Source organism: Tsukamurella ocularis, assembly GCF_024807615.1.
Lineage (GTDB): Bacteria > Actinomycetota > Actinomycetes > Mycobacteriales > Mycobacteriaceae > Tsukamurella > Tsukamurella ocularis.
This window is the reverse complement of the sequence record NZ_JANUCJ010000002.1, coordinates 451,089-506,532: the sequence shown is the minus strand read 5'-3', so window position 1 is coordinate 506,532 and position 55,444 is coordinate 451,089. Positions and strand designations below refer to the sequence as shown.

Annotated in this window: 58 protein-coding genes and 5 tRNA genes (2 of these 63 only partly in view); 33 read left to right on the top strand and 30 right to left on the bottom strand. The window is 69.1% G+C overall.

Annotation, left to right across the window (positions count from 1 at the left end; all coding sequences use genetic code 11):
- Nucleotides 1–343 carry the 3' end of a protoporphyrinogen oxidase gene (gene hemG, locus HNP44_RS08515; protein WP_259140223.1) on the top strand. 923 nt of this gene lie to the left of the window's left edge, so 343 of the gene's 1,266 nt are visible here — the last part of the coding sequence; its start codon lies off the left edge, out of view; it ends in the stop codon at nt 341–343.
- A gap of 33 nt (nt 344–376) precedes the next feature.
- Complete coding sequence (gene hemQ / locus HNP44_RS08510; protein WP_259140224.1) at nt 377–1,078, top strand: hydrogen peroxide-dependent heme synthase; 702 nt, start codon at nt 377–379, stop codon at nt 1,076–1,078.
- Between the two features lie 18 nt (nt 1,079–1,096).
- Here hemQ and msrB read toward each other — a convergent pair whose 3' ends face one another.
- The 4 genes from msrB to HNP44_RS08490 all read right to left on the bottom strand — a co-directional run bounded on the left by msrB (nt 1,097) and on the right by HNP44_RS08490 (nt 5,066).
- Nucleotides 1,097–1,522, bottom strand: coding sequence for a peptide-methionine (R)-S-oxide reductase MsrB (gene msrB, locus HNP44_RS08505; protein WP_259140225.1), 426 nt, complete (start codon nt 1,520–1,522; stop codon nt 1,097–1,099).
- A gap of 9 nt (nt 1,523–1,531) precedes the next feature.
- On the bottom strand, nt 1,532–2,791 hold the full coding sequence (locus tag HNP44_RS08500; protein ID WP_259140228.1) for a glycosyltransferase family 87 protein: 1,260 nt from the start codon (nt 2,789–2,791) through the stop codon (nt 1,532–1,534).
- Nucleotides 2,792–2,864: 73 nt separating this feature from the next.
- Entirely contained in the window at nt 2,865–4,418 is a 1,554-nt protein-coding gene (locus HNP44_RS08495) for an alpha/beta hydrolase (RefSeq protein WP_259140229.1), read from the bottom strand.
- A 36-nt stretch (nt 4,419–4,454) separates the two neighbouring features.
- Nucleotides 4,455–5,066, bottom strand: a complete 612-nt coding sequence (locus HNP44_RS08490; RefSeq protein WP_259256867.1) for a dihydrofolate reductase family protein — start codon at nt 5,064–5,066, stop codon at nt 4,455–4,457.
- A gap of 59 nt (nt 5,067–5,125) precedes the next feature.
- On the opposite strand from HNP44_RS08490, the gene zapE reads away from it, so the two are divergent.
- On the top strand, nt 5,126–6,151 hold the full coding sequence (gene zapE / locus HNP44_RS08485) for a cell division protein ZapE (RefSeq protein WP_259140231.1): 1,026 nt from the start codon (nt 5,126–5,128) through the stop codon (nt 6,149–6,151).
- A 186-nt stretch (nt 6,152–6,337) separates the two neighbouring features.
- Here zapE and HNP44_RS08480 read toward each other — a convergent pair whose 3' ends face one another.
- Genes HNP44_RS08480 through HNP44_RS08470 form a run of 3 tightly spaced genes read right to left on the bottom strand, consistent with a single transcriptional unit; the run spans nt 6,338 to nt 9,067 of the window.
- Complete coding sequence (locus HNP44_RS08480; RefSeq protein WP_304941267.1) at nt 6,338–6,643, bottom strand: metal-sensitive transcriptional regulator; 306 nt, start codon at nt 6,641–6,643, stop codon at nt 6,338–6,340.
- A 5-nt stretch (nt 6,644–6,648) separates the two neighbouring features.
- Entirely contained in the window at nt 6,649–8,898 is a 2,250-nt protein-coding gene (locus HNP44_RS08475) for a heavy metal translocating P-type ATPase (RefSeq protein ID WP_259140232.1), read from the bottom strand.
- Nucleotides 8,888–9,067, bottom strand: coding sequence for a hypothetical protein (locus tag HNP44_RS08470; RefSeq protein ID WP_259140233.1), 180 nt, complete (start codon nt 9,065–9,067; stop codon nt 8,888–8,890). The genes HNP44_RS08475 and HNP44_RS08470 overlap by 11 nt, the downstream gene beginning before the upstream one ends.
- Before the next feature lie 104 nt (nt 9,068–9,171).
- Between HNP44_RS08470 and HNP44_RS08465 the strand changes: the two genes are divergently transcribed.
- Both HNP44_RS08465 and HNP44_RS08460 read left to right on the top strand, forming a co-directional pair.
- Nucleotides 9,172–9,345, top strand: coding sequence for a hypothetical protein (locus HNP44_RS08465; protein WP_259140234.1), 174 nt, complete (start codon nt 9,172–9,174; stop codon nt 9,343–9,345).
- 7 nt (nt 9,346–9,352) lie between these two features.
- Nucleotides 9,353–9,871 (top strand): CGNR zinc finger domain-containing protein, encoded by a 519-nt coding sequence (locus tag HNP44_RS08460; protein WP_259140235.1) that lies wholly within the window; start codon nt 9,353–9,355, stop codon nt 9,869–9,871.
- A gap of 7 nt (nt 9,872–9,878) precedes the next feature.
- On the opposite strand, the gene HNP44_RS08455 is transcribed toward HNP44_RS08460, so the two are convergent.
- The 3 genes from HNP44_RS08455 to HNP44_RS08445 all read right to left on the bottom strand — a co-directional run bounded on the left by HNP44_RS08455 (nt 9,879) and on the right by HNP44_RS08445 (nt 12,036).
- Nucleotides 9,879–11,441, bottom strand: coding sequence for an acyl-CoA carboxylase subunit beta (locus HNP44_RS08455; RefSeq protein ID WP_259140236.1), 1,563 nt, complete (start codon nt 11,439–11,441; stop codon nt 9,879–9,881).
- Nucleotides 11,442–11,625: 184 nt separating this feature from the next.
- Nucleotides 11,626–11,698 (bottom strand) — tRNA-Gly (locus tag HNP44_RS08450).
- Between the two features lie 167 nt (nt 11,699–11,865).
- The gene (locus HNP44_RS08445) at nt 11,866–12,036 is read right to left on the bottom strand and encodes a hypothetical protein (RefSeq protein WP_259140237.1); all 171 of its coding nucleotides are present in this window, start codon (nt 12,034–12,036) and stop codon (nt 11,866–11,868) included.
- Between the two features lie 384 nt (nt 12,037–12,420).
- Here HNP44_RS08445 and HNP44_RS08440 point away from each other — a divergent pair, with 384 nt between their 5' ends.
- Nucleotides 12,421–12,930 carry a hypothetical protein gene (locus HNP44_RS08440; protein WP_259140239.1) on the top strand — a complete coding sequence of 170 codons (510 nt, stop codon included), beginning with the start codon at nt 12,421–12,423 and terminating at the stop codon, nt 12,928–12,930.
- 71 nt (nt 12,931–13,001) lie between these two features.
- Here HNP44_RS08440 and HNP44_RS08435 read toward each other — a convergent pair.
- The 3 genes from HNP44_RS08435 to HNP44_RS08425 all read right to left on the bottom strand — a co-directional run bounded on the left by HNP44_RS08435 (nt 13,002) and on the right by HNP44_RS08425 (nt 13,289).
- Nucleotides 13,002–13,076: transfer RNA gene (locus HNP44_RS08435), tRNA-Val, on the bottom strand.
- Between the two features lie 49 nt (nt 13,077–13,125).
- Nucleotides 13,126–13,199, bottom strand: a tRNA-Cys gene (locus tag HNP44_RS08430).
- Nucleotides 13,200–13,216: 17 nt separating this feature from the next.
- A tRNA-Gly gene (locus HNP44_RS08425) sits at nt 13,217–13,289 on the bottom strand.
- Between the two features lie 259 nt (nt 13,290–13,548).
- Here HNP44_RS08425 and HNP44_RS08420 point away from each other — a divergent pair.
- Together HNP44_RS08420 and HNP44_RS08415 are read left to right on the top strand one after the other, a co-directional pair.
- Nucleotides 13,549–13,620: transfer RNA gene (locus tag HNP44_RS08420), tRNA-Val, on the top strand.
- A 330-nt stretch (nt 13,621–13,950) separates the two neighbouring features.
- Complete coding sequence (locus HNP44_RS08415; protein ID WP_259140240.1) at nt 13,951–14,553, top strand: hypothetical protein; 603 nt, start codon at nt 13,951–13,953, stop codon at nt 14,551–14,553.
- Between the two features lie 75 nt (nt 14,554–14,628).
- On the opposite strand, the gene HNP44_RS08410 is transcribed toward HNP44_RS08415, so the two are convergent.
- On the bottom strand, nt 14,629–15,177 hold the full coding sequence (locus HNP44_RS08410; protein ID WP_259140241.1) for an RBBP9/YdeN family alpha/beta hydrolase: 549 nt from the start codon (nt 15,175–15,177) through the stop codon (nt 14,629–14,631).
- Between the two features lie 126 nt (nt 15,178–15,303).
- Between HNP44_RS08410 and HNP44_RS08405 the strand changes: the two genes are divergently transcribed.
- Nucleotides 15,304–15,759, top strand: coding sequence for an Lrp/AsnC family transcriptional regulator (locus HNP44_RS08405; RefSeq protein WP_259140244.1), 456 nt, complete (start codon nt 15,304–15,306; stop codon nt 15,757–15,759).
- A 45-nt stretch (nt 15,760–15,804) separates the two neighbouring features.
- On the opposite strand, the gene HNP44_RS08400 is transcribed toward HNP44_RS08405, so the two are convergent.
- From HNP44_RS08400 to HNP44_RS08340, 13 genes are all read right to left on the bottom strand, one after another.
- Nucleotides 15,805–16,467, bottom strand: a complete 663-nt coding sequence (locus HNP44_RS08400; protein WP_259172102.1) for a DUF4304 domain-containing protein — start codon at nt 16,465–16,467, stop codon at nt 15,805–15,807.
- Between the two features lie 128 nt (nt 16,468–16,595).
- Nucleotides 16,596–17,438, bottom strand: coding sequence for a hypothetical protein (locus tag HNP44_RS08395; protein ID WP_259143006.1), 843 nt, complete (start codon nt 17,436–17,438; stop codon nt 16,596–16,598).
- 634 nt (nt 17,439–18,072) lie between these two features.
- Nucleotides 18,073–19,554, bottom strand: coding sequence for an amino acid permease (locus tag HNP44_RS08390; protein ID WP_259143008.1), 1,482 nt, complete (start codon nt 19,552–19,554; stop codon nt 18,073–18,075).
- Between the two features lie 59 nt (nt 19,555–19,613).
- Nucleotides 19,614–20,510 carry a serine/threonine-protein kinase gene (locus tag HNP44_RS20905; RefSeq protein WP_259143011.1) on the bottom strand — a complete coding sequence of 299 codons (897 nt, stop codon included), beginning with the start codon at nt 20,508–20,510 and terminating at the stop codon, nt 19,614–19,616.
- A gap of 163 nt (nt 20,511–20,673) precedes the next feature.
- Nucleotides 20,674–21,366, bottom strand: a complete 693-nt coding sequence (locus HNP44_RS08380; RefSeq protein WP_259143777.1) for a GntR family transcriptional regulator — start codon at nt 21,364–21,366, stop codon at nt 20,674–20,676.
- Between the two features lie 187 nt (nt 21,367–21,553).
- The gene (locus tag HNP44_RS08375) at nt 21,554–22,762 is read right to left on the bottom strand and encodes an MFS transporter (RefSeq protein WP_259143013.1); all 1,209 of its coding nucleotides are present in this window, start codon (nt 22,760–22,762) and stop codon (nt 21,554–21,556) included.
- A gap of 3 nt (nt 22,763–22,765) precedes the next feature.
- Nucleotides 22,766–23,806: a zinc-dependent alcohol dehydrogenase gene (locus HNP44_RS08370; RefSeq protein ID WP_259143015.1), complete on the bottom strand. Its 1,041-nt coding sequence runs from the start codon at nt 23,804–23,806 to the stop codon at nt 22,766–22,768.
- Entirely contained in the window at nt 23,788–24,585 is a 798-nt protein-coding gene (locus HNP44_RS08365) for a sugar phosphate isomerase/epimerase family protein (protein ID WP_259143018.1), read from the bottom strand. The genes HNP44_RS08370 and HNP44_RS08365 overlap by 19 nt, the downstream gene beginning before the upstream one ends.
- Nucleotides 24,582–25,661, bottom strand: a complete 1,080-nt coding sequence (locus HNP44_RS08360) for an alcohol dehydrogenase catalytic domain-containing protein (RefSeq protein WP_259143026.1) — start codon at nt 25,659–25,661, stop codon at nt 24,582–24,584. The genes HNP44_RS08365 and HNP44_RS08360 overlap by 4 nt, the downstream gene beginning before the upstream one ends.
- A complete protein-coding gene (locus tag HNP44_RS08355; protein WP_259143028.1) occupies nt 25,658–26,665 on the bottom strand; it encodes an ROK family protein in 1,008 nt (335 codons plus the stop codon). The genes HNP44_RS08360 and HNP44_RS08355 overlap by 4 nt, the downstream gene beginning before the upstream one ends.
- Complete coding sequence (locus HNP44_RS08350; RefSeq protein WP_259143030.1) at nt 26,662–27,312, bottom strand: HAD-IA family hydrolase; 651 nt, start codon at nt 27,310–27,312, stop codon at nt 26,662–26,664. The genes HNP44_RS08355 and HNP44_RS08350 overlap by 4 nt, the downstream gene beginning before the upstream one ends.
- 9 nt (nt 27,313–27,321) lie before the next feature.
- Nucleotides 27,322–28,074 carry an SDR family NAD(P)-dependent oxidoreductase gene (locus HNP44_RS08345; RefSeq protein WP_259143032.1) on the bottom strand — a complete coding sequence of 251 codons (753 nt, stop codon included), beginning with the start codon at nt 28,072–28,074 and terminating at the stop codon, nt 27,322–27,324.
- Complete coding sequence (locus HNP44_RS08340; RefSeq protein WP_259143041.1) at nt 28,071–29,297, bottom strand: sedoheptulose 7-phosphate cyclase; 1,227 nt, start codon at nt 29,295–29,297, stop codon at nt 28,071–28,073. The genes HNP44_RS08345 and HNP44_RS08340 overlap by 4 nt, the downstream gene beginning before the upstream one ends.
- A gap of 508 nt (nt 29,298–29,805) precedes the next feature.
- Here HNP44_RS08340 and HNP44_RS08335 point away from each other — a divergent pair.
- The 7 genes from HNP44_RS08335 to HNP44_RS08305 all read left to right on the top strand — a co-directional run bounded on the left by HNP44_RS08335 (nt 29,806) and on the right by HNP44_RS08305 (nt 36,683).
- Nucleotides 29,806–30,714, top strand: coding sequence for a zinc-binding dehydrogenase (locus HNP44_RS08335; protein ID WP_259143043.1), 909 nt, complete (start codon nt 29,806–29,808; stop codon nt 30,712–30,714).
- A complete protein-coding gene (locus HNP44_RS08330; protein ID WP_259143045.1) occupies nt 30,711–31,901 on the top strand; it encodes an acyltransferase family protein in 1,191 nt (396 codons plus the stop codon). Before HNP44_RS08335 ends, HNP44_RS08330 begins: the two co-directional genes overlap by 4 nt.
- Nucleotides 31,898–33,115, top strand: a complete 1,218-nt coding sequence (locus tag HNP44_RS08325) for an MFS transporter (protein WP_259143048.1) — start codon at nt 31,898–31,900, stop codon at nt 33,113–33,115. The genes HNP44_RS08330 and HNP44_RS08325 overlap by 4 nt, the downstream gene beginning before the upstream one ends.
- A complete protein-coding gene (locus HNP44_RS08320) occupies nt 33,112–34,290 on the top strand; it encodes an acyltransferase family protein (protein WP_259143051.1) in 1,179 nt (392 codons plus the stop codon). Before HNP44_RS08325 ends, HNP44_RS08320 begins: the two co-directional genes overlap by 4 nt.
- Entirely contained in the window at nt 34,287–35,054 is a 768-nt protein-coding gene (locus tag HNP44_RS08315) for an alpha/beta fold hydrolase (protein ID WP_259143062.1), read from the top strand. Before HNP44_RS08320 ends, HNP44_RS08315 begins: the two co-directional genes overlap by 4 nt.
- Before the next feature lie 70 nt (nt 35,055–35,124).
- Nucleotides 35,125–36,132, top strand: a complete 1,008-nt coding sequence (locus tag HNP44_RS08310; protein WP_259143064.1) for a GAF domain-containing protein — start codon at nt 35,125–35,127, stop codon at nt 36,130–36,132.
- Between the two features lie 113 nt (nt 36,133–36,245).
- Entirely contained in the window at nt 36,246–36,683 is a 438-nt protein-coding gene (locus tag HNP44_RS08305; protein WP_259143066.1) for a VOC family protein, read from the top strand.
- Between the two features lie 19 nt (nt 36,684–36,702).
- On the opposite strand, the gene HNP44_RS08300 is transcribed toward HNP44_RS08305, so the two are convergent.
- Both HNP44_RS08300 and HNP44_RS08295 read right to left on the bottom strand, forming a co-directional pair.
- On the bottom strand, nt 36,703–37,044 hold the full coding sequence (locus HNP44_RS08300; protein ID WP_259143067.1) for a DUF1801 domain-containing protein: 342 nt from the start codon (nt 37,042–37,044) through the stop codon (nt 36,703–36,705).
- Nucleotides 37,045–37,115: 71 nt separating this feature from the next.
- Nucleotides 37,116–38,531 carry a hypothetical protein gene (locus HNP44_RS08295; RefSeq protein ID WP_259143069.1) on the bottom strand — a complete coding sequence of 472 codons (1,416 nt, stop codon included), beginning with the start codon at nt 38,529–38,531 and terminating at the stop codon, nt 37,116–37,118.
- Nucleotides 38,532–38,973: 442 nt separating this feature from the next.
- Between HNP44_RS08295 and HNP44_RS08290 the strand changes: the two genes are divergently transcribed.
- From HNP44_RS08290 to HNP44_RS08240, 11 genes are all read left to right on the top strand, one after another.
- Nucleotides 38,974–39,687, top strand: coding sequence for a hypothetical protein (locus HNP44_RS08290; RefSeq protein WP_259143070.1), 714 nt, complete (start codon nt 38,974–38,976; stop codon nt 39,685–39,687).
- Nucleotides 39,688–39,705: 18 nt separating this feature from the next.
- Nucleotides 39,706–40,128, top strand: a complete 423-nt coding sequence (locus HNP44_RS08285) for a TIGR02611 family protein (protein ID WP_259143071.1) — start codon at nt 39,706–39,708, stop codon at nt 40,126–40,128.
- Between the two features lie 20 nt (nt 40,129–40,148).
- Nucleotides 40,149–40,637 (top strand): (2Fe-2S)-binding protein, encoded by a 489-nt coding sequence (locus HNP44_RS08280; protein WP_259143073.1) that lies wholly within the window; start codon nt 40,149–40,151, stop codon nt 40,635–40,637.
- Between the two features lie 150 nt (nt 40,638–40,787).
- Complete coding sequence (thrS, locus tag HNP44_RS08275) at nt 40,788–42,785, top strand: threonine--tRNA ligase (protein WP_259143778.1); 1,998 nt, start codon at nt 40,788–40,790, stop codon at nt 42,783–42,785.
- Between the two features lie 34 nt (nt 42,786–42,819).
- The gene (locus tag HNP44_RS08270; protein WP_068525168.1) at nt 42,820–43,380 is read left to right on the top strand and encodes an HIT family protein; all 561 of its coding nucleotides are present in this window, start codon (nt 42,820–42,822) and stop codon (nt 43,378–43,380) included.
- 2 nt (nt 43,381–43,382) lie between these two features.
- Nucleotides 43,383–44,039, top strand: a complete 657-nt coding sequence (gene pgsA / locus HNP44_RS08265; RefSeq protein WP_259143077.1) for a phosphatidylinositol phosphate synthase — start codon at nt 43,383–43,385, stop codon at nt 44,037–44,039.
- Nucleotides 44,039–44,953 (top strand): phosphatidylinositol mannoside acyltransferase, encoded by a 915-nt coding sequence (locus HNP44_RS08260; protein WP_259143779.1) that lies wholly within the window; start codon nt 44,039–44,041, stop codon nt 44,951–44,953. Before pgsA ends, HNP44_RS08260 begins: the two co-directional genes overlap by 1 nt.
- Nucleotides 44,953–46,077 (top strand): glycosyltransferase family 4 protein, encoded by a 1,125-nt coding sequence (locus HNP44_RS08255; RefSeq protein ID WP_259143080.1) that lies wholly within the window; start codon nt 44,953–44,955, stop codon nt 46,075–46,077. The genes HNP44_RS08260 and HNP44_RS08255 overlap by 1 nt, the downstream gene beginning before the upstream one ends.
- Before the next feature lie 14 nt (nt 46,078–46,091).
- Entirely contained in the window at nt 46,092–47,120 is a 1,029-nt protein-coding gene (locus tag HNP44_RS08250) for an NUDIX hydrolase (RefSeq protein WP_259143780.1), read from the top strand.
- Between the two features lie 10 nt (nt 47,121–47,130).
- Nucleotides 47,131–48,711, top strand: a complete 1,581-nt coding sequence (locus tag HNP44_RS08245) for a serine/threonine-protein kinase (RefSeq protein WP_259256863.1) — start codon at nt 47,131–47,133, stop codon at nt 48,709–48,711.
- 261 nt (nt 48,712–48,972) lie between these two features.
- Nucleotides 48,973–49,815, top strand: a complete 843-nt coding sequence (locus tag HNP44_RS08240; protein ID WP_259143085.1) for a hypothetical protein — start codon at nt 48,973–48,975, stop codon at nt 49,813–49,815.
- Nucleotides 49,816–49,909: 94 nt separating this feature from the next.
- Here HNP44_RS08240 and HNP44_RS08235 read toward each other — a convergent pair whose 3' ends face one another.
- Nucleotides 49,910–50,554, bottom strand: coding sequence for a hypothetical protein (locus HNP44_RS08235; RefSeq protein WP_259143087.1), 645 nt, complete (start codon nt 50,552–50,554; stop codon nt 49,910–49,912).
- 202 nt (nt 50,555–50,756) lie between these two features.
- On the opposite strand from HNP44_RS08235, the gene pdxS reads away from it, so the two are divergent.
- The 6 genes from pdxS to HNP44_RS08205 all read left to right on the top strand — a co-directional run.
- Nucleotides 50,757–51,689 carry a pyridoxal 5'-phosphate synthase lyase subunit PdxS gene (gene pdxS / locus HNP44_RS08230; protein ID WP_146487211.1) on the top strand — a complete coding sequence of 311 codons (933 nt, stop codon included), beginning with the start codon at nt 50,757–50,759 and terminating at the stop codon, nt 51,687–51,689.
- A gap of 194 nt (nt 51,690–51,883) precedes the next feature.
- Nucleotides 51,884–53,116: an RDD family protein gene (locus tag HNP44_RS08225; RefSeq protein ID WP_259143089.1), complete on the top strand. Its 1,233-nt coding sequence runs from the start codon at nt 51,884–51,886 to the stop codon at nt 53,114–53,116.
- The gene (locus HNP44_RS08220) at nt 53,113–53,916 is read left to right on the top strand and encodes a PP2C family protein-serine/threonine phosphatase (RefSeq protein ID WP_259143091.1); all 804 of its coding nucleotides are present in this window, start codon (nt 53,113–53,115) and stop codon (nt 53,914–53,916) included. The genes HNP44_RS08225 and HNP44_RS08220 overlap by 4 nt, the downstream gene beginning before the upstream one ends.
- Before the next feature lie 20 nt (nt 53,917–53,936).
- Entirely contained in the window at nt 53,937–54,761 is an 825-nt protein-coding gene (locus HNP44_RS08215; RefSeq protein WP_259143098.1) for an acyl-CoA thioesterase, read from the top strand.
- Between the two features lie 27 nt (nt 54,762–54,788).
- Nucleotides 54,789–55,394 (top strand): pyridoxal 5'-phosphate synthase glutaminase subunit PdxT, encoded by a 606-nt coding sequence (pdxT, locus tag HNP44_RS08210; protein ID WP_259143107.1) that lies wholly within the window; start codon nt 54,789–54,791, stop codon nt 55,392–55,394.
- Between the two features lie 38 nt (nt 55,395–55,432).
- Nucleotides 55,433–55,444 carry the 5' portion of a WS/DGAT/MGAT family O-acyltransferase gene (locus HNP44_RS08205; RefSeq protein ID WP_259143781.1) on the top strand. 1,371 nt of this gene lie beyond the right edge of the window, so 12 of the gene's 1,383 nt are visible here — the first part of the coding sequence; it begins with the start codon at nt 55,433–55,435; the stop codon falls past the right edge of the window.

Below are 55,444 nucleotides of genomic sequence, written 5' to 3'. Positions count from 1 at the left end.
CAAGTGGGATCACCTCCCCGGCGGCACCGTGCGCCTGTCCTTCGGGCGGCTCGGCGTCAGCCGCATCGTCGACGACGTCGACGCGGGCCTGGTGGCCGCGGCGCGGGACGACCTCGCGAACGTGCTGGGGATTACCGCCGAGCCGACCGCCACGCACGTGCAGCGCTGGTACGAGGGCATCCCCGTCTACCTGCCCGGCCACCGCGACACCCTTGCGGCGATCGAGGCTGCCACGCCGAAGGGCCTCGCCCTCGCAGGCGCGTACTTCGACGGTGTCGGGGTGCCCGCGTGCATCGCCCGTGCGGAGGCCGCGGCCCGGCGCGTCCTGGCCGACCTGTCCTGAGTCGGTCCCGCGCGCGGGACTACGATCGACAGCATGGCCAAACTGGATTACGCGGAGCTCAATTCGACCGTCCGCTACCTCATGTTCTCGGTGTTCTCGATCTCGCCGGGAGAGCTCGGCGACGACGAGCAGCGGGCCGCGGCGGCCACCGAGGCCGAAGCCTTCTTCGCGAAGATCCAGGAGGATGACCTCGTGGTCCGCGGCGTCTACAACGTCGCCGGGATGCGCGCCGACGCCGACTTCATGATCTGGTGGCACGCCGAGAAGCTCGAGGACCTGCAGGCCGCGTACAACGAATTCCGGCGCAGTACCGCGCTGGGCCGCGCGAGCGACCCGGTGTGGTCGAGCACCGCGCTGCATCGTCCCGCGGAGTTCAACAAGAGCCACATCCCCGCGTTCCTCGCGGGGGAGGACCCGGGCGCGTACATCTGCGTGTACCCGTTCGTGCGCAGCCTCGAGTGGTACCTGCTGCCCGACGACGAGCGCCGCAAGATGCTCGCCGACCACGGCCGAGCGGCCCGCGGTTACCCGGACGTGCGCGCGAACACCGTGCCCGCGTTCGCCCTCGGCGACTACGAGTGGCTGCTCGCGTTCGAGGCCCCCGAGATGCACCGCATCGTCGACCTCATGCGCGACCTGCGCGCCACCGACGCGCGCCGGCACACCCGCGAAGAGACGCCGTTCTTCTCCGGGCCGCGCACGGACGTCCGCGCGCTCGTCACCGCCCTGCCGTGACGGTGGGCCGGGCGGGGCTCACGCCCCGTCCGGCTCCAGGCGCATCGAGATGCTGTTGATGCAGTAGCGGAGGTCGGTGGGGGTGTCGTAGCCCTCCCCCTCGAAGACGTGGCCGAGGTGGCTGCCGCAGTTGCCGCACAGCACCTCGACGCGGCGCATGCCGAGTGAGGTGTCCACTCGCTCGATGATCTTGTCGCCCGCGAGGGGAGAGAAGAACGACGGCCAGCCGCAGTGCGACTCGAACTTCGCGTCGGAGCGGAACAGCTCCTCGCCGCAGGCGCGGCAGCGGTAGACGCCGGACGTCTTCGTGTCGGTGTACTCGCCGGTGAACGGGGCTTCGGTGCCCGCCTGCCGCAGGACGCGGAACTCGGGCGCCGTGAGGCGCTGCCGCCACTCCGAATCGCTCAGCTGCAGTTTGGGCTTGGGAGTACTGGCCTCACTCATGCCTCCACGCTAACCGCGCGCGGCGGATGGTGCCAGCTCGTGCTTGCCGGGCTCCTCGTCGGGCGGGAGCGGACGGTCGATGCCCTCGTCGAGCCGGTTCTCGGCCTTTGCGTCGAGGTAGCGGAAGAGCAGCACACAGAACGGCACGATGACGAGCAGCGACCAGCCGAGCGTGCACTTGAGGTATGCCAGCGATCGCCCGAACGCCGGCCATTTGCCGGAGAGCCAGTTGTCGTAACTGAGGAACCCGTACACCGCGACCCAGGACACCCAATTGCCCATCACCGAACTGCGGTAGACCACCGTCATCAGCATCGGGAACAGCAGCATCGAGTAGTAACCCTGGCCCAGAGAGAGCACCAGCCACGACGTCGTCAGCAGGGTGCCGGTGGACGTCGCCAGCCACAGCAGCTCGTTGCTCCGGCGGTAGAACTTCCAGAGCAGCCAGAGCGTGACGGCGGCCATCACGACGATCGCGAGGCGGAGAAACAGCGACAGCCAGATCGGTAGCCCGAAGTACTGCGCGTTGCCCTGGATCGAGCTGTTGTAGTAGTCGCGCGCCTCGCTGAGGTAGGGGAGCGTCTTGTGGAAGAACTCCGTGCGGTCCGCGGAGAGCGCCATGCCCGCGCCCATCAGGACGACGGGGATGCCGACGGCGCCGATCAGGGCCTTCCATTGCCGGTTCGCCACTATCAGCAGGAGCATCACGAAGAGCAGCGGCTTGACCGCGAACGAGAGCCCGAGCGGGACGCCCGCCCAGAGGTCCTTCCGTTTGAGCAGCAGCGCCATCGCGGCCACCTCGGCGAGCAGGACGAAGCAATTGAAGTTCGTGTAGACGAGCGTGCTGGTCACGGCCTCGGTGGTCACCGCGAAGAACAGCACGACCGGCGCGACCACGGAGTTCAAGCCGTAGCCGAACATCCGCAGCATGATGTACAGGGCGAGTAGCAGCGCGACGGCGCTCAGCCCCACGAAGATGTAGCGCGCGGTCTCCGGATCGAAGTAGCCGAACGGCGCCATGAGCAGCGTGCCCGACGGCGGGTACAGGTAGTGCGGATCGACCGTGTCGTAGTTCTCGGTGTAGACCGCCTGGTGGCGCAGGAAGCGCACCGCGGCCGCGTACACCGTCGTGAAATCGTCGGTCTTGTTCCCGTTCGGGACCAGGACGATCAGCCGCTGCAGCAGCGTGAGCAGGGCGAGGGGCCACAAGATGGCCTTGACCACGAGGCCGGGATCGGACTTCATCCGGGCGAGGGCGACAGACGACACCGCTAAACCGTACCCAACGCCGCCGCGGCGGCCGGGAGGCCCGCCCGCGTCACGAAGTGCGGACCTGTGCCGATCACGCGGGACAGGTGCGCGTCGACGGGGCGTCGAGCCGGTCCAGGTACCCGATCAGCGACTTCTGCACGCACGACGACCGGATCACGGCCCCGTCGCCCATCCCGGCCCAGGTGACGGCCGAGGGCTGCGCGCCGACGACGGTGAGCTGCCCCGTGAGGGTGTCGAGCGCGGTGCGGGCGGTGAGCGGATCGGCGGCGGAGGTGGCGACGACCGCCTTCACCCCGAGGTCGGTGAGCTTCGGCGGGGCGGTCATCGTCGGCCAGGCCGCGCAGGTACCGAGGTCGAGCGCGGTGGCGGCGCCGAGCCGGAGCTCCGGGCCCCACTTCCGTGCGGAGGCGATGATCTGGTCGGGGGAGGCCTTGGTGACGGCGTCCGAGCACCGCCCGACGAACTGGCCGTCGGTGCCGAGGGCCTCGTCGGCCGTGCGGAGCAGGTCGCGCAGTGGCGCAGCGTCGCCGGACCGGGCGCCCTGCAGCGCCGTCGCGAGGCGGGTGATGCGCGCGTCCCGGTCGCCGGGGCCGATGCCGAGGGTGACCACCACGGCCCGTCGGACGTCGGAATCCGTGAACGAGCCCAACCGCCCCGCGGAAGCGTCGTCGATGATCCCGCGCACGGCGCCGGCGGGATCCGTGCCGAGGACGCATGTCGGTCCGCACTGCGCTGCGAAGGCGTCGACGGTGGCAGACGTACCGCGTGCGGCGTCCTCTGCGCGCTGCAGCTCGGTGCCGCCGTACCGCACGGGGGAGTCGAGGATCAGGCGTGCGACCTGCTTCGGGTGCTCGGCCGCGTAGGCGAGGGCCGTAGTGGAGCCGTCGCCTACAGCGAGCAGCCCGAGCGTCGGGACGTTCCACGCGGCGCGCAGCTTCTCGAGGTCGTCGGACGCGGCGGGCGCGGTGAAGTCGGAGATCGTGTCGGCGTACGCATCGCCGCACGTCGTCGCCGCCTTCTGCGCGGACTCGCCGATGTCCGCCACCCGTGCCTCGAGGCTCTGGCCGGCGGAGCCGCCGGTGCGGAGCACGGCCTGATCGCCGGCGGTGCGGCACGTGAGCGCCCCCGACGTCCCGATGCCGCGGCGTTCGACCGCGACCACGGGCCGGTTCGCCAGCACGGGGCTGTCAGCGGAGGCGAGGGTCGCCAAGGCGCGCTGGCCGGTGAACTCCGTCCCGCCCACCAGCACGAGCGGGGCCGCGCTGTCCGGGGTGCCGGGCACGCTCGCGCGCGTGACCGAGAGCTTGAGGGGCGCCTCCGCGGTCCCCACGCCGACGGTGAGCGTCGCGCACTGCAGGGTGGCGTTCGCAGCGGGCGGGGTGCCGTACCGCGTGGCGATCCGGCTCGTGCAGTCCTGCCAGGCGAGCGGATCCTTCGCCGAGGCCTTCCATTCCGGACCCTGGGGCGTGTTGTTTGCCGAGGTCGACGGTGCACCGCCGCCCTTCCCGAAGTCCGTGATGTAGTCGGGGGTCGGGGCCGGGACCGGCGCGCAGGCTGACGCGGCGACGATCGCGCCGACGGCGATCCCGGCGGCGGCGAGGGCTCGGGTACGCGCGTGGGGCATGCCCTTCACAGTAGCCAGATCACGGAGGCCGGGGCGTCAGCGCGCCCAGCGTGTGTAGAGGTAGCCCTCGTCGTCGCCGAGGACCGAGTGCCGCCGCCAGTGGTCCAGCGGAAGTTCGGGGCCGGTGACGATCCGTTTGCCCTCGCCGCCGACGAGCACGGGCGCGATGGTCAGGCACAGCTCGTCGACGAGGCCCGCGGCGAGGAGCGCGCCGAGGACGCCCGGGCCGCCCTCCGCGAGGATCCGACGGTGACCGCGGGCGTACAGATCGTCGAGCACCGAGCGCAGGTCGACAGATCCACCCTTCCCCGAGTAGACGATCGGTTCCGCGCCGTCCTCCGGGTACAGGCGGTCGGTGCGCGCGATGGTCCCGCGCGTCACGATCGCCAGGGCGGGGTGCGCGGGCCTGCCGTAGTCCTCGTCGCGCACCGTCGCCGCTCCGACGAGGACTACGTCGGCGGCGGCGCGGAGGGCCCCGAACACCCGACGGTCGCCGTCCCCGCCGAGGCCGCCCGACCGGCCCGCCGCAGTCGACGATCCGTCGAGCGAGCTGATCATGGTGGCGCGCACGTACGGTCGGCCCTCCGCGAGCGGGTGTGTATAGGCCAGGGCGAGGGCGGTGTCGTCCGCGGGCAGTGAGTCGATCACGTCACGACCGTAGCGCGGGATTTTTCGACCGCGACGACCAGCGGATATGATCACGACTCATGACGCTGCATCTCGTGGATCGCAACCCGACGGTGACGCCGGAGCAGATGGTGGAGCAGCTCGTTCCGCCGGAGATGTTCAGCGAGGTCAGCTTCGACAGCTACATCCCGGACCCGAACCAGCCCACTCAGGCCGCCGCGGTCCAGACGGGCCGGGCCTTCGTCGCGGACGTGGTCAAGCTCTCCAAGCAGCGGAACAAGAAGAGCCTGTTCGGGCGTAGGAGCACCCCGCCGCACGGCGTGGGCCTCTACCTCGACGGCGGCTTCGGCGTCGGCAAGACCCACCTCCTGGCGTCGATCTTTCACAGCGTCCCGTCGCCGAAGTCCTTCGGCACCTTCGTCGAGTACACCCACCTCGTGGGTGCGCTCGGCTTCAACCAGTGCGTCGAGTACCTCGCGAACCACAGCGTCATCTGCATCGACGAGTTCGAGCTTGACGATCCGGGCGACACGATGGTGATGTCGCGGCTGCTCACCGAGCTGTCGGCTCGTGGTGTGTCGATCGTGGCGACCTCGAACACCCTGCCCGGGCAGCTGGGCGAGGGCCGGTTCGCCGCGCAGGACTTCCTCCGCGAGATCAACAAGCTCAGCTCGGTCTTCCAGTCGGTGCGCGTCGACGGTCCCGACTACCGGCACCGCGACCTACCGCCCGCGCCGGACCCGCTCACCGACGACGAGCTCGTCGCGGTCGCCGAGGCCGATCCCACGGCCACCCTCGACGACTTCGACGCGCTGTCGGAGCACCTGTCGAAGCTGCACCCGTCGCGGTACAAGCAGCTGGTCGAGGGGATCTCCAAGGTCTGCATCCGTGGGGTGCACCCGGCCGACAATCAGACCGTCGCGCTGCGGATCGTCGTGCTCGCGGATCGGCTCTACGACGCCGGGATCCCGGTGCTCGTCTCGGGCGCGAAGCTCGACGAGATCTTCACCCCGGAGATGCTCGCCGGCGGTTACCGTAAGAAGTACCTGCGCGCGACGTCGCGCCTGCTCGCGCTGTCGCGCTTCGCCTCCGCGGACGCGCGTTAGCCCGGAACACACCAACACCCGCCCGGTGATGTGTGGGACCGGGCGGGTGCATGGGTGAGGGTGCCGGAGTGTGAGACGCGTCTCACTTCGCTGACAACAGTCACTGTACGGGAACGCTTTGCTTCGGGGAAGAAGGTTTGCGCATTCCGACGGGCGGAACCAGGACTCCGCAAGTGCACGAGTGGTTCAGCGCGTGAACCGAGCGATCGCGTCCGTGGCCTCTTTGAGCTTGGCAGCGGTCTCCGCCTCGTCGCCCGAACGTGCCGCGTCGACGACGCAGTGGCTCATGTGGTCCTCCAGGAGACCGAGCCCGACGGCCTGGAGCGCCTTGGTCATGGCGGAGACCTGCGTGAGGATGTCGATGCAGTACTTCTCCTCCTCGACCATCCGCTGCAGGCCCCGGGCCTGCCCCTCGATGCGGCGCAGCCGCTTGAGGTACTCGTCCTTGTCGGACATGTAGCCGTGGTGCGCGTGGCCGGCGTCGGTGGTCATGGGGATCAGTATCCCTTCTGGGGCCGGAAACTCCGCAGCCGCAGGCTGTTGCTGACCACGAAGACGGAGGACAGCGCCATCGCGGCGCCGGCGAGCATGGGGTTGAGCAGCCCGGCCGCAGCCAGGGGGAGCGCCGCCACGTTGTAGGCGAAGGCCCAGAACAGGTTGGCCTTGATCGTGCTCAGCGTGCGGCGCGAGAGCCGGATCGCGTCGACGACGGTGCTCAGGTCGCCGCCGACCAGGGTGAGGTCGGCCGCCTCGATCGCGGCGTCGGTGCCCGTGCCCATGGCGATGCCCAGGTCGGCGGTCGCGAGGGCCGCGGCGTCGTTGACCCCGTCGCCGACCATCGCCACGGCCCGGTTCTGCGCCTGGAGTCGGCGCACTGCGTCCACCTTCTGAGCCGGCAGCACGTCCGCGATCACCTCGTCGATGCCGACCTGCGCCGCGACGAACCGCGCCGCGGGTTCGTTGTCGCCCGTGAGCATGATCGGGCGCAGTCCCAGGCCGCGGAGCCGTGCAATCGCCTCTCGGGACGTGGGTTTGACCTCGTCGGAGACCACGAGCACGCCGCGAGCGGCGCCGTCCCAGCCGACTGCGATCGGGGTCTGTCCCCGGTGCTGGGCCTCGTCGAACGCGGCACGCAGATTGTCGGGCAGGGGCATCGCCGCCTCGTCGAGCAGGCTCGGGCGCCCGCCGACGACGGCGCGTCCGCCCACGACTCCGCGCACCCCGAGCCCGGGCACGGCGGAGAAGTCGTCCACGGCGGCGAGTGGAGTGGGGGCGGCTCGGACGACGGCGCGGGCGATCGGGTGTTCGGACGCCGCCTCGAGCGCGGCGGCGACGTTCAGCACGTCGTCGGCGGTCTCGCCAGGAGCGGCGTGCACGGCCTGCAGTGTCATCACGCCGGTCGTCACGGTGCCGGTCTTGTCGAGCACGACGGTGTCGACGGCGCGGGTCTGCTCCAGCGCCTCGGGGCCCTTGATGAGGATGCCGAGCTGGGCGCCGCGGCCCGTGCCGACGAGTAGGGCCGTCGGGGTGGCCAGGCCGAGGGCGCAAGGACACGCGATGATGAGGACGGAGACGGCGGCTGTGAGCGCCATCGACGCGGGCTGCCCGGTGCCGAGCCAGAAGCCCAGGGCGCCGACCGAGATCGCGATCACGATCGGCACGAAGACACCGGAGATCCGGTCGGCGAGGCGCTGTGCCTTGGCCTTCCCGGCCTGAGCGTCCTCGACGAGGCGGCTCATCTGGGCGAGCTGGGTGTCGGCGCCGACGCGGGTGGCGCGCACTACGAGCCGGCCACCGGCGTTGACCGTCGCGCCCGTCACCGGATCGCCGGCGCGTACCTCGACGGGCACCGCCTCGCCGGTGAGCATCGAGGCGTCGACGGCGGACCGGCCGGCGACGACGATCCCGTCGGTCGCGACCTTCTCGCCCGGCCGCACGACGAATTCGTCGCCCACGGCGAGCCCACCGATGGGGAGGAGCGTCTCGATGCCGTCTCGGAGCACCGTCACGTCCTTGGCGCCGAGCTCCAGTAGGACGCGGAGCGCCGCGCCGGCCTGCCGCTTGCTCTTCGCCTCGAAGTACCGCCCCGCCAGGATGAACGTGGTGACGCCCGCGGCCGCCTCCAGGTAGATGTTCGCGGTGCCGTCCATCCGCTCGACGGTGAACGTGAACGGGTGCGTCATGCCGGTGACGCCGGCGGCGCCCCAGAACAGCGCGTAGACCGACCAGCCGAACGCGGCCAGGACGCCGATCGACACGAGCGTGTCCATCGTGGCGGTGCCGTGCTTGAGGTTGGCCCATGCGGCCCGGTGGAAGGGGCGTGCGCTCCACATGACCACCGGCGAGGCCAGTGTCAGCGAGAGCCACTGCCAATAGTCGAACTGCAGCGCCGGGATCATCGCCATGGCGATCACCGGTACGGTGAGCGCGACGCTGATCAGCAGGCGCCGGCGCAGCGCGTCGGCGGGCTCATGGGTACGCCCGGCGGGTTCGTCCTCCGCGTCGCCGCCCGGGGGAGCGGGCACGTGCGCGGCGTACCCCGCCTGCTCGACGGTGTCGATGAGGACGGCGGCATCGGTGCCCGCCGGGGCGATGACGTGCGCCTTCTCCGTGGCGAAGTTGACCGTGGCGGTGACCCCGACGAGCTTGTTCAGCTTGCGTTCGATGCGGTTCGCGCACGACGCGCAGGTCATGCCGTCGATCGCGAGGTCGACCGCGGTCTCGGACGGTCGGGCCTCAGTGGCCACCGTGGCCCCCCTCCGCCGTCGACGGTGCGCCGGCGTGCGGCCCGGGCCCCTCGGCCGGCGGTCCGACGGCGGCTCCCACGGCGAACGCGGCGCCGAAGACGACGGCCAGGCCGGCCGCGAACGCACCTATCGTCACCAGGGGATTCATCGTCTCGCCCGCCTTTCGCATCGGTACACCCTACTATACCCCCCTAGGGTACGAGCGGCGTGGTGGTGCGGGCGCCGGCGATGTAATGGTTGAAACGTCGAATGAGCCGGTCGCACGCTGACGACATGAACGAGAACGAGACGCAGATCCACGCTTGGGAGACCGAATCCCACCACCCGACCAGCGAGGGGGTCGTGATGTACCAGCGCTGCGCCTGCGGCGCGTGGCGGATCAAACTGGTCGGCCGGACCGCCGAGGTGTCTGTGTCGCAGCCCGAGATCACCGCCCGGGCGGGATGATCGAGGGGTGCAGTTCGACCACGACAACATGACCGGAGTCCGGCTCGCCGTCGACCTGGTGAATCTCCGGGCCGACGGCGAGTGGACCCAGGACGCCGTCGCCGCCGTGCTGCGCGACCACGAGATCCGCCGGATCGACCTGGACGACGGCGCGGTGCGCGGCCTCCACGACTGGGCCGAACTGCTGCGGGCGCCCTTCCTGACCGCGACCGTCGACGACCGCTGCACCGCGGTGAACCGGCTCCTGGACGACGGGACCGCCGGGATCTACCTCACCGCCCACGACGACTGGCGGCCGCACCTGCACTTCACCCCGGAGACCGAGTCCCTGCTGAGCCGCGTCAAGGCGGTCACCGCGGGCGGGCTCGCCGTCTTCACCGCCGAGGCGGAGGGGGCGCGGCTGGGCGCCTGCGCCCGCGCGGGCTGCCCGAAGGTGTTCGCCGACACCAGCCGTGGCGGTCGGCAGTCGTACTGCTCGCCGCGCTGCGCCAACACCGACGCGGTGCGCCGGCACCGTGGGGCCTAGTCGATCGCTAGATGGGGGAGATCGACCGCCGCTTCTGCGGCACCCGCGGCGGTCGGCGGCGCACCCGCCCCAGCGCCTCCGCGAGCATCGACCGCGTCGCGGACGGGAGCACCACGTCGTCGATGCCGAAGCCGTCGGCCGCGAGCAGCGGGTCGACGTTCGCCTGGAACAGGGTGATGAGGTCGCCGCGCGCCTTCGCCGGGTCGGGCGCGGCCTCGTACTGCGAGCGGAAGGCGAGGTCGACGGCGCTCTCGATGGGGATCGCGCAGATCTCCGCGGTCGGCCAGGCGAGCGAGAGATCGGCTTCGATGCTGCGGCCGCCGCCCATCGCGATGTACGCGGCGCCGTAGGCCTTGCGGGTCACGATCACGAAGCGCGGCACCGTCGCCGCGGCCAGTTCGTAGCCGAGCCGTGCGCTGCGCCGCACTAGGTTCGTCTCCTCGGCGCCCGCGCCGACGAGGAAGCCGGGGAGGTCGATGAGGATCAGCAGCGGCAGCCCGAAGGTGTCGCACACCGCGATGAAGTGCGCCGCCTTCTCGCAGGCGTTGGCATCGAGCGCGCCCGCATGGAAGCGCGGCTGGTTCGCGACCACGCCCACCGGGCGGCCGTCGATCCGGGCGAAGGCGGTGACGATGTTCGGCGCGTGCAGCCGCTTGAGCTCGAAGACGGTGTCGATATCCGCGATCGCCTCGATCACGTCCACCACGTCGTAGGCCTGCCGCATCGACGACGGGACCAGCGTGTCCAGTCCGTCGGCCGTGTCGCCGGGCTCGTACGGGCCGGGCGCGACGAGCGGCTCGTCGGTGGCGGAGGCGGGGAGGTAGCTGAGGAAGGCGCGGATCGCGTCGACCGACTCCTGTTCGGTGTCGGTGACCACATCGACCACGCCGCGCTCCGCCTGGAGGTCGGCGCCGCCGATCTCGTCGTTGGTGAGATTCTCGCCCGTCGCCGCCTGCACGAGCGGCGCCGAGGAGATGCCGATGGTGCCCATGCCCCGCACGATCGTGACGAAATCGCAGCACGCCGAGATGTTCGCGGGCGCACCGAATCCGGGGCCCATCATCGCCGCGACCAGCGGCACGTGGCCGGAGAGGTCTGCCAGGCGCAGCAGAAGCCGCGATCCCGGGGCGGCGAGGCGCGAGTCCAGGGCCTCCTGCATCCGGTGGCCGCCGCCGTCCATGAGCATGATCAGCGGGATCCCGTCGAGCAGCGCGCGCTCGGCGCACCGGTCCAGCTTCGCCATGCCGGTGGCGCCGTTGCTGCCGCCGAGGACGGTGAAGTCGAACGCCGCGATCGCCGCCGGCCGGCCGTCGATGTACCCGACGCCGGTCACCACGCCGTCGCCCGGCGCGACGAGGGGAGCGGCGCCCTGCTGCGCGGGGCCCGGGCCGGCGAGCGCGCCGAACTCGTGGAATCCGCCATTCGTGAGCAGTGCGACCCGCTCGCGGGCGGTCATCTTGCCGCGGGCGTGCTGTTTGGCGACCTTCTCTGCGCGCGCCTCGTCGGTGACCGCCCCGTAGGCGGCTCGCACGCGGTCGTTCAGGGCCTGTTCCGGCGTGGGTTCACTCACAGTCGGAAGCTAGCAGGTGTCCACGGCCCGGTGGACAGCTGGCCTTGTTCCGTCCATTCCCGCCGGTCCGAGAGCCACGATCGTCAACCCGGCAGGTCTCCTCCAGAGGAGTTCGGCGATCACACCAGCCCGGTACGTGAGGAATGGCTGAAGCCCCGGCCACGTACGTGGCCGGGGCTTCTTGAGCGGATGACGGGATTCGAACCCGCGACCCTCACCTTGGCAAGGTGATGCGCTACCAACTGCGCTACATCCGCGTGCCCGTCGGGCGAGCAACAAGTTACACGAAGGTTGCGCCCGGGCGCGAATCGGCTGGTGGCGTCAGGCTTCCCGCGGCAGGAGCAGGACCTTGCCGACGGAGTCCTTCGACTGGAGGAGGGCCTGGCCCTGCTCGGCATCGGCGAGGGGAGGCGCCCGCCGATCCTCAGCGCGTCGATGTTCCGCGGGAGGTAGTGCCGACCATGATGTCGAGGATCACATCGGCCTGGACGGCGAGCTCGGCTGCAAAGACCTGTTCGCGGTAGGTGATCGCGATGTCGGCGGCGAGCTCGCGGCAGCGTTGCGCCTTTCCCTCCGAGTCGACGGTGACGGCCACCCGCGCCCCCCGAGCTGGCGGTGCGCCGCTCGTGCGTGCGCGACCGGCGGTGGGGCGCTGTCCGGGGTCGCCCGGGATTACATCCCGTCGAGGAGGTGCGCACCGTCCGGCGGTCACGTGTGGTTGCAGCGCAGGGTGCTCAGCGCTCGCGTGCAATCACCAAGACGTGCCGAACGTGGTCGAGTGAGGTGCGCTCTCGATGGTGTTGCGGCGCATTTGTATTCGTTCTCAGATGCTGCGTACTCAGGCCGGATGGCAGATCTGACCGTCTATCATGGCGGTGCGCACCACGTCCGGCCGTGGTGGTGTCGAACAGATCGAACGTCGTTCCAGGGGCTGAAGCAGCTCGGCCCGTCGTGCACTGAGTGACCGGTGGGAGTGTCCGTGTCGACTCGAGTACCCTCACCTCCGCCTGACCGAGCCCTGTTCTGGAACGGCGCGTGCATAGCGCTGATCGCTGCGGCGATCGCCACGGGGTTCATCGATGCGATCCCGGTCGGGGTGACGATCGGACTGTGCGCCCTCGGTGTGGTGGCGGGCCTGGTCGGGGTGCTGTTGTACATCGTCCACCTCCTCGCGAGGTGGCGCACCTCGAGGTCGTCGACGGGGGTGGATCCGATCGCCGCCCAGGGCGCTGAGCCGGCGGACGTCAGTGCTGCGGAGCCGGCCGCCCCGTCGACTCCCGCGGTGCAGGCTTGTCCCGAGCCCGAGCCCGAGCCCGAGCCCGAGCCCGAGCCCGAGCCCGAGCCCGAGCCCGAGCCCGAGCCCGAGCCCGAGCCCGAGCCCGAGCCCGCAGAGGGTGAAGTGATGTCCGGAGGATCCGCTGAGGCTGCTGGTTCGGCGACGACGTCGCCCGCGCGATGTTCATGCCACGGGCTGCCTGTCCCCGACTGACCCGGTGATAGGCGCTCGCGAGAGGTCCGAACAATACAAGAAAACCCCCTGCGAACAGGGGGTCTTCTTGGTGGTGCGCGATACTGGGATTGAACCAGTGACCTCTTCCGTGTCAGGGAAGCGCTCTCCCACTGAGCTAATCGCGCTTACGTGAAGTGGCGCTCAGCCGCTCCGTTGCGGAGTGGCTGAGCGTGTTGGAGGCGGCGACGGGAATCGAACCCGTGTGCACGGCTTTGCAGGCCGTTGCCTCACCACTCGGCCACACCGCCACGGTAAGCCCACTTCGAGCGGATGACGGGATTCGAACCCGCGACCCTCACCTTGGCAAGGTGATGCGCTACCAACTGCGCTACATCCGCATTCGTCCGGACCGGCGCTCGAAAGCGCCTTTCCGGTGCGAGAGAGAACACTACGTGAACATCGAGCGCTCTGCCAAATCGCCTGGTCACCCTGTGTTTCGTGCGCAGTCGGCGTGGTGGGGCGCAGCCCTGAACAGCGTCGACTTACAGGTTCGGACTGTAGTCCCAGGTGGGGTACCCGATTACCCTTTCGCTCAGCCGTCGTGTTAGTGTTCTCTCTCGTTCGCCTCGCTGGTATCACCGAGACGCGAACGAGTTCGGTCCTATGGCTCAGTGGGAGAGCGTCCCCTTCACACGGGGAAGGTCGCTGGTTCGATCCCAGCTAGGACCACAGAGAAACCGCCTGGTAACGGGCGGTTTTTTCGTTGTGGACCGTGTGACCCTTACGTGACCGACGTGGATCTGTTCCTGTTCGGCTGGTCCATCGGCGCCCGGGCGAGATCGCGGGCGTACTTGAGCGGGCGGCGTCGGCGAGCTGGGCGCGCCGCTGCTCGGAGGTGACCGTGTCTCTAGACCGCGTGGTCTGAACATGGACCTTGCGGTCAAGGATTGCCACGGTGCGCCAGCGGAAGTTCCCATCGGGCAGCGCAACCTCCTGTTGTGGACGGATGCTTCAGTAGCGCTCCCGAGAGCGGGGCGAAGACCGATCGAGCTGGTTGTGATGCCGCTGGACAAGGCCCGCCCGGGACTATTTGGCTTCGGGTTCAGGGTGGTGTGTGGCGGCCCAGGTGCGCGCGGAGTGGATGAGGGTGATGATTTAGGGGCTGCACTGAGCGGTGTCGATGCCCGGGCGGTTGTCGTGGCGGTCACGCCATTCACATCACCACCAGAGTCTTTCGATGGCTTCGACGGGACATTTTATGTAGGGATCGTGGAGCAACTGGTGGCGTTGTTGCCGGCAGGATCGCGCGTGATCATTGTGTCGGTGACCGCGATAGCGAGGTTGGACGACGGTTCGCTCATTGCTGATCACGAGGAACTTTTTCCGGGCTGGTTGCGGCCGTTCAGCGACGCCCACGCGCGTGGTGCTGACCGACTGCTCGGGTCGCCGACCTTGGACGGAACCGTGCTAATCCCCACGGCAGGTCTCGGTGTGCACGACACGGATAGCGCAGCGGAGCCTGTGCTGGTGCCCGAGCCGGTGACCATCGATGACGCGATGGCACCGTTGGATCATGCCGCACTGGCGCGGGCAGTCGCCGACCAGGTCACCCCCCCGGGGCGGCAATCGGCTCCTAGTCGGGGCGCTCCAGTAGATCGCTAGCTCGCGGCCCGGCCCTTGCTCGGCGAACAACGCGCCGCCCCGTGCTGGCCGGGCATCAGAGATCTCCGATGAGCGTCAGGCATTGGCCAAGGTCGCCAGAATCCCTCGTCCGAGCGGCCACGCCCCTAATCCGCTTGCTGAGTTGATGTGCCCGACCGCGCCGACCTGCTGGACGTCCGATCCCCACGCACCCGCAATCCGCGCTGCCGTGTGGAGATCGCAATAGGGATCGTTCGAGCTGGCCACAACGATGCTCGGGCACGAGAGAGTCCGGGCTTCGACGTTCACGAACGTTGACGCCGCATCCCGCGGGAAGGCGCTGCCCAGCGGGTCAGGGGGTGCAGCCAGAAAGGCTGCCTTGACCCGGGCAGCCGGGTTCCTCGCCAGCCACTCAGAGACGGCCCAACAACCCAGGCTGTGCGCTACCAGCACCACCTCGCGGTCCCGTACTGAAGCTTCGTCGAACGCGTCCTGTACGGAGTCGACCCAGTTCGCCAAGTCTGGCTCCGACCAGGAACGCGGCGCAATGCGTACGCCGAGGTCGCCCCACTCCTTCTCCCAGAACGTCTGCCAGTGCTGATCATCCGACCCGTCGATACCCGGAACGATCACATACGACACCATGCTGCATCACCACCGAATCACTCGTTGAACAGCCATGTGGGCCGATCGCTGTGGTCCAAGTGTGATGGAATCCAACGTGACTGCAGTGCACTGCAAGTGATCGCGAGGAAGATGGTGTCGAACTCAATGGAAGCACTCGATCGGATCGACCAGAGCATCCTCGAACTTCTGCAACGCCAAGGCCGCCTCACCGGAGCGGAAGTCGGCCGACGGGTCGGACTCTCCCAACCAGCGGCGAGCGCACGCATCCAGCGCCTAGAGAAGCTCGGCGTCATAACCGGCTACCGAGCTGTCGTCGACCCGGCAGCACTTGGCCTCAACATCCACGCCGTGATCCGTCTCCGCACCACTCATGCGCAACTGGCACCCGCTCTGAAACTGGCGGCCACGACCAACGAGATCATCTCGACACTGCGCGTCACCGGCGAAGACTGCCTCATCTTCGACACCCACTGCATCGACGCAGCCCGGCTCGAACAGATCGTGGACTCCATCGCGCGCTTCGGACCCGTCACCACCGCACTGGTCCTGAGAGCATACTCACCCAAACCGCTCGGCAGGGATACGTCGCTGGCACTCTGAACCGCATCACCAGTGACGCTCACATTCGGGAAGACAGCCAGAGCGTTAGGGCCGAAGACCACTGCCGTCGTCGAGGAGGCCCCGAGCGATGTAAGGCTCTGCAGCTTCGCCGATAGCGCCACGGAGGAAACCGCTGAACATCGGCCACCGCGAGTCCTCACTCCAGCGGGAATACAGCCGGCTGATGTAGATCGTGAGCGTGTCCAGGTCGCCGATCGTCACAAGGTAAGCGGATAGCTTTGCAAGATGGTTCGCGCCTCCCTCGGCGACACCCCAGTCGACAAGCTTTGCGGTAGTCGACAAGGGATCGATCACCGCGAGCGCCTCAAGTACGTTCTGGCGGATCATCTCGATGAGCGCGGCTTGGTCGGTGTCGAGGTCCCACTCGACCCGGTCGGGTGCGCCGTCGACGAACTGTTCCCACCGGCCTGTGAGAATCGGTTCGGTCTTGAGGCGGCGGTCGTTGTTCCAGCCCAGGTAGGCATCATCGATATCGGTCGACCCGACGTCGACGTTGACGTAGAACCGGTGCGGCGGGGCGTAGGAGTTCACACTCGATCCCTGGAAGTGAATCCGGTCGTAGATCGGGCCGCGTCGGCGGGTAAACGACCGGCCCGACTTGACGAAACCATGCTCCCTGAGCAGCGGCCGTACGCCCTGCGAGAGAACCTCGTCAAACAGTTGATTGAGTTCAGTGCTCTGTGACATCTCGTTCCTTACATCCGGGCGCGGGTTCGTCTTTCAGAGCGTGCCGCCCGCCTCCAACGTTCGGCTTGTTGATCACCACCGTCTTCCGAAGCGCTGCCGGGTGTCCAGTGCGGTGCCGGACGATTCGGTCAGCATCGCTCGTACTGGCTGCGAAGCCCCTCTTGCACTGGTGGCGGTGGCGCGGTGGGCACTGTCCCGGTGTTTCGCCGCTTGCAGCCGTTGACGAAGACGTCGATGGTGACGTTGCCGGCGATGGTCGCTTGGTAGATCACCGGGCGACCGAGCTTCTGCAGAACTGTGAGATGCCGGAGAGCCTGGGCACGCACCTCCTCGATGGACAGTGCGTGCATGTCGACGGCAACCAGGTCAGTGTCAGAGATCGATGGTGATTGCCGGAACCGGAATCGAGTGATCGTCGCCGCTGACCGCTCTCCCAAGTGATCCCACACCGCAAGGACAGTGTCATCGGGGATCCCATCCGGGGCTTGGATCGTCGAGGACACAGAACGGAACGTCCACCCCGCATCGACGAGGTCGGAAAACGAGGATCGAACCAGCTGCACCGTCTGCCTGAGCTTGTAGGGTGCGGCCTCCACTTCGATGGTCCGCGTCGACTGCGACACAGCCATCTGCACATGATCGATCGGATCGGTGCGCCTGAGCCGGAGCCACTGCTCGTTCGGCACCTGCACGCCCGGTTCAGACCGAAGCGAACTGCAATTGCCAGGCGCCCGAAACGGATCCACATCCGCCCCCGACGGGCAACCACAGGTGGAACCCGGACTTGCTGAGCGGGGCTCGCACCACTCGATCGACAACGGAGCCACCGCCTGCCCCGATCCCGCACGCCCCGCCACCCGCTCGGAGTACACGTCCTGGATCGCACGCAGCTCTCCAGTGGTCGTTGCATCGCGGATTCGGACCTGCACCTCCAACAGACGATAGGTCGAATGCCGGACGTAATTGGTCACTGACACTGCCTCGACCGACGGAAGCGCTCGCAGCGTGGACTCAAGCGCCTTGCCCTCAGCTGAACCCTCGCCAGGAATGCAACCGGACACGCCACCCGCCGCCACGACCGCACACACAAAGGCCGCGGCCGATCGTCTCACTCTGGTTGCGGCGGCACCGCGCCTCATTCCGACCTCCCAGCCTGCCTCGATTGCATACGCCATTGTTGCCGGAGGCAGTGCACCACAACGTCATGAATCCAACAGCACTTCGAGCTGGCGCCAACGAGTGATCCCCTGAGCGGCATGAGCACAGTCTGCCGCGGCCGGGTTGCTGATGACTCAGTATCAACCCGTGTCCATTGCAGGGAGAACTACTCATGCGCCTACCGGCGCAACCGCAGGTGATTCGTGATGGCAGCGACATGCGGCGCCGCACCCCTCCACTGCCGTGCCGCGGTCCACCGTTCAGACCGGTCGCCAGGCCTGGGGGACATGCCTCGCCGTAGATGTGAGGGGTGGCGTTCGCGAGTACGCGGTTCATGCGCGCGGCCGCCATCCCCGACGGTGACGTGCGCACTCCGATCACGGGCATGCCTCGCCGGCACAAGGCGCGGCCTACCTCGACCGGCCGGTGCGGGTCGGGCTCGAAAGCTCACTCGTGGTCGCGGCTGTGGTCGGTGGGGATGGGTGGCTCGGGGAGTACGGGGTATCGGCCGGTGTAGCCGACGCGCTCGGCCGCCACGGCCATTACCTTGCCGCGCACTGCGTACCAACCGCCGATGAGCATGGGTACCAGAGCGATGATCGCGTACAGGTTCCAGATGTTCTCGTAACACATCAGGACGACGACGGCCGCGAGGAAGATGAGGGACGCGTAGCTGCTCCAGGGGGACAGGAGCTGTCGGAACGTCGGCCGGGTGACGATGCCCTTGTCGGCCCATCGGTGCAACTGGATCTGGCACAGCAGGATCATCGCCCACGTCGAGATGATGCCTAGCGCGGACAGGTCGAGCGCGATGTTGAAGGCCTCCTCCGGGACGAACATGTTGAGTACCACTCCGAGCAGGGTGAGCGCACCGGTGAGGGCGATGCCGCCGAAGGGGACGCCGTTGCGGTTCATCTTGCCGGTGAACGCCGGGCCGCTGCCGTTGAGTGCCATCGACCGCAGGATCCGGCCTGTGGAGTACAGGCCGGCGTTGAGGCTCGACAGTGCCGCCGTGAGAACGACGAGGTTCATGACATCGCCGGCGTACGGTACGCCGATCTTGGAGAAGAAGGTGACGAACGGGCTGGTGCCCTTGGCGAATTCGGTGTAAGGCACGAGCAGTGCGAGCAGGATGAGCGAGCCCACGTAGAAGACGGCGATGCGCACGATCACGGAGTTGATGGCGCGCGGCATCACCTTGGCAGGCTCAGCGGTCTCGCCTGCCGCGATGCCGACAAGCTCGACTGCGGCATAGGCGAAGACGACGCCCGAGACGACGACGACCAACGGCAGGGCGCCGACCGGTAGCAGGCCCCCATTGTCGGCGATGAGGGAGGGGCCGGTCGTGTGTCCGCCGACCTTCATGCGCGAGGCGAGTATGACGATGCCGACGATGAGGAATCCGACCAGTGCGACGACCTTGATGATCGCCGCCCAGAACTCCATCTCGCCGAAGAGCTTGACGGAAATGATGTTCATAGCCATCACGATCGCCAACGCGATCAGGGCGATCGTCCACTGGGGTATCGCCTCGAAGGCGCCCCAGTAGTGGACGTACAGTGCGATCGCGGTCACGTCCACGATCGCGGTCGCCGCCCAGTTGAAGAAGTACAGCCACCCGGTGACGAACGCCGTCTTCTCCCCGAAGAATTCGCGCGCGTACGAGACGAACGACCCGGAGGACGGGCGATGCAGCACCAGCTCGCCGAGAGCGCGGAGGATGAAGAAGACCACGAGGCCGCACACCGCGTAGACGAGGAACAGGCCGGGCCCGGCATCGTGCAGTCGGCTGCCCGCGCCCATGAACAGGCCGGTTCCGATCGCGCCGCCGATCGCGATCATCTGGATCTGCCGTGGCTTCAGGGTCTTGTGGTACCCCTCCTCCTCGTGTGCGAGGACGGAGTTGTCGTAGTCCGTTGGTGACGTCATGCCCGGGAACGGTAGGTGCGGCTCGTGACGAGAACGGTGCCGTTTCTGTTACGGCCGCGCTACTTAGCCCGGTGAGGAGGTGGCGGCTGCACATCGCGGAGTGCGCGGTGGAGGATCTCCGCGAGTCGCGAACAGGTGGCGTAGCGGTCCTCGGGTCGCTTAGCCAGCGCCTTGCGGAACACCGCCGTGAGGCCGGAGGGGAGCCACCGCCGGAGTGAGTCCGGGGACGGGACGGACTCGTGGAGCTGCGCGTACCTGATTGCGATGGCAGTATTGCGACGGAAGGGCGGCTGCCCGGTGAGCAGCTCGAACGCTGTTGCCGCGAAGGCGTATCCATCGGTCTGCGGGCACAGATCTTGCGCTCGCAGCAGTTCGGGCGCGGCGTACGGGACCGAAAGGAGCAGGTCGCCGTCGTAACGGACCGTCGCCGGCGGCGCCAGGGGTTGCGCCGCTCCGAAGTCGGACAGGTACCCGCAGGCGCTGTGTTCGGCGACTTCCTCGACGAGGATGTTGCCGGGCTTGACATCCCGATGCAGGACACCTGCTCGGTGACAGTCGTCGAGGGCGCGGCCGATATCGACCAGTACGGGAAGCGTGACCGCGAGGTCGGGCTCGACAGTGCCGCGCGGCACGAGGTCGGAGGCCGTGTGTCCGTCCACGTACTGCAGGGCGATCCACGGGCGATCGACGCTAACGGCAGCGCGGCCCTCGCGCGCGAAGGGAGCCTCGCCGACATCGATGGCGGTGACGACGTGCGGACTGTGGACTCGTCGAGCGGCGTCGAACTCCCGCTGGAAGCGCTGACTGATCCTCTGGCCGTCGTCTGCCCTACGAGCCAGCTTCAGCGCGACGGCCTGCTCGCCGGGCCTCCGGGCGAGGAACACGTCCGCGGTGCCACCGCGGCCGAGCCGCCGAAGGATGGTGTACTCGGCGACGACGTCTCCGATCTCGGGCATATGCATGTCCTTTGAACGGTAGCGCTCACGTCGAGTGCGCGCCGGATGATCCGCCGCGTCGCATGCCCCTGTCGAGCGGGCCGCCAACCCATCTTCGAGAACACGATCAGGTGGGAGAGAGGCGCTGTGCGGAGTGCAGCCGACATGGGCCGCTGGGGGCGGGTCAGGCGGTGGTTTCTTCCGCCCAGAGCCCTGCTTCTTCGAGCATCGCGATCACGTGGTCGGCGCTGTCCACGAGGTGCGTCTCCATGATCTTGCGTGCGTTCTTCGCGTCCCGAGCCTCCACAGCGTCGAGTATTTCGCAGTGTTGCAGACGGGTCGCCTCGACGTGCGTCTCGATGGAGGCGTAAAACTGGGTCGGCAGATGATTGACTACTCCGGCGAGGACTCGCGCGAGTCGGTCGGAGTCGGCTGCCACGTTGATCTCCCGGTGGAAGGAGTGGCCCAGATCAGCCATCCGCTCAGTGTTACCGGCTGCTGCGGCATCCATCGTCGCGGCGTTGATCGCTCTGAGCCTTTCGACGAGCTCAGGGGTAGCCTTCTTCGCGGTGCGGGCAGCGAGTTCTCCTGCGAGCCGTCCCTGTGTCCACAGCAGATCGCGAACGTCCTGCCGGGTGAACTTCGCCACCTGGAAGCCGCGGCGCGGAACCAGAGTGACGAATCCCTCGCTGCGCAGCGTCAGCAACCCCTCGCGTACTGGTGTGATGGATACCCCGACGGCCTCGGCGATCGGCTCCATCCGGAGGAAGTCGCCGGGGCGCATGATGCCGGACATGATCTGCTCGCGCACGTAGATAGCCACCTCGTCGGGTAGCTGGCGCCGCTTCGGACGCCCACGCGTGGGGACGTCGTTCATCGTGACCACACCCGCTTCCTACCGTCGCCCTTGACCGTGAAACTTCAAAGATAATATCGCGCAGGCGGTCCAGATAGTGGACGGAGTGCGCGAGGTGGTGTGGCCACCATCCCCGCTGCGGCGCGGTGGTATCACTGGGCACGCGGGCCGGGCCGGCTCGACGCCGGGCATCGGGCGTGACGACCTGCTACGGGAACGTCGAACGTGCGCGCGACGACAGGGCGTACGCGAGAGCCGCGGTGGCGAGCCCCGCCGTGATCCAGGGCAGAGCAGTGATGGAGCGGTCGAGGATCGCTGCCCCGACCGCGGAACCGCCTGCGATACCCACCTGATAGCAGGTGACGTAGACCGACGAGGCGCGGTCCGCGTCCGCCGCCGACGCGCGGATGACACCGGACTGCAGGACCGGTCCGATCGCCGCGTAGGCGGCACCCCACGCGACGACCGCGCAGACGAGGACCGCGTACCGCACGGTGGTCGGGCCGCCGGCCTGGCCGACGACGAGGAGCACGGCACCGGTGAGGAAGACGGCGAAGGCGGTGATCGCGGTGCCGCGCGGTGACCGGTCCGTGTATCGACCGACGAGGACGGTGCCGATCGCCCCCGCAACGCCGAACACCGCGAGGAAGAGCACCGTGCCGCCGGAGCGCGTCACCTGGTCGACGATCAGGGCGAAGTAGGTGAAGCTCACGAAATGCGCACTGACGAGAACCAGAGTGAGAACGCAGAGGACGGCGACCACGTTCCACTGGGCGATCGACGCAGCCGGAGCGCCCGTGCCGGCGACGCGGACTGACGGCGCCGATGCCGCCGGACGGGGGCGCACCGCCCACGCGACACCGACGGTGATCGCGATGGTCGCGATCGCCAGGATTAGCGCCGTGTTCCGCCAACCGACCAGGCCGCCGGTCAGAGCTGTTCCGGGGCTGCCCAGGATCGCGGCCAGCGCCGGCCCGCCGAAGACGATCGCCGTCGCCACTCCGACCTTCTTCGGTGGCACAAGGGCCGCGGCCGCAGGCGCAACCAGCGACCACAGGACGCCGTGGGTCAGGGCCGCGACCACGCGGCTAGTGACCATCATCGGGTAGTTCACCGCGACGGACGTCAACAACTCGGCGATCACAAGGACCACCAGCGACGCCACGAGGGCCGTGCCCCGCGAGATCCGGGCGGCGAACGCCACCGACGGAATCGTCACGATCGCGGCCACCACGGCGTAGCCGCTGACCAGGAGCCCGATCCGACTCTCCGGCTGCCCGAGATCGCGCGCGATCTCGGAGATCAGCCCGACCGGGAAGACCTCGAAGGTGACGTAGATGAAGGTCGCGCAGGCGAGGATCGCGAGGCGGATCAGTGTCGCTGCGTCCAGTTCTTCCCGGGTCTCGATGGACGACACGGGCTAGGCCCCCGGCGCCGGGCCGGTCGTCTCCGGACCGAGAGAGAGGAGCACCTTGGGACGCGCCCGCGCCCCGGAGGCCAGGTGCGCGAAAGCCCGGTCGACAGCGGCGAGCGGATACACGGTGTCGACCAGGGAATCCAGGTCCACCACACCCGATTCGACGAGTTCGATGAGCGGGTCCCAGTAGCCGACGCCCGACAGCACGCCGTGGAGCGTCGCGTCCTGGATCACAAGGGTCGCAGCCGGGTATCCATTCACGTCGTGATGGGGCGTCCCCAACTGCGCCACGCGGCCGCCCGGCGCGACCAGATCCACCGCCGCACGCGCTGCGGCCTCGCTTCCTGACGCTTCGATCACCGCGTCGAAGGCGCCCGGGTCAGCCTCGCGAGGAACATCAATGGCGATGATCCCGAGCTCCGCAGCGAGTGCCCGGGCAACGGGATTCGGATCGAAGAGCACGAGATCAGCACCGCGGGAGCGGACGATCTGTGCCGCGGCGAGCCCGAGCGTCCCTGCGCCCAGAACAGCGACCCGGTCCGTAGCGCCGATGGCGAGACGTACCACCGCGTGCATTCCCGCGGATGTGGGCTCGAGGAGCGTCGCGGCGGCATCCGACATGGAGTCGGGAATCCGGCGAAGGGTCTCGACGGGGACGGCGATCCACTCGGCCCCCGCGCCCTGGTGCGGTCCGAGAACCCCGATCTCGCTGCGCTCGGGGCAGTACTTGATCCGGCCCCGCGAGCACTCGGCACACCGGCCGCACGGCCGGAAGTTGTGGCCGGCGACCCGGGTGCCGAGAAGGTCGTCCGGCACGCCCGCCCCGACCTCGGTGACCCGGCCCACCCACTCGTGCCCTGGAACGAACGGGTACGCCTTGAGCCCGTCCCGCAGGTAGTTGCTGCTGCCGTCGAAGAATCCGAGGTCCGTCCCGCACAACCCCAGGAGTGCTACCCGGACGACCACTTCGCCCGGACCGGCCGACGGGGGAGGCACCTCCGCGAGGGTCACGGTGTGGGGTGCGGTCAGTGTGATCGCGCGCATTGTGCTCCTTCGGGATTCTGCGACAAGCGGTTCCGGGCTGCGGTTACATCCGCAGCGAGTCGTGCGGGCACGGCGCGGTAGTCGTTCTCGACGAGCACCGAGCGGATGGCGGGACTCTGGGGGAGTAAGGCCACGGGTTCGACAGACGGCGCGCGCACGGAGGCCTTGACGTGGGCACAAGCATGCAGGCGACCGCCGACGGCCGTGGCGAAGTCCGCGGGTGCGTTCCCGGCGTCGACGAGGTTCCCGACGTCCAGGACGAGTCCGAGCGCACCCCGCCCGACGGTCTCGGCGAGCGCGATGCTTGCGTGGCCGTCGAGGGCGGACTCGTAGGCGACCGTGATTCCGTGCACCGCAGCGTCGTCGACGGCTTCCCGCAATACGGCGGCCGTGCCGGCGACACGGGCGGGCGATGACGGAGCGCTTCGCCGGAACCCCGGAACGTGCAGGACCGGGATGCCGATCGTCACGGCGCAGCGGAGCGCTGTCCGCAAGAGCGCGGTCGCCGCGGGATTGGGGCGTCCGTCGTCCGTGACGAGACCGAGGTCGTTGGCGTGGTTGACGGCCAACGCGGTGACAGGGAGCGACGAGGCCAGTTGGCGAGCCTCGTCGAGCCGGTACCCCTGATCGAGGCGCGGACCGCGATGCGCTCCGCCGAAATCGATCTGTAGACCGTCCGCTGCGACGGACCGGGCTGCCGCAGCGGCTGCGGCGAGGTCGTCGCCGATCCGCCACTGCGGTACGTCGACGGTGATCGAGGTCGATCGGGCGCCCGTCACGGCGAGATCCCGTCGACGATGATTGCGGACTTCAGGACACGGCGTTCCCCGTGCGTGCGCGTGCCCCGCTCGAGGACGGCGTTAATGAGGTCCGCGGCGCCGTCGAGGTCGACGACGTGCGTGAGGACAGGAGCGAACTCCGACGGGGCTCCGACGAGCAGGTCGACGGCCGCGAGCAGATGCCGGTCGGCGACGCCGCGATGGCCGTAGAGGTGGAGCGGCGCACAGTTGGGCCGCGGGAGCGACACGTGCACGGGGATGTGAGGCATGCCGGAGCAGTTCGCGGCGCGGATCACTGCGGCGTCGACGGCTCCGGACCGGAGCGGGAGTAGGCCTGCGCGGATGCCGCCGTGCACGTCCACGAGCAGCTCGGTGTCGACGTGCCGGTCGATCAGGGTGAGCGCGTCGGCGGTGCCGGATCGGGGGGTGGCGAGGACGGCCGCCACCGGGCCGGGCAGGTCCCGAAGTCGCGCGGGCAGGACGGGATCCGAGGCGTCGGTCCGCGACACACGCAGCACCCGCAGGCCGGGCAGCTCCCGCGTCCAGAGCATCGCGGCGAGGCGCCCGACGATGCCGTCACCCCACACCACGAGTGAACGGGGGCGCGCGATGGACCGCGCGATCTCGAGCCCGTACATCGTGGACGCCAGCGGTTCCGCCAGCGAGCCGACGAGTGTCGGGTCGGCGAGCGGTTCCGGTACGGGCAGCACGAGCCCGGCGTTCACCGCCGCGGCGGGGACGACGGTGCGCTCCGACCACATGCCGGGAACGTTGTGGCCGAGGAGGAAACCGGGATCCGTCGGGTGCGTCGGATTGACCGTCACGAGTCCGCCGACCTGGAGTGTGCCGTCCCCGGCGACGACCCGGGCCACGCCCTCGTGTCCCAGGATCCTGCTGGGGTCGGGCCTCTCGCCCCGCAGGATCTGCCAGTCGGTTCCACAGATTCCGGCGACCACCGGTGCGACGAGGAGGTCGCCGTCGGCGAGGGTGGGGGTCGGGACCTGCGCGACGTCGACGAGGGTCCTGCCCGTGTGATCCGGTGCGCGACGGACGAGGGCGCGGTGCGTCGCGGTCACATCGCCGCTGTCAGGAAGCCGTCGCGCATCAGCTCTGCGCCGCGGAGGCAGTCGACGTCGCCTGCCGCACAGAACACGAGCCGGCTCTCCAGCCATTCCCGGCTGAACCCCCGGTCGGCGTACCCGGTGGCCACACCGAGCTGTGTGAGCAGCTCCGTGCGGTACGGCGCGCCGATGCCTGCAACGACCCCGCCTCCGACTCCGACGAGGTCGAGGTGCGGATCGAGGCACCACGCGGTGCGCAGCAGGCCCGCGATCGGGGCGATGGCCGTACCCAAGATTCGTTGCGCGAGTGGGTCGTTCGCCTCCAGCGCGGCGGGGAGCCAGTGGGTCACCTCCGGCTGGACGCCGGCGCGACGGGCGCGTCGTTCGATCCCCGGGCCGGACGAGTACGCCGCGACATGACCGGCGACTCCGCAGTCGCAGACGAGCGGGTCACCGCCGTCGAACGTGACACCGGTCGGCAAGTGGCCGACCTCGCCCTGGAGCCCGTTCTCGTCGACGGGAATCGTCCGGTCGCGCAGGTCGGCCGTGCGGAGTGCGATTCCGCTGCTGACGGTCAGGTACGCGGCGCGACGCGTGCCGGATCCGGCACGCCGGCTGACGAAATCGGCCAGGCCGGCTGTGAGATCGTTCACGAGTGTCCACGTGACGTCCGGGCGGGCGCCACGGAGGGCTCCCACGAGGTCGTAGGGTTCGTCCGTCGCGCCCCAGAGGGGCCCGGAGCCGTAGAGGATTCCCGAGGTGTGGTCGAGGGCGGCCCCGCACGAAATCACGGCGTCGGCACCCAGCGGGGCCGCGGTCGCGAGGACTTCCACCAGACGGTCCTGCAGCTCCCTGACGGGAGTACCGGGGAAGTTCAGCAGGCTCGGCGCCGCCGTGTGTTCGACGGTGCTGCCCTTCCATTTCCGCACACGCAGCCAGGTCCCTCCGAGATCGGCGGCGAATCGTGCCACCTCGGGGGAAGGGGACCTGGGTGCGGTGACGGACACGGGCGCGGTCATGGGCGACCCGCCTGCGCGGGCGCGCCGAGGAGCGCGGCTACCAGCGCGGGCGCCGTGAAGTCCGGAAATCTCTCCAACTCGGCGTCGAAATCAGTGAGCGCGCCGATGACGACGGTGCGCGCGCCGCTCGCTCGGCCCGCGCGCACCCCGGCCGGGGAGTCCTCGAATACGGTCGCCGCGGTGATGTCGGCGCCGAGCGCCGCGGCCGCGAGGAGGTAACCCTCCGGATCCGGTTTGCCGCGCACGATATCGTCCGCGCTCACGAGGATTCCAGGAAGGGGAAGTCCCGCGGCGCGCATACGGTTCCGGGCGAGGGTCCTACTCGCCGAGGTCACGATCGCCCAGGAATGCGCCGGGAGTGCCGTGAGGACGGAACGGGCGCCGGGGATCTCGCGGACGCCGTCCGTCGTCGACTCCTCGTACGCGACGAGTCGCGCGGTCTCCCGGGCGGCAACGTCGGGGTCGGGCAAGAAGTGGTGCACCGTCGCCGCCGTCGGCCGCCCGTGCGCGAAGGCGAGCACGTCCGCGAGGTCGAGGCCGTGCGTCTCGGCGAAGTCGCCCCAGGTGTTTTCGACGAGCGCGGTCGAGTCGACGAGGGTCCCGTCCATGTCGAACAGCAGTGCCGTGGGGGTTCTGAGGTCCGTCATCGTGTCTCCTCAGCCCTGTGTGGTCAGCGGACGTGACTGCGAGACGGGCACCCCGTCGGTGACGGAGGCCCAGGTCCGGTCCTCGTGAACCACGAGGACATCCGAGGCGTGGTCCCGCCCGCGGGTCGCCGCGAGATGGGCGGCGAGCGGTCCGAAGTCGGCGGGAATCATGTAGTCGCTGTAGTCGAAGTCAGCGGGTCGCCGGGCGCGGATGCCCGGCGAGTCGACCATCCCGACCGGCAACGTCTGCACGAAGTTGACCTCAGCGGGATCGATCTCCTCGGCGACGGAGTCGATGAGGGCGCTTGCCGCGGCTTTGGTGGCGGTGTAGCCCGCCCTGCCGGGACCCGCGTTGTAGACCACTTCGGACGAGACGTGCAGGAACAGTCCGGGCGCCGCGCGCCGGAGTGCGGGGAGCGTCGCCCGGAGCGTGAGGAACAGGCCGTGGACGTTGATGTCGAACTGGTCGAGCCAATCGGTCTGTACGACGTCGACGAAGTTCTCGCGCCGCAACGTGAAGTAGATCGACGAGTAGCACGCGACGTCGATCCGATCGGGCAGTTCGGCAGCGAGCACCGCCTGAGCTGCGACGAGGTCGCGGAAGTCGAGTCGGTGCCACTGCAGGAGCTCGCTGCCGTCTCCGGTGGGGCGTGACCGGCTGAAGACGTGGGTCTCGAATCCCGATGCGGCCCAGGAGTCGGCGATACCGCGGCCGATGCCGGTCGATCCGCCGACGACGACGGCGGTCTGTTGCTCGCTCATGCGCTCTCCTTGGTGGTGCTGGCTTCGGGAACGCCGGCGCGCTGGCGCAGAGCGAACAGTGCTCGCCGGATCTCCTCGGGCGTGACGTCGTTGACGAATCGGTGTTGCCCGATACCCACCGGGAGGGGGAGCCGCTGTTGACCGTCGCGGTGGCGGACCGTATCGGCGAGTGCGTCCACGAGGAGATCGGGTTCGTCGAGCGAGGGGTCCCACAGGGGGAGATCGAGGTGCTCCATCACCCGGTAGATCCGCTCCGCGTCGGTCTCGGTGACGTCGCCCCGGAGTCGACCGATTGCGGTGGTCAGCGCCATGTCGACGTTGACCGCTTCGCCGTGGAGGAGTGCGGGCAGGGCGTGCATTTCCACGGTCGGGCTGAACGTGTGACCGTAGTCGACGCAGCGTTCCAGAGTGGACTCCCACAGGTTCGGCTGAAGTTCCTCGAGCATGAGGTGGATCGCCTCGGCGATGATCGCCGTTGCGGCGGAATCGAGTTCGGCTGTGCTGCCCTGGAAGTGGTCGTCTCGCACAGCGCGGCCCGCTGTTTCGAGGACCTCGAAGAGTTCCGCGGATTTCACCAGGGCGACCTTGAGGATCTCCGCGAGACCATTGCTCAGATGCCGCGCGTCGACGGTGCGCAGGAACGTCCGATCGAGGAAGGTCGCCGTTGCGGGGGCGTACGTGCCCAGGCGGTTCTTCCCGGTCCCGTAGTTGACGCCGGTCTTCACGCCGACCCCGGCGTCGACGATCCCGACGAGCGTGGTCGGGATACGGATGTACGGGGTACCGCGGCGGTACAGGCTGGCCGCGAACCCGACGACGTCGGTGAGGACGCCGCCACCGATCGCGAGCACGGGCTCGCGGCGACGGTCGATCCCGAAGGCATTCATCACGTCGACGACGCGGGTGACGCTGTCCCATTGTTTGGCGGCCTCGTGCGCCTGCAGCGGGATGACGGTCGCCGCGATGCCGTGGTGCGCGAAGTAGGACCGGATCGTGTCGCCGTGGAGCAGGTCGACGGAGTGGTCGACCACGACGAGCCGACGGTCTCCCCGATGGATCTGCGCTTCGGGGCAGGCTGTGAGGAGTCGGTCGTTCTCGGGCCGGAACAGGCCGTTGGCCTCGACGACCTGGTATCGGACCTGTTTGACTGCCTCGACGGTCCAGGTGGTCTGGTCGATGACGGTGTGGTGGAGCCCTTGCTGGAATCTGGTGCCGTTTCGCATCGCGAAGTCCCATCGGTGACGGAGTTCGGTTCGAGGGGATGCCGGGGCCCCGCTCGACGGTGAGCGGGGACGCGCGGTATCGCCTGCCAGCGCCGAGCGCCGGCGGAGCAAGCTGGTTCGAGCAGTGTGGTGTTCACGCGCCGTGCTGGTGGGAGACGTCGCGCGGGAGAAGGAACGGCCGGACGGCTGAATGTCCGATGGCGCGGTCCTGATGGGCTCCAGAGTCGGGCGGGACTCGTGGGCGGTGCGACTATTGCCGCTGCTAAGAGAGTCCTCCACGACCATTGCGACTGTCAATGTGAGCGGCATCACGATGTGTGGGATTGCGGCTCCGTGGCCGGTGTGGTTCCGTTGCGGACGGGAGACGAGTGCGGTTGCACCGCAACGAACGACGGCGATCGCCGTCCTATCCGTTCAGGAGTCTCCCCATGTCGACAGTCGCCTTCTGCACCCGATCGGTCGCACCGGCCCGTCCGTGCGCCGCCGTCCGTACCCCGCGGGTGAACCTATGAGGGCGGTCGTGTTCGCCCGGCCCGGCCCGCCCGACGTGCTGCACGTCGTCGACGTGCCCACTCCTGAAGGGGCCGTCGTCGTCGACGTTGTCGCCGCGGCGGTCAACCCGGTCGACGTCGCCACCCGGTCCGGTCTCATCCCGACTCGGACTCCGGCGGTGATCGGATGGGACCTCGCAGGTGTCGTCCGGTCGGCGCAGCGGGCCACCGGTTTCGTACCGGGCGATCGCGTGATCGGAACCACCGCCCAGCTCGGCACCGGTATCGGGAGCACGGCGGAGGTCGTGGCGATCGACGGTGGATTCCTCGCTCAGGCACCGGCGTCGGTGCCCTTGCGTGACGCCGCCGCACTTCCCCTGGCCGGGCTGACGGGCTTACAGGCGGTCCGGGCCGCCGCACTCGCACCCGGCCTTCGCGCACTCGTCATCGGAGCCCAAGGCGCGGTCGGGCAGTTCGCCGCCGGGTTCGCCGCCCGGTCGGGGGCGCACCTGTCGCTGCTGGTCCGCGCCACCGACGTCGCGACGTGGCGCGGAGCGGTGGAGGACTTCGGGTACGGAGCGGAGGTGCTCACCGACGTCGATCTGAAGGATCAGCGGTTCGATGTGATCATCGACTGCGCCGGTCGGCCCGAGACGGTGCGACACGTCGTCGCAGGCGGCACCTACGTGTCGATCACGACCTTCGCGCTGCCCGACCCCGGTGACTTCACACTGCATCACCTCGGGGTCGAGGTCGACGCCGCGGATCTGCGCGAGGTCGTCCGCGCGGTGGACGCGGGCGAGGTCTTCGTGCAGCCGGTCGCGGCCGTATACCCGTTCGGCGAGGCGGCGGCAGCGCACCGTCGGGTCGAACAGGGGAGCCGGGGCAAGGTGCTCCTCGTGCCCGATCCGGGGGCGACCTCGTGACCGCGCCAGCGCCGAGTGCCTCGCGTCCTCGGCTCGATTCGCTGACCGGTCTGCGCTTCTTCGCCGCGCTGTCGGTGTTCCTGTTCCACGCCTCGCTACAGAAGCCCGCCAACTCCGTCTTCGAGACGGGAGGCATCGCCGATGCCTTCACGACGGCGGCTCGCTATGCGGGCGGTCTCGGGGTGACCTTCTTCTTCGTGCTCTCCGGCGTCGTCATGGCGTACATCGACCGCCCGGGCGAGCCGAAGGGCGCGTTCTGGCGGCGCCGGCTCGTCAAGATCTTCCCGAATCACATCGTGACCTGGGCGATCGCCCTCGTCCTGTTCGCCGCCGCGACCACGACCGTCGCCCAGGCGGGCGTGAACGTCACGCTCCTGCAGACCTGGGTCCCCGACTACGCCACCTTCCTGAGTGTCAACCCGCCCAGTTGGTCGTTGTCGACGGAGCTGTTCTTCTACCTCTGCTGCCCGTTCGTCTACGTGCTGATCCGCCGGCTTCCCGACCGTGCGCTGTGGCCGGCACTGGCAGCAGCGGTCGCGGCGGTCGGGGTGAGCGTCGCGTTGGCCTATTTCCTGTTCTCCTCGTCGCCGCACACACCCGACGATCTGCCGCTGTCCGAACTGCAGTACTGGTTCGGTTACGTCTTCCCTCCGTCGCGACTGTTCGACTTCGTCGCCGGTCTGGTGCTGGGGACGATCCTCGTCAGGGGCCTGTGGCGGCAGGTACCGATCGCAGTGGTCCTCGCGTCCTTCCCGGCGTTCTACGCGCTCTCGTACGCGACCCCGTACTTGGTCGGCGTCCGACTCACCATGCTCGTTCCGGTCGTGCTGCTGATCGGCACCGTCGCGCACGGTGACCTCACGGGCCGCTCGAGCGTCCTGCGCGGCCGACGCATGCAGTGGTTGGGGGAGATCTCGTTCGGCTTCTACCTCGCGCATGCCCTGGTCCTGGTCGAAGGACGGAAACTCCTCGGGACGAGGAGCTTCGAGGCCCCCGCTGCCATCGGCATCGAACTGCTGTACCTCGCGGTGAGCATCGCCGCCGGCGCAGCCCTGTACACGTTCGTCGAGAAGCCCGCCTACGCACGATGGTCGCGGCGACGGACCCGCCCCGAGACCGTGGAACCACCGTCTTCGTCAGCCCCGCACCTGCCCGCGCCCGGCGCGAGATCGGAGACCGTGGCATGAGCCGCAGAGCGCTTCCCCTCATCCTCGCGATCTTCGCGGTCGGTACGTCCGAGTTGATCCCGAGCGGGATCCTGCAAGGACTCGCCACCCGGTTCGGTGTCTCGCTCGCGACCGTCGGGCTGACGGTGACCGTGTACGCGCTGACCATGGCCTTCCTCGGCCCGGTGGTGACCGCGGTGACACTGCGGTACCGACGGAGCACGATCGCCGTCGCACTGCTGCTGGTGTTCGCCGCGGGTACCGCCGTCGTCGCCCTGGCCCCCACCTTCCCAGTGCTCCTGCTCGGTCGGGTGCTGACGGCGTCGATCCACGGCACGCTGATGGCGGTCGTCGTGATTCTGGCCGAGCGCTCGGCCCCGGCGGGCAAGTCCGGTTCCGCGGTCGCGGCCATGCAATTCGGGATCAACCTCGCGACGGTCGTGGGCGTCCCGCTCGGAACCTGGTTCAGCGGCCTCGCCGGATGGCGCTGGACGTTCGCGGTGATCGGCCTGCTCGGGGCCGTCGCGAGTGTACTGATCGCCCTGACCGTCTGGCCGCCCGAGCCCCACGCCGACGGCGACGGAGCCACGCTCGCCGATGAACTCGCCGTGCTCCGTGCACCGCAGGTGAGCGGCATGGTGGCGGCGACCGCGCTCTATTCGGCCGCGATGTTCGCGATCATCACCTACCTGCAGCCCACCCTCGACGAGGCGGCCGGGATCACCGGACTCGGGTTCTCCCTCGCGCTGTTCGGTTACGGCATCGCCTCGCTGGGAGGCAACGTCCTCGGTGGCCGCCTCGCGAACGGCAACCTCCCGCCGCGCCTTCTCGCCACGGGGATCGCCTTCGCGGCGAGCTGCGCGTTGGTCGGCCTCGTACGCGGAGTCCCGTTGACCGTCGCGGCGCTGGTGCTCTTCGGTGTCGCGACCTTCGCCCTCATCCCGCTGCTGCAGACCCGGGTGCTCACCGCGGCGGCTGCCGCCCCGAACGTGGCGTTGACCGCCAACATGTCGGCCTTCGGCGTGGGAGCGGCCGGTGGATCACTGCTCGGGGGCCGGGTCCTCGAGGCAACAGGCAGTGCCGCGTCGATCGCCTTCGCGGCCGCCGGGCTGGCGTTGGCGAGCTGGGTCTTCGTCACGGTCCTCAACGCCCGGCTGCGGCCGGACGGCTCCCCGGCGACGGATGCTGCCGGACCGGGCGCCGTGAACACCGTCGACCGGGCGGAGGCGTCGTGACCGCCGCACCGGACGCGCGCGTGGTCGCGACCGCGCCCGCCCGCCGGCCCGCCCTTCCGTCCCTCACCGGGCTGCGCTTCGTCGCGGCGACGCTCGTCTTCTTCTTCCACGCCTCGTTCTGGGATCCGCCCCAGAACCCGTTCGCGGACCGGGGAATCGGCGACGCCTACCAGGCGGCCTTCAGTAAGGCCGGCTGGATGGGTGTGTCCTTCTTCTTCGTGCTCAGCGGATTCATCCTCACGTGGACCTGGCGGCCGCAACCCCGAACCACCTTTTGGCGGCGACGGGCTGCGAAGATCTTCCCGACCCACGTCGTGATGTGGCTGCTCGCCATGGTGCTCTACGCGGCGTGGACCACGCCGTGGCCCGCCGCGCTGCTCAATCTGTTCCTGCTCCACTCGTGGAGTCCGGATCACGCCACGTACATCAGCGTGAACCCGCCCAGCTGGTCCCTCTGTAGTGAACTGCTCTTCTACTTCCTGTTCCCGTTCCTCATCCCGTGGATCCAGCGCCTGCGGGAGGCGCACCTGTGGCCGGTGGTCGGCGCGCTGGTCCTCGGAATGGTGATCGCCGAACTGGTCGTGCAGGTGGCGGTCCCGAGCCTGCCGCGCACCCCGGAGGGGTTTCCCATCTCGTCGCTGCAGTTCTGGCTCGGCTACAACTTCCCCCCGATGCGGCTCTTCGAGTTCGTCCTCGGCATGGTCGTCGCGCGGATCGTCGTCGCCGGACGGTGGCCCGCGGTGCGACCGGCGGCGGCGGTGAGTCTGCTCGTCGCGGCGTACCTGATCGACCTGCGTGCGCCGTTCCTGTTCAGCCTGACGGTGGTTCTGGTCGTGCCGCTGCTGCTGGTGGTCGGGTCGTTCGCCGTGGCCGACCTGTCGGGACGGACGGGATTGATGGCGACTCCCGCTTTCCAGTGGCTCGGCGATATCTCCTTCGGTTTCTACATGGCGCAGTACGTCCTCATGTACTCGGTGCGGACCAAGGTCATGGACGGGCGCCTGTACTCCACACCCGTCGCCGTTCTCGTCCTCCTCGGGTTCTTCCTCGCGACCGTGCTCGCGGGATGGGCCCTGCACACCCTCGTCGAACGCCCGGCCATGCGCCGCTTCGGCGCTCGCGAGGCTCCTCGTCTGTTCCGCCGCTCCTCCCAACCCCAGAAAGGCGCACTATGACTTTTCACGCCACTCCTGCCTCCGAGCTCGACTACTTCGACGACGGGGACGGAACCCCACTTCTCCTGATCCACGGCACCGGCGCCGACGGCGATCTCAATTTCGGGCATCTGCTTCCGGCGCTGTCAGCACGTCACCGTGTCCTCCGTCCGAATCTCCCTGGAACGGGGGATGAGCCGGATCTGGAGGGCGTCGACCTGGACGTCATCCTCGATCGGATCGCGGCGCTCCACGACCGGACCCACGACGGTCCCGTCGACCTTCTCGGCTTCTCGTTGGGGGCCGTGCTCGCGGCGGCGTACGCGGGCCGGTACCCGGATCGGGTGCGCCGATTGGTCCTGCTGGCGGGGTGGGCGGGACCCGACCCGCGGCACGAGCTGTTCATGGGCCTGTGGCGCCGCCTGGCCGACCTCGACGATCGGGCGTACGGCGAGTTCCTCGTGCTGTCCCTGTTCAGCCCCCAGTTCCTCGCGGCGCTCGGTGACGGGGTCGACGAGGCCGTGCGCGGCACCGTCCCACACGTCGGGACCTCGCGACAGATCGACCTGAACGTCACGATCGACATCCGTGACCTGGCGCCTCGGATCACCGCGCCCACATTGCTCGTGGCGGGAACGGCGGATGCGATCGTGCCGGTTGAAAAGGTGCAGGAGCTCGCACAGCTGGTCGTCGGGAGCACCTACGCGGAGGTCGACAGCGGTCATATGCTGCTGGTCGAGCAGCCGGAGAAGGTTCTCTCATTGGTGAGCGACTTCCTCGAGTAGCGAGACCTAAGCCCCTCCGCCCCGTCGTTCGTACCGAGAGCGACGGGACCGTGATGGCTATCCTCCATCCATGTGGCTCCTGGTCGAGACTCTGTCGGAGGTTCCGACGGTCGTGTCCGAGGACGACCGTGCGCGGAACTTCCGGCCGTTGGGAACGTACCTGCGGACCGGCGTCCGCGTCGCTGCGCTGAAGGCGGTCGCCGCGGTGCAGCGATCCGGGCGGCCGGTTGACGTGGCGATCGCCGACGGCGATGCGGTCCGCGCGGTTCCGGTTTTCGGTCCGTCGAAGAGGGTGCACGCCGTTCAGCTGGGCATCGGTGAACCGGACCTCGCGACGAGACCGTTCGCCGCAGCCTACGAATGGATCGTGGGTGAGCCCGGGAGGCCATTGCGGTCCTTCTGGACCGATGACTTCCAGCGGATGTACGGCGTGGAACAGCGCCGGAGCATCGCCACTCCCTTCGGGTTGGCCGATGTCTTCCAGCGCGTTCCCGGGCTCGCCGAAGTGACCAAGGCGATGCGCGGCGTCTACGACCCGACGCCCGGCGACTCGTTCGTCAACGAGTTCTTGGCCCGCCACGACGACGGCTCCGATCACCTCATCAGGTCCGTTCGTCGCATCATCACGGTCGAGGGTCGCACCTTGATCAGGGGCGTCGACCAGGACGTGACTGCGCGTCTGGATCCATGGGAGGCCACCTACGCCGCGGTCGATCACGACGCCCTGCGGCTCAGCCTCGATCGGTCGGACCGCTATGCAGCGATGCTGGATCTTCGCCACGGCGGCGTGATGACCTGGATCGGCAGCGGTTCTCCCGAGGTCCCACGTGCCGTGGCCAGCGGAATCGAGCCGCTCCTTCATCCCGTCGACGTCGAACGAATCCGTGCCGATGTCGCGGCAGGACGCCCGGTATCGACCGAGGTGAGTCTCCACCTGCGCGACGGCTGGGAGACGGTGCACGTGCAGCTGGACCGGATGATCGGGCACGGGCCCACCGTCGTCTGCCTGCTCATCGCGTCGCGCGCATCGGGCCAGGCCGGGCGGAACTCCGGCGCTCCACACCTCGATCGCGATTGATGTCGCGATGTTCGACGAGGTGTCGGGCCGGCCCTCGGACGAAGACGGCGTCCATCGCCGTGACCTTTCCAGGCGAGCTGCGGTGGCGGCACACGATCGATAGTCTCGGAATCATGGCCATCAAACTGGAGAACGTCGCGATCGCGGTGCGCGATGTGGAAGCGACGATCGCGTTCTTCACCGATCTGGGACTCACGGTGATCGGTCGCCAGACGGTCAGCGGAGGGTGGACGGACACCGCCGTCGGCCTCGACGGCAACCACGCCAAGATCGCCATGCTGCAGACCCCGGACGGCCAGGGGCGGATCGAGCTGTTCGAGTACATCCACCCCGACGCGATCGAGACGGAGCCGACGCTCCCCAACGAGATCGGCATGCATCGTGTCGCGTTCTCGGTCGACGATCTCGACGAGGCACTGGCGATCGCGGCGAAGCACGGCTGTCACCCGCTGCGCGGAGTCGGCGTCTACGAGGACATCTACAAGCTCACCTATGTCCGCGGACCCAGCGGCATCATCGTCATGCTCGCCGAGGAGATCCAGAAGAAGTAGCGGTGCGCCGATCCTCGGGTCAGGACCGATTCAGCGCCGCTGCGCGAGTGATCAGATCACGGAAGGCTGGTTCGTCGAGCGCGTCGGACTCCGTGATGTCGATGGCTCGGCGGGTGCCGGCCGTGAGGCTCGCGTTGAACAGCCCCGCGGGATCCTCGATCGAGGCCCCCTTGGCGAAAGTCACCTTGACCTTGTCCTTGTAGGTCTCGACGGTGCAGAGCAGGCCGCCGAGCGAGAACGTCGGCACGCCGTCAGGATTGGAGGGCTTGCGCCACTTCACTTCTTCGACGGCATCCGGCTCGGTCTCCAGGATCAGGCCGCGGATCTGCTCGACGGTGTGCTCTCGCCAGTCGGTGCTCATCGTCGAAAGATACGCCGATGGCGGCCGGGGTGTGAACACCCCGGCCGCCGCTCGGTCGGTCACAGCGGGTATCAGTGCACGTCCACCGAGGGAGTGTCGGTGACGCTGACGCCGCTGGAGCTGGCCGTGGCCGAACCGGTGTCGGCCTCGACGCCGTGGCTGCCGGTGGCCGGCGTGGTCACCTCGGCACCGGCCGACGGGCCGGTCACCGACGCCGTGCCGGTGCTCGGGCTGACCGACGCGCTGCCGGTCTCCACGTGGCCGCTTGCGCTGCCGGCCGGCGTGCTGACGTTGCCCGTGGCCGTCGGGCCGGTCACCGTGGTATCGCCGTTGGTCGCGACGGTCGCCGAACCCGTCGATACCGCGGCGCCGCCGCTGACGCCGACCGGGGTGGTGACCGTGCCGCTGGCGGCGGGGCCGGTCACCGAGACGCCGTTCGAGCCCGCGGAGGCGCTGCCCGTGCTGGCCGTGACGGTGCCCGTACCTACCGGTGTCGAGACGGTGCCGGTCCCGGACGGTCCGGTGACCGAGACGCCGGCCGGGGTGACGCTGCCGCCGCCACCGTTGACGTTGAGCCCTGCGGTGACGACATTGCCGACGTTCACGCCGGCCGTCACGTCCGGAGCGTCGACGGTGAGGCCGCCGGTCCCGACGGTGATCGTCCCGGGCGTCACGCCGACGGTTCCGCCGCCGAGCGGGGTGGTGACGGTGCCGCTCAGGCTCGGCGTGACGAGGACCAGCTGGCCGTTCTGGAACCCGATGCTGCCGAGGTTCAGAACGAGGTTGCCGCCGCCCAGCGGAGTGGTGAGGCCCAGGTTGATGGCGGGGAGGCCCACGATGAACGTGTTGGCGCCGTACGTCACCGTCACCGGCACGATCGTCGCGGTCGCACCGCCGAGGCCCAGCGGCGCGGTCGCATTGAGTCCGAGGGACGGCGTCCACGTGGTGAGGCCGCCTGCAGTGATCGCGCTGAGGGAGGTGTTCAGGCCCAGCGCACTCCCCAACGGGCCGTTGATGGTGGTGACGTTGCCGCCGACGCTGCCGACGCCGAGCCCCGGACCGACACCGACCAGACCGTAGGTGGTGCTGGAGAGACCGCCGAGGCCCAGCGGAGCACCGGCCGCGAAGGTGTCCTGCTGGCCGACGCCGAGCCAACCGGCCGGTGCGCCCGGCACCTGACCCGAAGAAACGATCGCGCCCGACGTGTTGCTCACCGGGATGAGGCCGCCGAGAACGGGAATCTGGTTCCAGGCCGCGACGCCCTGGTTGATCTGCGGCGCGATGATCGGAATCGTCGCCAGCGGAATGCCGCCGGGGAGGAGCGGGGCGGCAGCGAGGATGGCATCGACCTGCGGAATACCAGTGGGTGCGGCGTTCGCGGTCGCCGGAGTTGCGACGGTAAGCGTTGCAGCTGCCGCGACGGCAGTGGCAGCAACAGCGCTGCGGCGCACCGTCTTCCGAGCGTGCTTGGGTGACGAAGGGGACATGGGGAGGACCTCCGGTTCATGAAGGTTCGGCACGCTCGATCGAGTGTGCCGGTCGGTAGGGATGTGGACCCAGCAGAAAATAGAGGCGTCTGCGCTCGGTGCGAGTGCCTAAAGCGGCGCCTGTGCATCTCCTGGGAGTTCTGAAGTTATCAGTATTTCCACGGTTTCCCAATAGCTTTCGAAGCTATTCACTCAAACCGATTTGAGCTACTGACCAGTAGCGAAATCCTAAGAGATCTAACAGAACCCGTTACAGTTGTTTGCGATCTAACCGCGCTGGCCAATCGGCGTATTCGTAACCGTTTGAGAGTGAGGGAATGGCGATCGCAAGCGCAATCAATGGCCGTATAGACATGCTAAAGATCTAATTCGAACAAGCGGATGTGCGTGCACTCGGGCCGCTGCTCCGCGTCGCCCCGCCCGGCCCGTTATCGTGAACGGCATGTTCACTGCGATGCAACGACAGGACGTCGGCAACCGATTGATCGCCGCCGCCGAAGCGACGGAGGGCGTTCCGGCAGGGGCCGTGGTCGGCGCTGCGGCGGCGGGGATGCTCGACGCGTTCGCCGGCATCGACCTGATGCTCGCTGTCGCACCGGATCTCGCGATCGGTGATCTCCGGGATCGGTGGACCGAGCGGATGTATCGCGACTTCGGTGCGATCCACCACACCGTGGACGCGACCGGCATCGTCTTCCTGCTCTCGGACCTGCTCACCGCGCGAATCGCGATCGTGCCCGCGGCCCGGTTCGGGCCGCGGCCGGGCGAGCCCTTCCGCCAGGTCTTCGGTCCCACCGGACCGCAGGCGGCGGCACCGTCGGGCTACCCAGATCTGGTCGGACCCGCGTGGCTCGCCGCGCTCCGCACTCGCGCCGAGCTACACCGCGGCAACGGGCCGTCCGCGGCCCTCGCGCTCGACGAACTCCGCGACGCACTCATTGCCCTCGCGGGCGCCCGCACCGGCGCTCCGCCCGGGTACCTGGAGCCCGCAGACCGCGATCGGATCCGCGCCACCGAGACCGCATCCCGCGACGCGGGCGCTGTGGCCAAGGCATTCGGCGTGGCGGTGCAGATCCTCGACGCCGAGCTGCAGGCCGTCGCGCCCGCGATCGCGGACGCCGTTGCACTCCCGCTGCTCGAAGAGGTCGCCGGCTGACGCCGGTACCGTGGAATCATGCATGACCAGCAGAAGGAGTTGCCGCGGAGCGGTCCGCGCGCGTGGCGCGCACGGATCAAAGCGTCCCGGCACGGCACGCTCGCTTGGCGCATCTGCGTCGGCGTCATCGGCGGAATCGTGCTCATCGCCGGCATCATCGCGATCCCGTACCCGGGGCCGGGCTGGCTGATCGTCTTCGCCGGTCTCGGTATCCTCGCCACGGAATTCGAGTGGGCGCACCGACTTCTGCACTTCGCCCGCGAACGCTACGACCGCTTCGCCGCGTGGCTATCCCGCCAGAACATCCTCGTCAAGGGCGCATTCGGCGTCGGGACCTGCCTCATCGTGCTGGCCACCGTCTGGCTGCTGGGCGCGGCCGCGATGATCGGCGGGTGGTTCGACATCCAGTGGCCCTGGCTAGCCAGCCCGCTCTTCGGGTGATCGCGGAACTCCGTCGTTCGGTGGCGGCTCCCGACGACCGCGTCGCCGGAGTCCTGTACTGGTACGCCCTGTCGGGAGCGCTCGCCCGCGTGGCCGCCGCCGGGCGGGACGCCGCGTCGGCGGTCGTCCGGTCCGGCGCGGGAGGCTGGCCCGAGGTGGGGGAGACGGCGCCGTCGGACGACCCCGGCCTCGACCTCGCCCGCGCCTGCCACCGCCTCGTCCCCGCTCTCGCGGCCGAGTCGGGTGCCTCGCGGCGCTCCCTCTGGGCCATCGCGACCGACTCGATCGCGTCGGCCGCGCTCGAGACCGCCGAACCGCGGACCGTTGCCGACGATCTGCTGCGCGCGTGCGGTCCCGCGGCGCCGCCGGCGCGGTTCGAGGAGGTGCCCGGGCGCGGCACCGTCGTCCGACGGGGCTCGTGCTGCCTGCTCTACCTGTGCCCCGGCATGGCGAAGTGCCTCAGCTGCCCCCGGCAGACGCCGGACGAGCGGCGGACGCGGCTCGCCTGAGCATCGCCTCCGGCGAGCGGCACGCGCGGTGACCGATAGGATCGGATCCACTGACAACCGCGTGCGGCCAGGTATGCCGCCCGCTACATGACTAGGAGCACTGTGAGCACCACCTTCGTCGTCCCGGCAGGAATCGCCGCCGGGGCCGCCATGCGCGATCTGGACCTGCCGAACAAGGGCCCCGAGGCCGTCGTCGTCGTCAAGACCACGGACGGCACCCTCAAGGACCTGAGCTGGATCCCCGAGACCGACACCGAGGTCGAGGCCGTCGCGGCGAACACGGAGGACGGGCGCAGCGTGATCCGCCACTCGGCGGCGCACGTCCTCGCGCAGGCCGTGCAGGATGGTTTCCCCGGCACCAAGCTGGGCATCGGCCCGCCGATCAAGGACGGCTTCTACTACGACTTCGACGTCGCCGAGCCCTTCACGCCCGAGGATCTCAAGAGCCTCGAGAAGAAGATGAAGCAGATCATCAAAGCGGGGCAGAAGTTCAGTCGCCGCGTTTACGCGAGCAAGGACGAGGCCCGCGCCGAGCTGGCGGGGGAGCCCTACAAGCTCGAGCTCATCGACGACAAGGGCGCGGCCGACGACAGCGAGGTCATGGAGGTCGGCGGCGCCGAGCTCACCGCCTACGACAACCTCAATCCCCGCACCGGCGAGCTGATCTGGGGCGACCTGTGCCGCGGCCCGCACGTGCCCACCACCAAGTACATCCCCGCGGTCAAACTGACCCGCAGCTCCGCCGCGTACTGGCGCGGCGACCAGAACAACGCTGACCTGCAGCGCGTCTACGGCACCGCCTGGGAATCGCCCGAGGCGATGGACGAGTACTTGGAGCTCCTCGCCGAGGCGGAGAAGCGCGACCACCGCAAGCTCGGCGCCGAGCTGGACCTCTTCAGCTTCCCGGACGAGCTCGGCTCCGGCCTGCCGGTCTTCCATCCCAAGGGCGGCATCATCCGCAAGGAGCTGGAGGAGTACTCCCGTCAGCGACACATCGACGCCGGCTACGACTTCGTCAACACCCCGCACCTCACCAAGAGCACGCTCTACGAGGTGTCGGGGCACCTGGATTGGTACAAGGACGGGATGTTCCCGGCCATGCACCTCGACGCGGAGTACGACGACGAGGGCAACGTCACCAAGCCCGGTCAGGACTACTACGTCAAGCCGATGAACTGCCCGATGCACAATCTGATCTTCGACGCCCGTGGCCGCTCGTACCGGGAGCTTCCGTTGCGGCTCTTCGAGTTCGGCTCCGTGTACCGGTACGAGAAGTCCGGTGTGATCCACGGCCTGACCCGCGTGCGCGGCATGACGCAGGACGATGCCCATATCTACTGCACCAAGGAGCAGATGCACGAGGAGCTGACCACGACCCTCGAGTTCGTGCTCTCGCTGCTCAAGGACTACGGCCTCGACGACTTCTACCTCGAGCTGTCCACGAAGGATCCGCAGAAGTATGTCGGCGCCGACGACGTGTGGGAGGAGGCCACCAAGACGCTCCAGCAGGTCGCCGAGGCCTCGGGCCTCGACCTGGTGCCGGATCCGGGCGGCGCCGCCTTCTACGGCCCGAAGATCTCCGTCCAGGCGAAGGACGCGCTCGGCCGCACCTGGCAGATGTCCACCATCCAGCTGGACTTCAACCTGCCCGAGCGGTTCGAGCTCGAGTACACCGCGCCCGACGGCACCAAGCAACGCCCGGTGATGATCCACCGCGCGCTGTTCGGTTCGATCGAGCGCTTCTTCGGCGTCCTCACCGAGCACTACGCCGGCGCCTTCCCCGCGTGGCTGGCGCCCCAGCAGGTGGTCGGCATCCCCGTCGCCGAGCAGTTCGGGGATCACCTGGAGACGGTGATCCGCGAACTCAAGAAGCACGGGATCCGCGCCGAGGTCGACCACAGCGATGACCGGATGCAGAAGAAGATCCGCAATCACACCACGCAGAAGGTGCCGTTCATGCTGCTCGCGGGCGAGACCGACCGCGACGCCGGCGCGGTCAGCTTCCGGTTCCGCGACGGCACCCAGGTCAACCAGGTACCCGTCGACGACGCCGTGCAGCGGATCGTCCACTGGGTCCACTCGCGCCGCAACGAGTCCCCGACCGCCGAGCTGCTGGGCCCGGCGGAGGCCACCGTCGGCATCGCCTGACCGGGGCCGCAGGGACGACAGGGGAGAGGAATCGATGACGGACGCCACGGACGGCGACGCGCGCGGCGCGCACACCGACTTCGGGGTCGGCGACGGTGACGAGAGCATCGAGCGGCTCTGGACGCCGTACCGGATGCGGTACCTCGTCGATTCCCCTCCCGTCCCGGAGGGCAGCACCGCCTTCCTCGAGATCCCCAAGCTGGCCGACGAGGACGGGCTGATCGTGGCCCGCGGCGAGCACTGCTACGTGGTGCTCAACCTGTTCCCGTACAACCCGGGCCACTGCATGGTGGTGCCGTACCGGCAGGTCGCGGAGCTGGAGGACCTCACCGATGACGAGGCTTTCGAGCTGATCAAGCTCACCCAGAAGACCATCCGCGTGATCAAGCGGATCTCGCGGCCGGCGGCGTTCAACGTGGGCTTCAACCTGGGCCGGTCGGGCGGCGGTTCGATCGCCGAGCACCTGCACCAGCACATCGTGCCGCGCTGGCCCGGTGACGCGAACTACATCACGGTGCTCTCGGGCACTAAGGTGATGCCGCAGCTCCTCGGACAGACCCGGGCGCTGATGGCGAAGGCCTGGGAGGAGGTCTAGCAGTGTCGTCGATCTTCAGTCGTGAGGCGGTCTCCACGGTCACCCACCCGATCGCGAAGGTGCTGATCCGGATCGGGTTGACGCCGGATGCGGTGACGCTCTTCGGCACCGCGTGCTCCGTGACAGCGGCACTGTGGCTCTTTCCGACCGACCACCTGTTCGTCGGCACGCTGATCATCTGGTTCTTCGTCATGTTCGACATGCTCGACGGGGCCATGGCCCGCGTCCGCGGCGGCGGCACCCGGTTCGGGGCCTGGCTCGACGCCACGTGCGACCGCGTGGCCGACGGCGCGATCTTCGCCGGCCTGGCCTGGTGGGCCGTGAACACTGCGGACAACCGCTACAACCTGCTGATCGCCACCCTGATCTGCCTGGTCACCTCGCAGGTGATCAGCTACGCGAAGGCGCGGGCCGAGGCCTCCGGGCTCAAGGGCGACGGTGGCTGGATCGAGCGTCCGGAGCGTCTCATCATCGTGCTCGTGGGCGCGGGCGTCACAGGTATGGGCGTCTGGTGGGCGATCCACGTCGCGATGTGGCTGCTCGCCGTGACCAGCATCGTCACCGTTCTCCAGCGGGCCCTGACCGTCCGCCGCTCGCCCGGCGCGACCGACCTGCTGCCGCTGCCGCAGGCAGCCGCGCAGCGAGGGGGACAGGCGTGATCGATCCGCGCGAAGAGGTCGCAGATATCGCCTACCGCACCGGCTGGGCCGTGACCAAGCGGATGCCGGAGTTCGCCGCGAAGTTCCTCATCGACGACGTGGGCGGGCGGATCGGCGCGCGGGGCGACAACACGCAGCTGCGCAAGAATCTCGCGCGCGTGCTCGGCACCACCCCGGACGCGGTGCCGCAGAGTCTGATCGAGGAGTCCTCGCGCTCCTACGCGCGGTACTGGCGTGAGTCCTTCCGGCTGCCGTCGATGGACCTCGTGGAGCTGGGCGCGCGGCTCGATCAGTACGTGGACGTGCCCAGCCTGCACGAGGCGATGGACGCGGGCACCGGCGCGGTGCTGGCGCTGCCGCACAGCGGGAACTGGGACATGGCCGGGGTGTGGCTCGCGCAGAAGTACGGGCGGTTCGCCACGGTCGCCGAGCGGCTCAAGCCCGAGTCGCTGTTCCGGCGGTTCGTCGAGTACCGAGAGTCGCTGGGCTTCGAGATCTTCCCTCTCTCCGGTGGCGAGCAGCCGCCGATGCAGGCCTTGGCGCAACGACTGCGCGAGGGCCGCCCGATCTGCCTGCTCGGCGAGCGCGACCTCGCGCGGCACGGCGTGCCCGTCACCTTTTTCGGCGAGCGCACCCGGATGCCCGCGGGCCCGGCGAAGCTCGCGATCGACACCGGCGCACCGTTGTTGCCGGTGCACTGCTGGTTCGAGGGCGACGCCTGGGGGTTCAGGGCCGAGGCCCCCATCGATGTGTCCGGCGGTATCGAGAGCGCCACCCAGCAGCTGGCGCACGCGTTCGAGCGCAACATCGCTGAACATCCCGCCGACTGGCACATGCTGCAGCCGCTGTGGGAGTCCGACTGGTCGCAGGCGCGACGCGATCGAATCCTCGGCGAGGGCCCAGAGGTGCGCTGATGCGGATCGGGATGATCTGCCCGTACTCCTTCGACGTCGCGGGTGGGGTCCAGGCGCACGTCGTGGACCTGGCGCGCGTACTTATCGAGCGCGGACACGAGGTCTCGGTGCTCACCCCGTCCTCGAAGGAGACGGTGCTGCCCGACTTCGCCGTCTCCTCGGGCAAGGCCGTCGCGATCCCGTACAACGGCTCCGTCTCTCGGCTCTCCTTCGGTCCCAAGGCCTTCGGTCGGCTGCGGAAGTGGATCCGCAACGGCGAGTTCGACGTGCTCCATGTGCACGAGCCGAACGCGCCGAGCCTCGGCATGCTGGCGCTGGCGATCGCCGACGGTCCCATCGTCGCGACCTTCCACACCTCCACCGAGAAGTCGCTGGTGCTCTCGGTCTTTCAGAGCGTACTGCGACCGTCGCACGAGAAGATCCGCGGAAAGATCGCGGTCTCCGAGCTGGCTCGTCGCTGGCAGATGGAGTCGCTCGGCTCCGACGCCATCGAGATCCCCAACGGCGTCGACGTGCGCGCGTTCGCCGACGGCGATCCGCTGCCCGGCTATCCCCGGCCGGGCAAGACGGTGCTCTTCCTCGGCCGGTACGACGAGCCGCGCAAGGGCATGGCCGTCTTCCTCGAGGCGCTGCCGGCCATCGTGGCGGCGCAACCCGATGTCGAGGTGCTCGTCATCGGTCGGGGCGACTCGGAGAAGCTCCTGCGCGACGCCGGGCCGTACGCGAAGCATCTGCGGCTCATGGGCGCCGTCACCGACGGGGAGAAGGCCGCCGCGCTCCGTTCCGCCGACGTCTATGTTGCGCCCAACCTCGGCGGCGAGAGCTTCGGCATCGTCCTCGTCGAGGCCATGGCCGCCGGCACCGCCGTCGTCGCGAGCGACCTCAACGCCTTCGAGCGCGTCCTCGACGGGGGCGAGGCCGGCCGTCTGTTCCCGGTCGGCGACGGTGCAGCCCTCGGTCGCGCGATCGTCGAGCTGCTCGACGACGACTTCCGCCGCACCGAGCTGGTCACCCACGCCTCCGAGGTGGTGTGGCGCTACGACTGGTCCGTCGTCGCCGAGCAGGTCATCCGCGTGTACGAGACCGTCGCCGTGCCCGGCGTGGTCGTGTCGATCGACGACTGAAGGGGGCCGTCGTGCTGAACCTCACCGCCACCACCGTGCTCGTCATCGGGTTGATCGTGATGGCCGTCCTGATCGTCGCTGCCCTGGCGTACCAGACAGCGCACCGTCTGGACCGGCTGCACGTGCGGGTGGACCTCTCGCTCGCCGCGCTCGACGCCGCCCTCGCCCGACGGTCCGCGGTCGCGCGCGCGGTCGGCGCGACGTTGCCGCCCGAGCAGGGACAGATGCTGCGCGCCGCCGCGGACCGTGCCGAGAACTCCGCTCCCGAGGACCGGATGCCGATGGAGAACCGGCTGTCCGCGGCCATCGGTTCGATCGACATCGAGGCCCTGCCGCGGTCGCTCGTGGCGGAGATCGCCGATGCCGATACGCGCGTGACCATGGCGCGTCGCTTTCACAACGACGCCGTCCGCGACACCCGCACCCTGCGTGGCCGCCGGTTCGTACGCTGGCTGTACCTAGGCGGCACCGCGCCGATGCCCCAGTACTTCGACATCGTCGACCGGGGCGGCATCCTCCCCGCGGCGCTGCTCGCCGCGAACGACGAGCGGCGCGTCTCGGCGCGGGTCATCGTCGTGGACCCCGACGGTGCCGTGCTCGTCGTCCGTGGTCACGAGCCCGTCCCGGAGGGGACGCGGCCCGCCCACCACTGGTGGTTCACCGTGGGCGGGGGAGTTGAGCGCGGAGAGGACCTGCGCGCCGCCGCCGCCCGCGAACTGCGGGAGGAGACGGGCCGCATGCTCGCGCCGTCGGCGTTCGTCGGGCCTCTCTACCGCCGGGAGGCGGTCTTCTCCTTCGACGGCGAGGTGATCGACTCGGTCGAGTACTTCTTCGCCGTGGAGTGCGAACGGTTCGACCCGGCGCCGTCGGGCTGGACGGACCTGGAACGCCGGACTCTCGACGAGATGCGCTGGTGCACCCCCGACGAGATCCGCGTGCTCGCGGACCCCGTCTATCCTGCGGCGCTCGCCGACCTCGTCCTCGACGTGCAGAAGGCATGCGCGTCCGGGGAGGCGCCGGGCGAGCCGGCCGTGATCGAGTAGGGGAGGCGGGATGCAACCGACGGAGATCTCCGGATACCGGGTGGTACGCCGCCTCGGTGCGGGCGGCATGGGCGAGGTCTTCCTCGTCGAGCATCCGCGGCTGCCGCGGCAGGACGCGCTGAAGCTGCTCGGACCGCAGCTGGGAGACGACCCGAGCTTCGCCACGCGCTTCCTTCGCGAGGCCGACATCCTGGCCGGCCTGCGGCACCCCAACATCGTCACGATTCACGACCGCGGCGAGTACGACGGCCGCCTCTGGCTCGCCATGGAGTACGTCGAGGGCGAGGACGCGGCCCAGTACCTGCGGACGCGGGGGCCGCTGCCGCCCGCGATGGTGGCCGAGGTGATCGAGCAGGTCGGGAGCGCGTTGGACTGGGCGTGGAGCGAGCGCCGCCTGATGCACCGCGACGTCAAGCCGGGCAACATCCTGCTCGCGCCCGTGCGGCCCGGACGGCCCGTCGGGGTGAAGTTGGTGGACTTCGGCATCGCGAAGGCCAGCGACGAGGCGAGCTCCCTCACCGCCACCGGTGTGGCGGTCGGGACCATGGCCTACCTCGCGCCCGAGGTGATCGAGGGCAATCCACTGGACAACCGGGCCGACGAGTACTCGCTGGCCTGCGCGGCCTTCGAGTTGCTCACCGGCGCGCCGCCGTACGGCCCCGGATCGCCCAGCTCGGTGCTGATGGCGCACCTGCAGGCGCCCGTTCCGGACCCGGCTGCGCGGGTGGCGGGCGTTCCGCCCGGGCTGGCACGCGTCTTCGAGCGGGCGCTGGCGAAGCAGCCACGCGACCGGTTCCCCGACAACGCTTCCTTCGCCCGCGCGTTCCGTGCCGCGCTGACCGCCCCGGCCGCAGGGCTGCCCCCCGTCCCGCGCGTGGGATCCGGGCCCACCGTGATCCGGCCGACCCCGCCGCCCATTCCGACCCCGGCGTACACGCACGCTGCGCCGCCGCCAGCGGCTCAGCATCTCGCGGGCACACCGGTGCCGCCATCGGCGGCCGTCGGTGGGGTGGGCTCCGGGTCGGCTCCGGCGCGCAACGGCCGCGTGTGGGCCTTGGTGGCCCTGGTGGCGGTGTTGCTCATAGCGCTCCTGGCCGTCGGCTACCTGGCCTTCGGTCGGGGCGGGGACACCACACCGGCCGAACAGACGGCCACGTCCGCTCCGTCGGGCACGCCCGCGCAATCCACGTCGGCGGCGCCGACGGGGACCTCGGAAACCGTCTCAGCGCCGACGGTCCCGGGCACCGACGCCTACGGCTTCGTCGGGAGTCCGGCGCGGTGCGCAGGTGGTGAGACGTTGCAACTGGCGCTCCTCACCTCGAAGGCGAACGGCGGCGGCTCCCGGGTCGTGATCTGTGGTTCCGCGGGGGAGCTGACCTACCGCGGCGCGCAGGTCTCGGGGGACAACAGCGGCATCACGCTTGCTGCGACCCGGGACGGCTCCGGTGGCTTCCGCGCTATCAACCGCGACGCGAAGGGCAAGGATAAGGACGACACGATCTACACCGTGAGCGCCGGCGGCCTGGTGATCACCCGGGGCGACGGCCGCGCCGTCTCGTCGGAGCCCGCCCGCTCCGTCTGGTCGCGCTGACGCGCGCTCCCGCGGGGACCTTCCACCGATCATCGGGTTGCAACCACCGTTCCGGCGAACAACCCTCGCGGGAGACTCGGCGTCGTCGAACCCGCCCGCGCGGAGCACCCGTCGGGGACGATGGACAGGTCGGCGTGGGGGCGCCGAGGCAGGGGTGCATCCGTGTCCGATGGAGACTCGGTTCTACGCAAACACAGGCTCGAGATGCTGGCGACGGGGTCGACCGATCGCCAGATCCGCCGGTGGGTTGACGACGGAAGGATGACGCGCGTCTGGCGCGGAAGCTATCACCAGGGGACGAAGCTCGAGCCCTGGGTGGAACTCGCGCTGTCCGGGAGGTCCGCGGCGGAACGTTCCGCCGCCGGCCTGGTCCTGAGCCATGCCGCGGCTGCCGCGGTGCACGGCATGGAGGTTCTGACCTTCGATTGGCGCACCGTCGAATTCACCCGCGATGGTCGGCGAGGAGAAGGCAGGGACGGGCGACGTCGCGTGCACATTCGTCGGCTCGACGGGGAGGACACCACGGTCGTCGACGGTCTCGCGGTGACGACGGTGGCCCGGACCGCACTGGATTTGGCGCTGGCAGGCACCTTCGAGCAGGCGGTCTGTGCCCTGGACGCTGCGCTGCGGATGGGTGTCGCCCTCGACGAGCTGCATGCGGCGACGGATCGGCTCGGCCGGCGGCGCGGTATCGCCATGCTTCGGTCGGCGATGCCGGAGGCGGACGGGCGGTCCGAGTCCGTCGGCGAGTCGCGGAGTCGTGCCCTCATGCTCTCCTGGCCGGAGATTCCCCGCCCGGACCTGCAGCGGGAGTACTTCAATCACGCCGGCGCGCTCGAGGCCCGTGTGGACTTCCTGTTCGAGGAGGTCGTGGTCGGCGAGTTCGACGGGGCGGGCAAGCAGAAGAAGGGCTTCGACGCCGACGCCCGACTGAAGCGCGACACCCTTCTCATGGAGCGCCGTCTGTGGCCTACGCACTGGGGGTGGAAGGACTGTACGGAGCCGGACCGCCTCCGGACCAGGCTTCGCGATGCTCTCCGACCTCACGGCCTGCTACTCGACAGCTCCTCCCGCGGGACGTCTTCACCCGCGCGTGGGTTGTAACCCGGTGACGAGTGAGAGTTCCCCGCGGGAAGCGCGGCTCGGCGTTGGTAGGTGCGTCAAATCCGCTCAGGAGGCAATCGCGTAACGCCCGCCGTCACTCGGAGAGGACGACCGGGCCGTTCGCGCTCACTTCTATGGACACGATCCGGCCGTCACGGTGTGCAGCGGTGAGTACGCCGCCGACGTCGCGCACGGCCCAGTTCTCCGCCCAGTACGTGATCTCAGGTTCGACGTCCCGTGGCGGCTTGCCCCAGAACGCGTGGTCCGGGACCGTTTGGACTTCGATCTCGCCGTCGTGAAGGACGACGAGCCACCCGTTCCAGCGGACCTCGGGTGGGTAGTCGGCAATCGGCCTGCGGACGATGACGGGCACTCCGTCGAATCCGTTCCGAACATCCCAGATGCCCGTGGGCGAACGTTGTGATCGATACGCGGCATGTGCGCGGCTCGCATCATCGACGACGAAGACCAGGAGTCCGTCGTCCGGTTCGGTCGTGACCTCCAGCCAGCGGACATCGTTCGAAATGAGGCCCCCGGAAAAGTCTATGAAGGTCCCACCAACCGTCAACATCCAGTCGATCGCCATGTCGACCTCGCCCGCAGTAGGGCGGTTGATGGAGAAGCATTCGATTCCCGCGGTGATGCGCGGCAGCATTCCGTCCGCGATGTCGTCGGCGGTCAGGTACTCGCCGGGAGAATCGGGGACGGCGACGAGCGACCACTTCGCGATGAACCGCACTATGCGATCCATGTCGAACCCAGGTCCTACTTCGAGCTCCCGAGCCGGAACGAAGGGATACACCGCAATCATTCCGCCCATGAGATCAGTGTAGATACGAGATGGGCGAGGGCCGGAGGGTGACAGGACCGGCACCGTCGGACCCGAGGCCCCGACCCGGGCGGGGAAGCGCGCACCGTCATCGGGAATACTGAAGCCCCACATGTCCCAGCTACGAGGAGACCCATCAGTGACCACTGATCCCCAGACCGCACCCGTCACCGGCACCGCACGCGTCAAGCGCGGCATGGCCGAGATGCTCAAGGGCGGCGTGATCATGGACGTGGTGACCCCCGAGCAGGCGAAGATCGCCGAGGACGCCGGTGCGGTCGCGGTCATGGCACTCGAGCGCGTGCCCGCCGACATCCGCGCGCAGGGCGGCGTCAGTCGTATGTCCGATCCGGACATGATCGACGGCATCATCGAGGCCGTCAGCATCCCGGTCATGGCGAAGGCCCGCATCGGCCACTTCGTCGAGGCGCAGATCCTGCAGGCCCTCGGCGTGGATTACATCGACGAGTCCGAGGTCCTGACCCCGGCCGACTACAGCAACCACATCGACAAGTTCGCCTTCACGGTGCCCTTCGTCTGCGGCGCGACCAACCTGGGCGAGGCCCTGCGTCGCATCACCGAGGGCGCCGCGATGATCCGCAGCAAGGGCGAGGCCGGCACCGGCGACGTCTCGAACGCCACCACGCACATGCGCAAGATCCGCGACGAGATCCGCCGCCTGACCTCGCTGCCCGAGGACGAGCTGTACGTCGCCGCCAAGGAGCTTCAGGCGCCCTACGACCTGGTCGTCGAGGTTGCGAAGAACGGCAAGCTGCCCGTCACCCTGTTCACCGCGGGCGGCATCGCCACCCCGGCGGACGCGGCGATGATGATGCAGCTCGGCGCCGAGGGTGTGTTCGTGGGCTCCGGCATCTTCAAGTCGGGCAACCCCGAGCAGCGCGCCAAGGCGATCGTCGCGGCGACGACCTTCTACGACGATCCCGGCAAGCTCGCCGAGGTCTCCCGTGGACTGGGTGAGGCGATGGTCGGAATCAATGTCGATGACATCCCGCAGCCGCACCGCCTGGCGGAACGCGGCTGGTAACGGCATGTCGCCTGCCGGTGTCCGACGATTCGCGCTAGCGTCGAGGCTGCGCGTGTCGGGCAGACGCGGGATGTGAAGTGGAAGCAGTGAGGCGGAGGATGTCAGACCAAGCAACGGCCAGGGCCACTCAGGAGTACGGGGCCCAGACGTCCCTGGGTGGATCGCAAGTGGAGGCGGCTCCCAACGTGTTGCGCGTGCTCGCGTACATCGCGGACCTGTGCGTTGCTTCAGCGGTGGTCGCCATCGCCCTGATCGTCAACGTCGTGGCCGGTCTCGAGCACGGCTGGGTGTTCCTCGGTATCGGCGCCGCCGTCGCGATCATCGCGTCCGTAGTGCTGCACGGCGTCTACGGCGCCAGCCCTGGCAAGCTGCTCGCGGGCCTCAAGGTGGTCGACACGCAGTCTCTCCGCCCGATCGGCTTCCCGTCGTCCGCGATCCGATCGGTCGTCTTCAACATCCTGGCGCCGCTCGTCTACCTCCCGGCTTGGTCGATCCTCGCCGACGGTGGCCGCCGCGGCGTCCACGAGAAGGCCTCCACGTCGACCGTGGTCGACGATGCCGACGTCGCGACCCCGGTGCGTGCGCAGGCCCCGGCACCGTCGGGCCCGCTCGGCGGCCTGGTGACCGGCGATTCCGACAACACCCTGCAGCGCATTCCAACCCCGTTGCCGGACGAGACCCGCGTCGATGCGGTCGCCGCCGGTGCGGCCACCGAGGTCGTGGCGACCGGGGAGCCGCGCGAGCGGCTGCAGCCGCCGTCGCTCCCGCCGCTGCCGGACGATGTGCCGGGCCTGCGGCCGATCCCGCCGCGATTCGGCCCGCCGCCCACCGAGGGTGACGAGCCCACGACCGGCCTGCCGCCCGCTGCGGCCTTCGCGCCCCCGCCGGCGCAGGCCTCGCAGCCGCAGCCGCCCCAGCAGTTCGCCCCGCGCCCGAGCGGACCCACGGGCCCCAGCGGGCAGCCGCGCGTACCCGTGCAGGGCCAGCCACCCGTAGGCCCGCCCGCAGGCAGGCCGCTCGCGCCGCAGGGCGGTCAGCCGCCCCAGGGGCAGCCGCAGCAGCCGCGTCCGGCGGCGCCCGGTCCGGCGGGCGGCGCGCCGATCGTCCTGCGCTTCGACGACGGGCACTCGGTCGATGTCCGCGGCGACGGCATCATCGGGCGCGAGCCGGTTGTGCCGCAGAGCGCGGATCCGTCGAAGGTCACCAAGCATGTGCTGGTCGATGACACAGCGTCGGTGTCGAAGACCCACTTGCTGTTCGGCATCACCCGCGGTGAACTGTGGGTGGAGGACGTGGGCTCGACGAACGGTTCCGCGATCGCCCTCGGCGACTCGTGGACCGAGCTCACCAAGGGAGTCAGGTACGCCGTGGAGAAGGGCAGCGTCGTGCACATGGGGCAGCGCAGTTTTAAGGTGTTCGGCGGATGACGGCAGAAGCGGGGGAGGCGCGCTCCGAGATCGTCTACGGAGTGCAGGGCGGCGTGTCCATGAAATGGGTCGCCATCAGCAATCCTGGTCGGGTACGCATGACCAACGAGGACGGTGCCCTCACCGGCCCCGGCATGTTCCTGCTCGCCGACGGCATGGGTGGCCACGACGCCGGCGAGGTGGCCTCAGCGGCGGCCCTCGAGGCGTTGGCCGAGGTCTTTGGCCCCGAGCCGGCGGACGCTCAGGTCGTGATGGAGCAGGTCGTCGACCGGCTGCGCGACGCGCACGCCGCGATCGAGGCCATCGACTCGGAGACGGGTAAGCGCGCCGGCACCACGGTGACCGGGGTCCTGCTCACCACCTACGAGGGCGTGCCGCACTGGCTGGTGGTCAACATCGGCGACTCGCGCACGTACCGGCTCGCGGAGGGCTACTTCGAGCAGCTCACTGTCGACCACTCGCAGGTGCAGGAGCTCATCAACGGCGGCTTCCTCAGCCCCGAGCAGGCTCGCGTCGACCCGCGTCGCAACGTCATCACTCGCGCCCTCGGCGCCGGGATGGAGCCCGACGCCGACTTCTGGATCGTTCCGGCGCAGCCGCGCGAGAAGCTGCTGGTCTGCTCCGACGGCCTCAACGGCGAACTCACCGACGACGAGATCCGGCAGATCCTCGAGAGCGACGTGCCGATCGACGAGTGCGCCGATCAGCTCGTCGCCGCGGCGCTCAACGCCGGCGGCCGCGATAACGTGACGGTCATCGTGGTGGACGCCACGACGGAAGACACCGATCCGGACTGGTGACCTGAGTAGAGTCATTCCTCGTGGCTGACATCGAAGCGCTACTGAGTCTCGAACAGATCGACCGCGACATCTTCCGCGGCATTCACGCACCGTCAGTGTTGGTCCGGACGTTCGGCGGCCAGGTGGCCGGCCAGGCCCTGCGGTCGGCGATCGAGACCGTCCCGGACACCATGCAGGTGCACTCGTTGCACGGCTACTTCCTGCGCCCCGGCAACCCGGATGCCGACACAGTGTTCCTCGTGGATCGCATTCGCGAAGGCCGGTCCTTCTGCACGCGCCGCGTCAACGGCGTCCAGAACGGCGAGGCGATCTTCTCCATGTCGGCCTCCTTCCAGCTGCCGGGACAGGAGGGCATCGAGCATGCCGACGAGATGCCGCCGACGCAGGTCCCTGAGTCGGTACCCAGCCCGCGGGAGGACCCCAACGCCACCCGCGAGAGCCTCGGGCTGTTCGAGGAGTGGAGCGATTGGGACATCCGGATCGTGCCTCAGGACGAGACGGCCCCGTATGTCGGCCGGGCGGTGCACCAGCAGGTCTGGTTCCGTCACATCAAGCGGCTGCCCGACGATCTGAACATCCACGTCAGCGCGCTCGCGTACATGAGCGACATGACGTTGCTCGGCTCGGCCCGGGTGGCCCACCCGGGCGTCGACACTCAGGTCGCCTCCCTCGACCACGCCATGTGGTTCCTGCGCCCCTTCCGTGCCGACGAGTGGCTGCTGTACGACCAGACGTCCCCGTCCGCGGGCGGTGGGCGCGCCCTCACGGCCGGGAGGATCTTCGCTCAGGACGGCACGCTCGTGGCCGTGGTCATTCAGGAGGGCCTGCACCGCTTCCGGGCGTGAACGCGGCGCGGTTTAGGCTGGCTCTCCGTGACCGTACGGATCGGAGTCCTCGCTCTCCAGGGTGACGTGCGCGAGCACCGCCACGCGCTCGAGGCGGCCGGCGCCGCCACCACGACGGTGCGAACCGCAGAGGATCTCGCCGCTGTCGACGGCATCGTCATCCCCGGCGGGGAGTCGACCACCATCAGCCGGCTGCTCGGCGTTTTCGATCTGTTCGACCCGCTCCGCGAGGCGCTCGCACGCGGGCTCCCGGCCTACGGCTCCTGCGCGGGCATGATCCTGCTCGCCTCGGAGGTGCTCGACACCCGCCCAGATGCCCGGTGTCTCGGCGCCATCGACATGACCGTGCGACGGAACGCCTTCGGCAGGCAGGTGGACTCCTTCGAGACCGACCTCGCGGTCAAGGGGGTCGACGGCGATCCCGTGCGTGCCGTGTTCATCCGCGCACCGTGGGTGGAGCGGGTCGGCGAGGGCGTCGAGGTGCTGGCGAGGGTGCCTGCGGAGGCCGGTCCGACGGCGGGTACGGTTGTCGCTGTTCGACAGGGTGTGACGATGGCCACATCCTTCCATCCCGAGGTCACGGGCGATCTGCGGATCCACCGTCGCTTCGTGGACATCGTCCGGCGGCGATAACACCGCCGCCGCAGAGGGGGAGTGGCGACGTGAGCTACATGCCGGTGACC

Bases quoted from the DNA above. Each gene is read 5' to 3' on its own strand.
- HNP44_RS08470 (WP_259140233.1), bottom strand. From the start codon at position 9,067: ATGCGAAAGGCGGGCGAGACGATGAATCCCCTGGTGACGATAGGTGCG.
- zapE (WP_259140231.1), top strand. From the start codon at position 5,126: ATGACGCTGCATCTCGTGGATCGCAACCCGACGGTGACGCCGGAGCAG.
- HNP44_RS08255 (WP_259143080.1), top strand. From the start codon at position 44,953: ATGCGGATCGGGATGATCTGCCCGTACTCCTTCGACGTCGCGGGTGGG.
- hemQ (WP_259140224.1), top strand. From the start codon at position 377: ATGGCCAAACTGGATTACGCGGAGCTCAATTCGACCGTCCGCTACCTC.
- HNP44_RS08345 (WP_259143032.1), bottom strand. From the start codon at position 28,074: ATGAGCGAGCAACAGACCGCCGTCGTCGTCGGCGGATCGACCGGCATC.
- HNP44_RS08220 (WP_259143091.1), top strand. From the start codon at position 53,113: ATGACGGCAGAAGCGGGGGAGGCGCGCTCCGAGATCGTCTACGGAGTG.
- HNP44_RS08300 (WP_259143067.1), bottom strand. From the start codon at position 37,044: ATGAGCACCGACTGGCGAGAGCACACCGTCGAGCAGATCCGCGGCCTG.
- HNP44_RS08310 (WP_259143064.1), top strand. From the start codon at position 35,125: ATGTGGCTCCTGGTCGAGACTCTGTCGGAGGTTCCGACGGTCGTGTCC.
- HNP44_RS08390 (WP_259143008.1), bottom strand. From the start codon at position 19,554: ATGACGTCACCAACGGACTACGACAACTCCGTCCTCGCACACGAGGAG.
- HNP44_RS08405 (WP_259140244.1), top strand. From the start codon at position 15,304: ATGGAAGCACTCGATCGGATCGACCAGAGCATCCTCGAACTTCTGCAA.
- HNP44_RS08410 (WP_259140241.1), bottom strand. From the start codon at position 15,177: ATGGTGTCGTATGTGATCGTTCCGGGTATCGACGGGTCGGATGATCAG.
- HNP44_RS08270 (WP_068525168.1), top strand. From the start codon at position 42,820: ATGACGGACGCCACGGACGGCGACGCGCGCGGCGCGCACACCGACTTC.
- HNP44_RS20905 (WP_259143011.1), bottom strand. From the start codon at position 20,510: ATGCCCGAGATCGGAGACGTCGTCGCCGAGTACACCATCCTTCGGCGG.
- pdxS (WP_146487211.1), top strand. From the start codon at position 50,757: ATGTCCCAGCTACGAGGAGACCCATCAGTGACCACTGATCCCCAGACC.
- HNP44_RS08340 (WP_259143041.1), bottom strand. From the start codon at position 29,297: ATGCGAAACGGCACCAGATTCCAGCAAGGGCTCCACCACACCGTCATC.
- HNP44_RS08465 (WP_259140234.1), top strand. From the start codon at position 9,172: ATGAACGAGAACGAGACGCAGATCCACGCTTGGGAGACCGAATCCCAC.
- HNP44_RS08350 (WP_259143030.1), bottom strand. From the start codon at position 27,312: ATGACGGACCTCAGAACCCCCACGGCACTGCTGTTCGACATGGACGGG.
- HNP44_RS08355 (WP_259143028.1), bottom strand. From the start codon at position 26,665: ATGACCGCGCCCGTGTCCGTCACCGCACCCAGGTCCCCTTCCCCCGAG.
- msrB (WP_259140225.1), bottom strand. From the start codon at position 1,522: ATGAGTGAGGCCAGTACTCCCAAGCCCAAACTGCAGCTGAGCGATTCG.
- HNP44_RS08290 (WP_259143070.1), top strand. From the start codon at position 38,974: ATGTTCACTGCGATGCAACGACAGGACGTCGGCAACCGATTGATCGCC.
- thrS (WP_259143778.1), top strand. From the start codon at position 40,788: ATGCGCGATCTGGACCTGCCGAACAAGGGCCCCGAGGCCGTCGTCGTC.
- HNP44_RS08245 (WP_259256863.1), top strand. From the start codon at position 47,131: ATGCAACCGACGGAGATCTCCGGATACCGGGTGGTACGCCGCCTCGGT.
- HNP44_RS08305 (WP_259143066.1), top strand. From the start codon at position 36,246: ATGGCCATCAAACTGGAGAACGTCGCGATCGCGGTGCGCGATGTGGAA.
- HNP44_RS08295 (WP_259143069.1), bottom strand. From the start codon at position 38,531: ATGTCCCCTTCGTCACCCAAGCACGCTCGGAAGACGGTGCGCCGCAGC.
- HNP44_RS08370 (WP_259143015.1), bottom strand. From the start codon at position 23,806: ATGCGCGCGATCACACTGACCGCACCCCACACCGTGACCCTCGCGGAG.
- HNP44_RS08380 (WP_259143777.1), bottom strand. From the start codon at position 21,366: ATGAACGACGTCCCCACGCGTGGGCGTCCGAAGCGGCGCCAGCTACCC.
- HNP44_RS08315 (WP_259143062.1), top strand. From the start codon at position 34,287: ATGACTTTTCACGCCACTCCTGCCTCCGAGCTCGACTACTTCGACGAC.
- HNP44_RS08415 (WP_259140240.1), top strand. From the start codon at position 13,951: ATGCCGCTGGACAAGGCCCGCCCGGGACTATTTGGCTTCGGGTTCAGG.
- HNP44_RS08495 (WP_259140229.1), bottom strand. From the start codon at position 4,418: ATGCCCCACGCGCGTACCCGAGCCCTCGCCGCCGCCGGGATCGCCGTC.
- HNP44_RS08325 (WP_259143048.1), top strand. From the start codon at position 31,898: ATGAGCCGCAGAGCGCTTCCCCTCATCCTCGCGATCTTCGCGGTCGGT.
- HNP44_RS08480 (WP_304941267.1), bottom strand. From the start codon at position 6,643: ATGACCACCGACGCCGGCCACGCGCACCACGGCTACATGTCCGACAAG.
- HNP44_RS08240 (WP_259143085.1), top strand. From the start codon at position 48,973: ATGACGCGCGTCTGGCGCGGAAGCTATCACCAGGGGACGAAGCTCGAG.
- HNP44_RS08400 (WP_259172102.1), bottom strand. From the start codon at position 16,467: ATGTCACAGAGCACTGAACTCAATCAACTGTTTGACGAGGTTCTCTCG.
- HNP44_RS08335 (WP_259143043.1), top strand. From the start codon at position 29,806: ATGAGGGCGGTCGTGTTCGCCCGGCCCGGCCCGCCCGACGTGCTGCAC.
- HNP44_RS08285 (WP_259143071.1), top strand. From the start codon at position 39,706: ATGCATGACCAGCAGAAGGAGTTGCCGCGGAGCGGTCCGCGCGCGTGG.